A 57,671-nucleotide genomic window follows, 5' to 3' on the forward strand; every position below is an offset into this window, starting at 1 on the left:
GTAGCGGTGCATCAGGTATTCGACGAAGGTGAAGAAGAACATCCCGGCCAGGAACAGCATCAGCATAAAAGGAACTTCAAATCCTTTTTCCACCATTCCGTAGTAAATAAGCACAAAAGCAATGGCTCCAAAGATGATGAGTGGTGCTGAAATATGCGTATGCGTTAACTTTTCCAGAAAAGGGTTTTTGAACAGCCTGGGGGAACCTTTGTGGCGAGGTCTCTTCAGTCTTTGAGATTCCATATTTCGTTAGCGGGATATAGACGGTTGATCCCTACTAAGTTAATATATGGGGAAGTGAAAATCAAGAGAAATTTTATCAGTTAGCGGTTAGTGGTCGAGGAAAGTATTTGGCGGTAAAACCCTTTAAACCGTCTTTTTGATCCATAAACCATAGACAATAAACAAGTCTATCGTCTAACTTCTCAATACTAATTACTCAATACTCAGTACTACGACTACTGAAAAAGTCCGTGGAGTTCCCCGTTAATTCGGGTAATGATATTCCCCAGATCCTCAGGGTTATCCACGAAATTAATGTTGTCTACATCAATGATGAGAAGGTTTCCTTTATTGTAATGGTGCACCCAGGCTTCATAACGCTCGTTAAGGCGGCTCAGGTAGTCAATGGAAATGGAGTTCTCGTAATCCCTGCCGCGCTTGTGGATCTGCGAGACCAGGTTTGGGATACTGCTGCGCAGGTAGATCAAGAGATCGGGTCCTTTCACCACGCTCTCCATCAGGTCGAACAGGGATTTATAGTTTTCGAAGTCGCGGTTGGTCATGAGGCCCATCGCGTGCAGGTTAGGCGCAAAAATATGGGCATCCTCATAGATGGTTCGGTCCTGGATGATCGCTTTTCCACTCTCCCTGAGTTCCAGGATCTGCCTGAATCTGCTATTCAGAAAGTAGATCTGAAGGTTGAAGGACCAGCGCTCCATTTTGTTGTAAAAATCCTCGAGATAAGGGTTTTCAAGTACATCTTCATATTGGGCTTCCCAGCCGAAATGTTTTGACAATAGTTTTGTGAGGGTAGTTTTCCCCGCACCGATGTTTCCCGCAATGGCTACGTGCATGTTCAGATAGATTTTGGTCCTTGGATTTGGTGAAAAACTTCACCGAGGTAAATATAATAGAATTCAGGTATGAATTAAAAGGGTTTCCCGTTATTTTGAGGAATAGGGTGGAGATAGTTATGGTCTTTTCTTCGGAAGGATCTGTGAAAACACTCTTTCTGAAGCTCCTGCAGGTGTCAGCATAATTTCCACGGAAAGATCCACTGGTTTTCCGGTTTGATCAAAAAGAATTGAATACAGCCGAAAGTTTGCAGTCGGCACATTTTGCATACATCCAGAAGCAATCAATACTGTCTGTGATCATGTGAAAGGCCAGACCAATAGCCACGAGTTTCAGAACAGATCTGCGGAGGAATATTGCTCCCAAAAAATAGAACGGGATCACGTATTCCGAATGCAGGGGATGAAAACCTATGCCGCAGCGATCTGCCATGAACATGGGATCAGCCACAATATGATCTACATCCACCAGCATGGTAGCCAGTAAAATGAGCCAGCCTTTCTTCCAGTTCTTCCTGTCATACCAGTAAGCGATGACACCAATGAAGATGAAGTGAAGGAAGTAGTGGACTACCGTTTGGAGCATTTGAGATTCAAGATTCAATATTCAATATTCAAAAATGGATCCAAAGGTACATTTTTCAGGAGTTTGGGCTAAAGCCCTTCTTTCCTATCTTATTTTTATCCTCCGGCTGAAGCCGGAGGCGATTCAATGTTCAGCCAACAATTTCCCTATTTAGGCTAAAACAAAATTGGTTTATTAAGCTTCAGGCTTAAGCCCGAGGAATTTCAATGATCTTGTGAATTGCCCCAAGTCTGAATTTCTCCTGCCTAAATTGCCCCCGCCTTCAGGCGGGGGGTGAGATTAAAAAAACAAACAGGGCTTTAGCCCAAAGAAAAAGCCGAAATCCTCCAGGATTTCGGCTTTACTCAATCTCAATAATGCATAGCCTCCAGACTCTAATTTCCAGTCTACTCCCGCGTCTGAGTAAGCAAATTATACATTATACATTATACAATATACCTTTCTAATGAGCCATACACCCTCCATGAGTCTGTCCTTCCAAATGCCAGTCAAAAGAAGAATTGTACTTATTGTTCTCCCAATAAAACTCCCCTCTTTCTTTTGGATCATTTCCAACCTCATTCATGGTCTGGGCGTCGTAAAGTCGGCCATTGATCATGGTGTATTGGATTGTTTCGGAATTGCGGATGTCCTCCAAAGGATTCTCCTCCAACACCAAAAGATCGGCGAGTTTTCCTTCTTCCAGGGAACCGATCTCGGTTTCCATTCCGAGGTATCCTGCAGGGTTGATGGTAGCTGCTTTTAGAGCTTCCATGTTGGTCATGCCGCCCATTTGAAGCAACCAAAGCTCCCAGTGGGCACCAAGCCCCTGAAGTTGTCCATGGGCACCCAGGTTCACCTTTACCCCGATGTCTGATAATTCTTTCGCGGTTTCTGAAACCAGTACAGGTCCGTGTTCGTATTCCTCTTCCGGTAGCATGGTGCGGTGCCTGGAACGGGAATCAACTACGCCCCGCGGAGTGAAATTCAGCAGGCGTTCGTTTTCCCAAACCTTGTCATTCTGATAGAAATAATATTCTCCGTTAATTCCGCCGTAGTTCACGATAAGGGTAGGGGTGTAGCCGGTGTTGCTGTTTCCCCACAGGGTCTTGATATCTTTATAAACCGGTGCTACCGGAATGTTGTGTTCGATCCCGGTATGCCCGTCCACGATCATGTTCATGTTGTGGAAGAAAGTACTTCCACCTTCTGGCACCACATTCATGTCCAGCTCCTTCGCGGCCTGCATCACCTGCTGACGCTGCTCACGGCGCGGCTGATTGTAACTCTTAACCGAATTCGCTCCAAAAGCTTTGGTTCTTCTCAAAGCAGATCTAGCGTCATCAAGGCTGTTGATCTCGGCTTTGAAATCCCCATCGGCGCCGTAAAGAATGATCCCGGTGGAGAACAATCTTGGTCCTACCATTTCACCGCTTTTGAAAAGTTCAGCCATTCCGAAGACAGTTTCACTCAAAGCCGACGGGTCATGCGCGGTAGTCACTCCAAAAGCAAGGTTGGCATAAGCCGGCCAGTGCTTCTGCGGAGTAAGGCCATACCTGAATGCTCCAATATGCGCGTGCGCGTCAACGATTCCCGGCATGATAGTCTTCCCGGTAGCGTCGATCACTTTTGCCTTTTTTGGCACCTCAACTTCCGAAGCATTTCCAATAGAAATGATCCTGTTGCCTTCCACGACAATGGTTCCGTTTTCGATCACCTTATCGCCGTTCATGGTAATGATGCGGGCGTTGGTGAAAGCGATCTGCCCTTCGGGAACATCAGTTTTTACCTTCAGGCCAACCTTGATCCCGGTTTCGGTGATAGGTGAAATGGAATCCAAAGAGTTCTCTAAAAAGGTGAATTTTTCAGCAATTTTATTGGTGAAATATTCGTCTCCCAGCGTCCAGTGTACGTTCTTGCTGTCATTAGACCAGTGCAGGTTGATCCCGGCATCTTTGGTGATTTGCGTCACGGGCACCGTCTTGGTTTTGTTGTCGAGGTCAATGGGTTTCCCGGTCATCACGAAAGGCGCGACATAGGCCTTGTGAAGATTAGTGAAAACCACCCATTCGTTGTCGGGACTCGGCACAATGTGGTTCGCGTATTTTGAATTGATATGCGTGCGCTCGTCCTGCCCGTTGAGGTCCACACTCTTGAGGCTCTTGGTAAGGCTTCCAAAGAAAGTTCCCCCGGTTTGGAACAGGATGCGGTCATTATTTTTGCTGAAGGTTGGGTTGTCCCCACTCTTCGTAAGTTTTTCCAGGTTGCTGCCATCGGCATTGATGAGATAGATCCCCGGCTCCTTGGAGAAGCTCTGTCCCATGTCTGAATTCCCTGATTCCTTCACAAACACGATCTTCTTCCCGTCATGTGACCAGGAAGGGTTGCGAAAAATACCTTTTTCGGTGGTTAGACTTTTAGGGTTTCGGCCGTTCAAGCCTACTCTTCTCAGTTTGCCCATCCCTTCATCGGTCCAGCTCACGTATGCGATTTCCTTTCCGTCGGGAGAAAATGCGGGTTCAAATTCGAAATTGTCGTCTTTGGTGATCCTTTCAGGTTTTCCGTTTGGCAGGTCTTTCTTCCACAGGTAACCCACGGCGTTGAACACCAGGGTCTTTCCGTCGGGAGAAGTAACCGCGTGACGAATCACTTTTGGGTTGAATTCTTTGGAAAATACATCGGTCTTAGCCTTATGCGTTTCCGCGATCTGGATCGTATTTTCTACGGAAAAAGGAATTTCTGAAACCTCCAGGTTTTCGGAATTGATCTTTTTGATCTTGCCTTCGCTCCAGATGACGATGTCTTTGTTGTTTGGCATCCAGCTGAAACCGGGATACACACCAAAGATCGCCCATGCCTCCTGTTGATCTTTGCTCAGCTCATCATACACCGGCCATTCTTCGCCTGTGTTTAGATCGTGCAGGTAAAGCACAGATTTTGTGCGCACACGCTTCACGAAAGCCAGTTTATCGCCTTCCGGAGAGATCTGCGGCCTTGCAGCCCCGCCGGGACCACCGGTTACGGTGATGGTTTCACCCGTTTGCAGATCGTAACGTTTGATCACGTAGATCTGCTTGTTGGGATCTTTGTTATACTGAAAAGCTCCCCCCGGGTACATGTCTTCGCTGTAATATAAATAGCGGCCATCAGGCGAAATGGTGGGCTCGTTAACGTCCTGCTGATCATTCTTTCTCTCGGTGAGCTGCAGCCCGGCTTTTCCTGCCAGGTGGTACTGCCACATTTCACCGGCTCCAAGGGACCGGCCCGAAGTGAAGTGTTTACGGGCGATGATGGAATTTCCATCTGGAGTCCATTCTGCATTGTTAAGCAGCCTGAATTTCTCTTCGGTGATCTGTTTGGCATCGCTGCCGTCCAGATCCATCACCCAAATGTTGTCTCCTCCGCCGGCGTCGCTGGTGAAGGCGATCCTTTTCCCGTCGGGGCTAAAGCGCGGCTGTACGTCGTATGCCATTCCGTTGGTAAGCGAAGTGGCTTTCCCGCCGCTTACGGACATGATATAGATATCTCCCAGCAGGTCGAAAACGATCTGTTTCCCGTCGGGGCTTACGTCCAGGTTCATCCAGGTACCTTCGGTGGTGTTAAGGGGCACCTCCTTGATGTTCCAGTCAGCAGTATAGGGATCATTAACATCCCACTTTTTTTCTTCTTCTTTCTTTTCTTTTTCTTCCTCCTGTGCGAACAGAACGGGGGCAGTCATTAGCAGCACTAATGCCAACAGGTTTTTATAGGCCATAAATTCAATTGAGTTAAAATTTTAAGAGCGCTAAATATAAGGGATTTTTCGGGGAATAGGATAGGGCTTCCGAAGGGATGGATCTGGTAAATTTATGAATGAATGGGGGTAACCTATTTCCGCAGCAATTTACAGGAGAAATTTTTTACGATGGTGCCTCATTTTTTTCTCAAATTTTAAGAAAATTTTATAATTTAGTTTCTACGCTGCACATCCCTTTATACCCTACAAAAAATCGGTTGAGCTGCTAAGTAACAACCGTTTCTTCGATGATTTTAATAGTTGCGCCTGTCGGTGTTTTCAATCCTGGTTGAATCAACTTCGGGATTAAAAAACTGCGGTTCTGTTTTTTCAGAATATACAGGGAACCTGCACTATTACAATTGCCGAATACCTTAAAATAACGATCAATTAAATATGAAAAAAGACCAATCAAAAAAAGGAACCTTAGTCGGATTCGGGGTGGGAGCAATATTCTTTGCTCTATTCTTTTTCGGAGCCCAACAATTTTTTAAACCAGACCTGGAATCAGAACTAAAGGAAGTTGCATTGGAATTAAACAAACAAACCCCTATGCAGATCGACCAGTATATAAGACTGGATAGTGCTGCCTCAAAAGGAAAAACGAACCTTATTTACTACTACACCTTATTTGACATGGAAAGATCTGAAGTGAATTTGGATACCGTCAACAAGTACATAAGACCGGCTGTGGTCGAAAATGTCAAAAACAGTCCTGACCTCAAAATCTTTCGGGATAACAATATTACGCTGGACTATAAATACTACGATAAGTACAGCGAGTTTGTCACGGAAATTTCTGTAACGCCCGAATTATATAAATGAAGTCAAATATCAACAACAAAGTTCACATTGAATTTTCCCCATTATGAAAAGGACACTTACATTAATTTTGATCTTTTTAGGCTCAGTCGGGGTTCAGGCCCAGAATAAAGAAAAAGCCATCGATGTTTCAATAGGTTTCGGGCTAAGTGCACCTTATGAAGAAGTAGATTATTACGGCAGGGGATTTTATGCACAGGGAGAATACGTGCTAAGCCTGAACAAGTGGATCGACCTTCGACCATATGCAGGTGTGGTCCTTACCAGGATGAGTGAAAGGGATCCTTTGATCAACCCTGAAAACCATACATCAACTGCAAATGCCTTTCTCTTTGGAGGAAAAACACGGCTTACTGCGCCTATTCCCTGGGTAGCACCCTACCTGGAAGTGGGAGTCGGAGGGTCTGCCGGATCTTTTGAAACCGTTACCCTATATACAGATATAAAAGACAGCGGACTTTTTGTACATATCCCTTTTTCCCTGGGAATAGAACTGGGACCCAGTCACAATGTTAATTTGGAGTTTACCTACTATTATCACAACAGTGTTGAACAATTCGCCGGTGCAGCTGCAGTGGGACTTTCCTTTCCTGTTGGAATAAATTGACCGTAAAAAAAACTAAAAATGAAGAGAATCTTTTTCCTGTTAATGATCTTGTTTTTATCGGGTTGTGCAGGAACAGTTCAAACCGCCCGATATCAAAGTCCGGCGAATCCCGAATTCAGGAAAGCTTATATCATTTCCACAGAGAATTCTCAATACATACATTTCAAATTCGGAAAAATCACTCCTTTTGGATACCTCCCGCCTGAAGATGATCCCGCTGAAGAGAGCGAAGTGATTGGCAATACAGATGAAGTGATCAAGCAGGAACTGGAAAAACACGGGATCCGGTCGGTAATTGGAAAAAAGGGAGATGTACCCGAAGGTTTTGATTTCATAGTACAATACAGTGATACCTGGAGATGGGATTTCAAGAAGATCCTGGACAAGCTGGAAATTGCCTTCATATCTCCCGATGGGGAGAATTTGATAGCGAAATCCACCTTCAACATTTATAAGAATAAGGAACTGCATAATTTCCCCTCTCCGGAAAAAGAAGTTCCAAAGATGATCAGGGAATTGTTGAATAAATAAGCCTTTTTTTTTCTACTATACACAATTTTCAATTACGGGCAGCCCTTGATTTTTTTATACTGCGGAAAGGGTTTGTTCTTGTTAATTTTCCTGAAGTAATTAAAAAAATAAGAAAATTTCATATTTTCGGGCTATAGTTGCTCCATCTCCCCTTCCCCCAAAAGCCTGTGAGCTGCTGAAATAATCGTTTTCACCATCATGAAAAATACTCTCCTGATATTACTTGCCATTTTTGGTTTAACCCGGGTGCAGGCACAATTCATTTCAGAAGAAGCTATCGATGTTTCTATAGGTTATGGATTGAGTGTACCCTATGAGGAAGTGGGTTTCTACGGCTCAGGATTTTATGCGCAGGGTGAATATGTACTTGGTATTAATGAATGGGTCGATCTTAGACCATACGCGGGGTATATAGGGACAAAGATGAATGAAAATTTTGGCGGATCTATTAAACCGGAGGATAAAGCAACTGTTAACGCCTTTCTTTTTGGTGGTAAAGCCAGGTTTACTCTTCCTGTTCCCTGGATTGCACCTTACCTGGAATTAGGAATAGGGGGTTCCTTTGGATCCTTTGAAACTGTAACTGATAATATGAAGTTTGAAGAGAGCGGGGCTTTTCTACACATTCCTTTCTCTATAGGGCTGGCACTGGGCCGTAGCCACAATGTGAGCATTGAGTTAACCTGGTATTTTCATACCAGCCCGGAACAATACGCGGGAGTTGCGGCAATTGGAATTGCATTTCCTGTAGGTTATTATTAATTGATTTCTGGTTGATTAATCAAGTGAATACAATTCTCTTTCCAGTTTTTAAATAGAACAGCAGAAGAAGTTAACATAGGAATTATAATAAATTAGGTTCTTCTTCAAGAAAACCGCTATTCACCTTGTAACCATAAAAATTTTTTGTAAACAAACCTTCGTTGTAGGAAATTTATGTTATTTTTAACAAATCCCTACCTTTTAATTATTTTCTGGAGTTTTGAACTTTTAATGATCAAGCTAGAAAATTGGGCGCAATAAATAAATTCCAGCTTTTGGATTACCATCAGATTCAAACTTCATTGATTATGAACGACTGGAGGAGATCATGGAAACTATATCAACGGAAACTGGAGCCCCATCAGCAATGAATCGTATAATCTCACCGAACGCTATATTTCTCAACAGATGAACAAACAGGAGGTAAAGAAGCTGTACTATGCTTCTATGAAACGACAGCAGGAAAAATAGCACTGGCCGAAATTTATGCCGTTCCCAGAATCAGGGAAAAATTCATTCGGATTCTGAAGATCTTGATGGAGCGGAAGAAAAGAATAGTTTTTTTAAACACAATTAATGAAAGGAGCACTCCTATAGTATTAGGAATTAATTCATAATCTATGAAAGAAAGAATATTATCGAACCATGAAATTGCCAAGCTTGCAAACAGGGATGAGAGCCATTTTTATGATAACAAAGCATTTAAATTAAAAGGAGATAAGATTCAAAAAATAGCGGTAGCCTTTGCGAACGCAGACGGTGGGGAATTTATTATTGGAATTAAAGATAAAAAAGAGGAGAAAGACCCTATAAAGCGATGGCAAGGGATTGAAGACATAGAGGCTTTTAATCACGTGTTCCAAAATCTGACACAACTAACTCCGACAATTCCGCATAGTTATGAGTTTTTAAAAGATCAACTTGGAAAATATGCCCTTAGAATTACTATAGAAAAGAGTGAAGCCGTGCATAAAACAGCGAACAATACGGTTTATATAAGGAAATCAGCTCAATCTCTTCCAATAAAGGATCCAACTCAAATCCAAGCCTTGTCATACGCAAAGGGAGAATCATCTTACGAGGACACGATTGTCAACTCTGCATTTGCTGAGGATATTTTTGAATCTCAAGAGATCATCAAATTTCTCGATGACTATTCACCACAATCTGATCCTATTGGCTTCACCGTAAACCAAAATTTGGTCGATAGAAAATCTTATGATCCTCGAACAGCAGGGATTTTGTTATTTAGCGATAATCCTATACCCCTATTACCAAAGAGATGTGGTATTAAAATAAACAGATATGAAACATCGGAAGAAATTCCTGAGCGTGAACATCTTAAAGATCAGTATTCGATCGAAGGGTGTTTAAATGAACAAATCAAGAAATCATCTGAAATTATTACTAGGATAATGGAATCAGTTCAAATAATGGGGGCGAAAGGTTTGGAGAAAGTTAAATATCCTCCAGAGACAATTTGGGAAATTTTGGTTAATGCTGTAATCCACAGAGACTATTCAATATCGGATGACATACAAGTCTTAATATTTAACAACAGAATTGAGATCAAAAGTCCGGGCAAATTACCAGGCTACGTAACTATTGATAATATTTTGGACGCTCGATTTTCGCGCAATTCTAAACTTGTCCGTGTTTTGAATAAGTATAAAAATCCGGCTAATAAAGATATGGGGGAAGGTTTGAATACTGCTTTTCAAAGAATGGAAGAATTTCGTTTGGAACCACCAAAAATTGTGGAGGATGGAAATTATATAAAGGTAATTATCGCTCATACATCTTTAGCATCACCTGAAGAGAGAATAATGGAATTTTTACAGATAAATGAAAAAATAAAAAACAGACAAGCAAGGGAAATAACAGGAGTAAAATCAGAAAATGTAATGAAAAGACATTTTTATGATCTTAGAGACAAGGGTCTAATAGAACCAGTAATGAGTAAAACGGGAAACAAAATTGTTGCTTGGAAAAAGAAAATATAGACAGGTATTTCGAAAACTATTCTTTTTTCTAACATATAACAATCGGTTTAAAAGCATTAGCAATTCATGAAAAATTTCGGGAAAACAATTAAGATCTTTTTGGTAGACGGGGAACCTAATGGTAGAATGACGTGCGAATTATCCAACTGGACCGGGAAAGCATTAAAGATCCCAAGAAAGAAGATAAAAGAGTCCTCAGATCGACCGGAGTTGGAAAATACTGGAATCTATATTTTATTTGGAAAATCTGACAAATCAGAAAATAAAGAGCTGGCCTACATAGGCGAAGCAGAAGGAATTTACAGAAGACTTAATGAACATTTATCGAAAAAAGACTTCTGGAATGAGGCCTTAATCTTTGTGAGCAAGGATGAAAACCTTAACAAAGCGCACATTAAATATTTAGAAAGTAGACTACACGAGATTGCCGTAAAAGTTAATCGGTATGATTTGGAAAATGGCAATGTGCCCCCGCGATCTACCATTTCAGAATCTGACAAGGCAGAGATGGAAGAGTATCTGGAAAATATTAAACTGTTGGTGAATGCTCTGGGTTATAAAATATTTGAAGAGCTCAGAAAGCACCAAACCTTTGAAGAGGAGGTAAGAAATACTTTTTACATTAATGCAGCAAGAGGTGCCAACTCCAAAGGTCAATTGACTAACGAAGGATTTGTGGTTCTAAAAGATTCAGAAATAGCCAATTCTCTGACAAACTCCTTCCCGGAGAATTGGATCAAAATGAGACAAAGTTTGATTGACGACCGAATAATAGTTGAGGTTAATGGGAAATTAGTATTCAGGGAAGATTATTTATTTTCTAGTCCGTCGGCAGCAGCGGCTATTGTAATGGGAAGAAGTGCCAATGGATTGACAGAATGGAAACATAAGGATGGTAGAATCCTTAAAACCGTAGAATCAAACAATTAATATAATTCCTTCTAAATATGACACCGGACTCCGCAAAGTCTCCTGACTTTGTGCCTGCTTCTGTCAAAACGTTTAAAAAACAACTCCTTTCTAAAAATGAAAAAAATCTTATCCTTTCTGTGTTTATGCCTGCTTTGCATTAGCTGCGTTGATGAAATTCAACGGCCCATTGCTTCGGGAACACCTGAAGAGAACAACAGCGAAAACCTTTTGATTGCCAATCTTCCGGTACATATTGACAGTACCAATTACCTCATTCACCCGGTGGGGCAAATTGAGGTAAGGGAACGAGGGTACTTCGGTTCAAGTAGCGGTAGTTCGGGTAGCACGTCTGTGGGAGATGAGATCTACGGGAATTTCACCAACCTGAGATTCCAGGAGCTTAATTCAGAAGAATTCACCGGGCTTACAGATCAGGACGTGAGGATCCTGTCGGTTGAATTCCTTCGGGAGATCTTCGACAATACCGGCAAGCAGTTGCTTCTTTACAAAATTGTTGACATAGACACGAATGCAGACGGGAAGTTGAATTCCAATGATCATACAGCCCTGTACATAAGCGGGATCAATGGTAGTGACCTTAGAAAGATTAGTCCGGCAGACCAGGTGCTGCAGGAATACAATGTACTTCAGGCAATGAACCGCCTGTACTTTAGAAGCACAGAGGATAGAAATGCTAATGACAGGTTCGATCCCGGTGGAAAGCCATACTACTTTTATGTCGACCTTGCTTCCGAAGCATTAAAGGTCACAGAATACTTTCCGTTAGAAAACCGGAAGAAATAAGCTAATGTGAATCTACTCCATGGGGAGGTCCTGCCTGGATGGTTTGATATAGTTTATGGATATAGACAATGTACTTAACATAGTTATCCACCCACTCCCGGCCCGCGGCAATATTCTCTTCCTTATTTCCTGCTGCAGCTCTTGTCTTTTCAAACCAGTTCAAACTTTCCTTCTCCAGGGCACTGCACAGCAGCTCTTTTACCGGCTCAAAATCACCTGTTTCCAGCGCTTTTTCTGCCGCTTCTATGTCGGGAGGATTGGGACTGGCGGGCTTCAGCCCATCAAAAGGCATTCCTTCTGCAGCACGGTGCAGTCGTACCGCCGTTTCCATAAAGTACCTTTGGGCCAGCTCAGCAGAATTTCCGCCGTTCTTGTAAACTTCCAGGCTTTGCTGATATTTTTCCCGAAGCTCCTGCTCCTGTTCTTCGCCCACCCAGATAAGGATCTTATCCATATTTCCGGTTTTTAAAGCCTCTTTTGCAGCCATTGCCACCGGCCCGTTTTCCCTGTCGCAGTGAGCCAGGGCATCTGAACTCCACAACAACAGAAAAATTATCAATAAACGGGAAACATTTCCTACTTGTAAAAAATGATTTTTTCTCAATTTTTTGACAGCGCTCATCACAGTAATTTTTTAAAGGTTAACTGAAATATTATATCCAAAAATTACTCATTCAGTAGATTTAAAACGATGAGAAATGTCAGGTCATGAAAAAAGATCGGTAAAAGGATTGTGCTCTTTGACTTTTAAAATCCTCCTTGTAATGGACTTTCCTGTAGGAAAATTATAGTACTTTTATTACTCCTACCCTGAGGCCTGGAAACTGCCGGTGAAGTTGTAGAAAATGCCATTGTTCATGTTTGCTAACCTCAGTTAAAACCAGAGAACCAAATTTATTCTTTTAGGCAAAACTACTATGGCCAATTATCAATCTCTCACCACTTATTTTAGCTTTTCCCTTTTCTTCCTTTTTTTCCTGAATTCCTGTATGCACAGGCAGAATAGCGACATTGAAGGGACCTCTGTTTTTATGAAGGACAGTCGGCACACCGCCTACTACCATTCATCGTCGGTCAAAAATAAGCCGGAAATTCTGTGGAAAGTCAAAACGGGCGCCCAGGTGATTTCTTCCCCGGTACTGGTAGATGATGTGGTATATATAGGAAGTGAAGATCACTTTCTTTATGCAATAGATGCTGCCAATGGGGCGGTGAAGTGGAAGTACCAAACAAAGGGGCCTGTAAATTCCACTCCTGCCGTAGCACAGGGCAAGGTGATGTTCCTCAGCTATGATGGCAATTTCTACGCATTGGATCAAACCGATGGAAAAGTGGTATGGACATTCAAAACAGGCGGAGAATCAAAATTTAAAGTAAAAGATTACTTCAATGGCTCCTTTCAACCCGATTTTTGGGATTTCTATTTGTCCTCTGCCAACGTTCTTGATAACAAGGTCTATTTTGGCTCGAGTGATTCCCACGTTTATGCACTCGATATAGAAACGGGTGACCTGGTGTGGAGTTACAAAACAGGGGCAAGTGTTCATTCCTCTCCTGCAATTTGGGAAAATTCTGTGGTAGTAGGTTCCTGGGACAGTAAGGTCTACTCGCTCGATGCCCACACCGGCAAGGAGAATTGGTCTTATACCACCGGAAGGGATACGGCACAATACATCTGGCACGGTGTTCAGGCTTCTCCTTCAGTTGAAGATGGCATAGCGTATGTTGGCTCAAGGGACGCAAAGTTCTATGCCTTTGATGTGGTTTCCGGAGATACTCTCTGGACCAATAACAATTTTGACAGATCCTGGATGCCAGGTTCGGCTTCTATAGGGGATAAGAAAATCTACACCGGTTCTTCCGACTCCTTTAGTTTTTTCTCCCTTGACAAGGAGACGGGAAAAATAGATTATGCCACGAAAACAAAGTCATATACTTTTTCCAGTCCGGCAATTGACCGTGAAATGGCATATATAGGTTCAGCAAATGGACGATTGTATGGTATTGAAAAAAAGGATGGGAATATTAAATGGGAATTCCAAACCCTGGGCTCGCGAAATGACACCTTAAAAGTCTTTACTGAAACGGGGGAAAGAGATATTGAAAAACTAAAATCATTAGAGGCAGGTATTACAGACATGCCCGGACTTTCCGCTCTATACAAAGATATTTTCATCACTTCAGGGGCTGTTTTGTCTTCCCCGGTAATATTTGATCAGGTTATATTCTTCGGAAGTTCAGATGGTTTTATTTATGCAATAACCGATAAGCTATAGATGCTGAAGCGTCAAAAATGTCTACTTCTGCCTGAAATAGCCTCACAGATTAATGACCAGGTTCAAAACAAAAGAGCATGAGCAGATCGCCACTTTAAGAAATGAAAATACGGTGGTAGTCACAGATTGTACGTTTTAAATACCCCTTGAAAAATGAAAAGCCACATTATTTTTATGTCGACCTTGCCTCCGAAGCATTAAAGGTCATAGAATACTTTCCGTTAGATAACCGGGGGGAAATAGTAAAATTCTAACTTCTATAATTATTACCTCAAAATGTTATTTTTGACATTTCTGTAGGAAATTACCTCTGTATTACCCTCTGATTATCAAATCACTTCATTTTAAAAGGAAAAATTACTCCTTATTACATAATATTGAATAAAACTAATTGATCAAACAATTTTTTAACTAATTTGGTGAGAGAAGATCGTGCTGCCTTTTAACTTTTCGGCTCTCCCTATCTCTGATCTTCTGCTATAAAAAACTTCTAAAAAAGCATTTATGAGAGCACTAAAAGTACTGCTGTTTGTAACAGCACTGGTCAGCCTTGTTTCCTGTTAAAAAGATGATGATCCACAAGTGGACAAAGACATCATCCTGGGAGAATGGAACCTTACGGAGTTCAGCTATTCGGGTATCAATTCTGTAAAAGATGGCGATGAGACCGCTTCGGTATCTTATTCTGCAGAAGCAAAAGATCTCAATGCGCAGGTAGTTTTTCAGGATGCAGGCAAATACACGACCGCGGGTAGTTACACCCTCACCCTTACTACTACCGTAGACGGTGAGACCAGCGCGCAGGACTTTCCTTATCCCGATATTACCGGTAGTGGCACCTACAGAATTGAGGGAAATAAAATGATCACCACTCCAAATGCAGGCGATGAGTTGATCATTCAGGCTTCCGAAGGGATCATCGAGGAGCTTACACCAAACAGAATGGTGCTTGTTATTGAAGAACGTTCGGTCACCAAAATCGACGAAATGGAGGTGGAGATCAACTTCGACATGATCCAGGTGCTTACCAGGTAAACCGGGGGTAGATATTATTGATCTATGGGAAAGTGTTGAGCAAATCACAGGACACAGAAAAATATGTCTCTGTGAACTCTCTGCATTCTCTGCCTGAAACTTTCGAATTTCCTCTTCAAAATGCCATTTTTCGACTACTTTTCAGAAGCTGAAAGCTCTAGAAACAATAGCCATGAAAATCCTCACAGCCCGATTAAGAATCCGTCCCTTGGTAGTCGAAGACCTTCAGGATTTCCACGTTTACCGTTCTGATCCGGCGATGGCGAAATACCAGGGCTATAAACCCATGAGCGAGGAGCAGGCGGAGGCGTTTATCAGGGAGAATTCGGTAAAGGGATTTGGCAACCCCGGCGAATGGGTGCAGTACGGGATTGAAAACCTGGAAAACGGGAACCTCATTGGCGACTGCGCCATTAAGCTGGACGGCGAGTCCGCAGAAATTGGGATTTCGATCTCCCCTTTACATCAAAAAAACAGATACGCGAAAGAAGTGCTTTCCGGCATCCTTGACCTTCTTTTCAGGGAACACCACATTGACAGGGTAGTGGAAAGGGTCGACGCAGAGAATACTGCTTCCCTCAATCTGCTTAAAAGCGTCGGCTTCCGGGAGGATGGTTACTTTCCTGATGTTTTGTATAAGGGGGTATTGTGTGATGAATTTCAGTTTATCATGTCCAAAATCGAGTGGGAGGGAAGGGAAAGATCTATTGAATAATATCTCATACGCTGTGAAAAATTCTGGAGCAAATAGAGCCGGGAAGTAATCCAACAAAAAGTCCAGTTTTATCTCAGAGATAGGCCTTTGTAAAAGCGAATAATAAATACTGTATGTCAGCAACATTTCAGAATAAATATAAAAATGAATCAACCCGTCTGCAGCAGTGGGATTATGGATGGGATGCTGCATATTTTATAACAATATGTACTAAAAACCGGGAGGATCTTTTTGGAAAAATTGTGGATGGCAAAATGGAATTATCTCAGGCAGGTGTTATCGCAGATGTGTTATGGTATGAAATAAAGCACCATGCGAAAAATGTGGAATTGGGGGAATTTGTTGTGATGCCCAACCATATCCATGGCATTATTATTCTGGAGGGAAATAAACGACCGGGCACAAGAGATGAGAATAATGATAATGTTGTAGTAGTAGGGGCAAGGCATGCCTTGCCCCTACTACAACAACAACAATCCAATAATGAACACCCATCGCCTTGTCACCAAAAATCCATAGGTCAAAAACGGTTTCAGAATCAGGGGAAAAATACCCTTTCCTCTATTGTGGGTTCCTATAAATCAGCCGTGACAAAACATGCCAATAGATTAAATTTAAAATTTGCATGGCAACCTCTTTTTTACGATCACATCATCAGGGATCATCGATCCTTTGAAAATATTTCCAGGTATATCATTCAAAATCCGGGTAAACGGTAAGAAGATCTTCTTCGACATTCAATACAGCGCGAGGTCAGAGACCTCACGCAGCCTTCTCATTTAGGTTTTAAAAGCGCCAGGCTGTGAAGTAAAAAATTCTAATAAGTGAACCTCTCTAAATTAAATATTAAAAAAGGAAGAATAAATAACCCTCCTGGAAAATGCCATTTTTTATTACCTTTAAAATAACTTCAAAACATAACATTAAATAAAACCAATCCATGAAAAAATTCCTTTTGATCTCCTCCATTCTGTTATCGCTTACGGCCTGTAAGGACACAGATCCACAAGAAAAAAAAGCTAACGAACCAATAGCCGAAAAGCAGGAAATCCAGGTAGAATCTCTTTCAGACTACGAAGAGGCGAAAGCTACTCTTGATGAATTGTTCCTGCACGCAGAACGTTTGAAAAAAGGAGAAATATCAAAGGAAAAACACGACGCCATTTCTTACCCCATTGGGCAGAAGCTCGACTCGCAAAAAGCGACTTTGAGTGAGGAAGACAGACAGAAACTAAAAGAATATGGGGATAAACGCTATGACGAAATTTATCCTGAAGAAGACCGGATAGTTAAGTCTAACTAAGCTGGAAATTAATATGCCAGGGAAAACACGGGCATATGTTTTAGTATTTTTATTCTATATCTATACTCCCGGCTTCTGAAAAATACCCAGCTGCGCGCAAAGTCTTCTTCTTTGCGCTTTATTTTTATTAATACATTGATTTTCAGTAACTTTAAAAGTGGTGAACAAGCCATTTAACACTAAAATCCTTGTGCTATGAAAAGGTATAATTTATTACTGGGTTTTCTGGCTATTCTTTTCCTGGGTGGCAATTCAATTCTCGCTCAAAAAGCTTTTCAAACACCGGCTTCCGGTAAATATTCCGGCCCAATCATAGATATGCACATGCACACCGGCCTTCCTCACGAAATCCCTGCCGGAACCCCTTCTCTTTGCCGTCCTGAACCCTGTGAAGGAGATGGTGGGGCGACGGTCGATACAAAAGAGCTCATGGAAAGATCGCTTGAAGCCATGAACCGCTATAATATTAGCACAGCCTTTCTGAGTGGGGTGGATTGGGCAGCCGTTCAGGAATGGAAGAAATTTGCTCCAGACCGTTTTATTGCATCTCCTTTTATTTTAAAACCCAATGATCCCGGTGTTGAGAAACTTAGGGAGGAGTATGAAAGAGGGCGGTTTAAGGGTATGGGTGAAATTGGCACTCAACTTAACGGCATCCCTCCCAACGATCCCTCACTGGACCCGTATTTTAAACTGGCTGAAGAACATGACCTTCCGGTACTCATCCATACCTTAGGCATTGGACCTTATACGCCACATTTCAGATCGGCTGCCGGTAACCCTTTATTACTGGAAGATGTGCTTATGAAATATCCAAACCTCAGATTGTTCGTGGAAAATGCCGGCTATCCCTATCGGGAAGAAATGATCGCGATGATGTATCAGTATCCTCAGCTCTATGTTGATGTCTCCACAATAACATGGGTGATTCCGCGTACAGCCTTCTATGATCATCTGGAAGCATTTGTGCGGGCAGGCCTCGGAAAGAGAATTATGTTTGGGTCTGACCAGATGGTATGGCCGGAAAAGATAGGTGCTGCAGTAGAGGCGATCGAGCAGGCACCCTTTTTAACGAATGAACAAAAACAAGATATCTTTTATAACAATGCAGCACGTTTTCTTCGGCTCAAAGAGGCCAAAGAGTAAAATAGAAAGCTTATGGCTACTGCGACGTTGTAAAAATCCCCCGACTTTGCAACCTTTGGGTTATCGCAGATAAAGATTATCTTAGTTAAACAAACCAACCTGTTCCCCAAGTTGATCGGCCATAACAAGAATAATATTTTCACCTACAGGAGACTGAGGCGCACAATTGGTTACCTGGGCATCGCACTTCCGTTGCTGTTGGTGGGGTTTTCTTTAATTCCCTTTTTCAAGACTGAAGTGCAGCCTTCCATCAGTGATTATTATTACACGAATCTTCGCGACATCTTTACCGGTACTTTAGCCGCTGTTGGTTTGTTTCTGATCTCTTATAAAGGCCACGGAAATGCTTCGCTCTGGAAGAATGACCAGCTACTCACCAATGTCGCCGGAATCATGGCAATAGGGGTGGCACTCATTCCTGTTAGTCCTGAAACCGAGCCTGCAAACCTCTTTTCTCTTATTCCGTATAATTTTCCCTGGTTAGGCTGGCTTCATTACATTTTCGCAGCTCTTCTCTTCGGAATTTTCGCGTTGTTAGCGATCAATGTTTTCACCATTGGTCAGAACCAGTCAGAAGACATTCCCGTCAGCACTTTTAACGAAAATCACATTTACCGGTTTTGCGGTAGTGCAATTATTGTTTTGATCTTGTTAATTCCGGTTTCTGAAATGTTCAGGCTGTTCAACTATTCGACGCTGGTGCTGGAAGCCCTGGCACTGTTTTTCTTCGGAATTGCATGGTTGATCAAAGGTCGGGCGCTGGGCGATGAAGGAAAGATAGGGGAGAAGCTTTACCGGGAACACAATTCAATTACTATTGATTGATGAATAATGATCTGTAAATCCAAAAAGAATCTGACGGATCGGTCTCAACTTAACTTTCGCATTCGTTGTCTGTCTGAGCTATTTTTATGCCCGGGAAGGGCGTGAAAATTTGGTCGAAGCCTGCAGGTTGACGAGGATGGTTCATTAAAAAAATAACCTTAAACAAAAAATTGAAGAAACTTAAAAGAATACGACGAAATCTCCGGTTGATATAAGATACCTTAATCTTCTTGTTTCTCTTTTAGTTCCCTTCGCTTTTGTTCTGTTACCGCATTGTTGTGTTCCACATCTCCTGAACTACCTTCTTTACGCTTTTCCAACGATTGAAGCGTTTCTGTTTTGCCATAGAGAATTATAACGTCCCCTTCTTTAATCTCTGTATCGCCTTTCGGGGCTCCAATATAATTCCCATTCAGGCGCCTTACTCCCAGTACCCGAACCCCTTCAGCATCTAATTCTAACTTTTTCAAGGTTTTATTTGTTAGCCAATCTTCCTTTTTCACTTTGATTTCAGATACCCTATAATTCTCTTCCAGGTGTAGTAAACTGTAGTAATCTTTTACATCAAGATAAGTATAACGACTCAAGGCTTTATCTATCAAAGTAGAAAGTTTTCGATCAATAAATTTGCTGCGTGACAAGGCAATTAGGAGCAACAACCCTGAAAAAAGCACAATGATTTCCGTAGAAAAAAATCCTGATTCTTCTATGGATATAAAACTGAAGATCACTGAAGATATAGTGGTAATTATTCCTGCGTTGCCCAAAAAAATTAAAACAGTGAGAATTTTTCTTCTCACGGGATCATTAACTACCAACTCAGATTCCTTGGTGGTAAATCCTACTCCCAAATAAGCAGATCTTGCCTGGAACTTAGCAGCATCTTTAGAAAGACCGGTATGGATAAAGGCTATTGTTCCAATACGGGTAGCAAGTATGGACAGAGTAATTATTACCAATAAAGAAATTATAGCGGTCATCCGGGCCGTTTTTTCACAGTTTTAAAGGAAACCAGAAATTTTGTAGCATCAAAACCTGCAAGTTTCTTTTGTTTTTTGATTCTAGTATTAAAGTTAAGGGCTTTTGGAAGAATATGGAAAATAGGTAAACTTTAATTGCTGAAAGAAGAAGAAACCTATACTCCTATGAACCCTTATATTTTTTTCCGTAATTTCAGATTACCCGGGGAAATTCCAACAGATCAAGCGGAAGCCTTGAACAGGGCTTATAGAATTTCAATTATACACCAGCCCAGAAAACCAGCAATAAGCCCTGCCAGAAGAGCCGGGGCCATGTTACGGACAAGTACTTCTTTATAGTTCGTAAGGTTGGCTACAGAAGCTGCCGCTATGATATTAAACAGACAAATGGCATTTCCAATTCCTGCACCATTCAATTGCAAGGACAGGATTAGGTTTGGATCCAGGTTAAGAAGCCTGGCTGCTTCAAGCTGCGATGGCCCGAAAACCACATTGGAAATAGTAGTACTTCCTGTAATAAAAGCACCTATTATTCCTAATAAAGGACTTAACAGGGTATACCCGTTACCCAGATTACTCAGGAGATCAGCAATATTATCAACCATAGATGGCTGTTGCACGCCGGAATTGATCATCAATTGTGCTATTGCAACCGAAGGAAAGAGAACTACAAAAACCTTCCATAGCTTAACAGAAGATTCAACTAAATAAAAAGACTTGCTTTTTTTGTACAAAGCCACTCCAATCCCAACAATAATAAAAGGGATGAGAGGCGACTGCAAGGGTCTGATGGATGCATTTAGACCAGATGCGAACATATCCGAAAAAGCTAAATCCCAGCCAATCCATCGGTTTAGAGGATTGAATAATTTCGGCAGAAGGAGTAAAATGGCCAGAATTCCATAAGGTAGCCAGGGTCGTAAATTAATTTTTCCTTCGGCTCCCTTTAAATAAAATATCGATAGAATAAGCATAACAAGTGCGGCCAGCACAGTTGCTAAATCTGGTACCAGCCAGGCAAAAAGGCAAAAGGGAAGCGCAAAAAAAGTAAAAAGGAGCAGAATTTTCCCTTTATGTTGTACTGGATTTTGCATTTGAGCAAACATCCTGAATATGGCAAATAAAATAAAAAACTGCACAATTACACCAATGACAGCAGCGGTAAAACCAATTTGTTGTACCTGGGCTTGCGTTAGCCCAAGGGGCAGCTGTAAGCCTGTAATAATGGGTGTTCCAACAGCACCAAAAATCGCAAACAGTCCATCAAATAACAATACTACAGCTACGGACAAAACGGCATTAAAGCCCATAGCAATTAGCAGCAGAGGAACAATTGCGCCAGGGGTACCAAAACCGGCAACTCCTTCAAAAAATGCGGTAAGACAAATGGCCAGCAGAAAAAATCTTATTTCTTTAGAAGGATGCAGGTTATCTAAGGAATGGCTGATTTGTGAAATTAGTCCTGCGCCCTGCATTATATTGTATAAAAAAAGGGCACCAAACACAATCATCAAAATATTCACCGTAGTGAGAAAAGCTACACCCATGCTTCCAAGGAAATGACTAAAAGAAGCTTCCCAGTAAAAGAACAGGACACTGGTAATGGCAAAACCTACCATAACGGCTTCCTTAACTCCTTTGGTTATTGAAAAAATTATCAGGATAAGAATGGGTAAGAGCGAGAGGAAATAAACCATTGGGATTCAGCTATGGTTTTACCTCGTTCTGTAAAGAAGTGCCTTCCCCAAATTCCCTGACATTTTCCAGGGTTACCCCGGCAATTTTTTCCAGCGCATTGCTGGTGAAAAAGGCCTGATGTCCCGTTATAAGAACATTGTTAAAAGAAAGAAGGCGCATAAAAACATCATCCTGGATGACCTTGCTGGAAAGGTCTTCAAAGAAAAGGTCTGCTTCTTCCTCATACACATCCAGCCCCAGATAACTTATCTTCTCCTGTTTCAGACCTTCTATGACGGCTTTACTATCGATTAAGGCCCCCCGGCTGGTGTTGATGAGCATTATGCCATTTTTCATTTTCCGGATGGATTCTTTATTTATGATGTGGTAGGTATCAGGAGTTAAGGGACAATGCAGTGAAATAATATCGGAATGCCTGTACAAGAAATCAAGATCAGTAAACTCGACCCCAATACTTTCTGCTTTGGCAGAACTGGCTATATCGTAGCCTAACACCCTGCAGCCAAAACCCTTTAATATCCTGGCTGTAGCCAGTCCAATCTTTCCCAGGCCTATAAGCCCGACTGTTTTTCCATGAAGGTCAAACCCCATTAAACCCTGTAATGCAAAATTTCCCTCTTTCACTCTGTTATAGGCGCGGTGTGTTTTGCGGTTAAGCGTAAGGATGAGGGCCATGGTATGTTCGGCAACGGAGTAAGGGGAATAAGCGGGTACTCTCACTACTTTTATGCCCAAAGCCTCAGCGGCTTTTAGATCTACATTATTATAGCCTGCACAGCGCAGGGCAATCAGGCTAACGCCCTGTGCGGAGAGCTCCTGAAGGACTTCCGTATTTACAATATCATTTACAAATACGCAAACTACCTCATGCCCTTTCGCCAGTACCGCTGTGCTTTTGTTCAGCGGTAATTCCATGAACTTCAACTCAAACCCAAATGCCTCATTGGCAGCCGTAAAGAACTGCTGATCATAAATTTTCGTACTAAAAAAAAGAATTTTCATCGTGACAGAATATGGTTTAGAAAAAAGGGGACCTCTATTAAAGATCGGTTTTCTTCTGAAATTACTTAAAAAAGAATTTCAGCTAAAAATATTTTGGAATTCTATCAATACAAAGTTGTCTTGCTACCTTTTCATCTGCTCTGGCTTCTTTTGTTGGTGCTCCAAGGATTCCGATGAGCCCCAACACGGGAAACTTTGGGATGCCACCGGATCCTCCTGCTTGTTTACCCGTGACAGCGGACTTGAAAGTGCCCTGGCATAAGTGTCTTTCAAACAATCAATTTAGGAAAAAAGCGAACTTGGTTTATCTTAAATTCTGTATCTTTTTACACCAGTCCGTTACCATAAAATGAAATCAAAATTGAGCACTTTCTTTTTTACCATATTAGTTCTGTACCTGCTTATTTGCATTTTAGGCTACTTTTTTCAGGAAAAGATGATCTTTTATCCCCAGACATTGAAAAAGGATTTTTGCTTTGAACATTTTCAGAATTTCGAAGAAAGATATGTGGAAATGAAGGACGACAAGAAGCTGCACGCCCTTTTATTCCGAACAGAAGATCCCAGAGGCCTGGTTTTTTATCTGCACGGAAATGCGGGTTCCCTGGCTGGCTGGGGTAGTGTTGCTGAAACATTTACAACCCTTAAATATGATATTTTCATCCCCGATTACCGGGGTTACGGTAAAAGTGAAGGTACTGTACAAAGTGAAGCACAGCTGCATGAGGATATGCAGACCCTCTATGACAGAATAAAAGAGGAGTATCCTGAGAACGAGATCATCGTATTGGGACATTCCATAGGATCGGGAATGGCGGCAAGATTGGCCGCGGTTAACAACCCAAAACTTTTGATTCTGCAGGCCCCGACATACTCCCTGCCCGATCTGGTAAGGAATACTACTCCGCTACAGATCTTTCCTTCATTTCTCCTCAGATACAAACTGGAGACCGGGAAATATGTTTCAGGAGCAAAAATGCCGGTGGTGGTCCTGCATGGAGATCAGGATGAGGTGGTGTATTACGGTTCTTCCTTAAAGCTAAAGGGGCATTTTAAACCGGGGGATACCTTGATTACGCTGGAAGGACTGGGGCACAATAATTTTCTGGATACCATGAAATATAAAAAAGAGATCGGGAAGATCCTAAGCGATCATCAATAACCAATGACCCCTCTTCGGTAAATTCCAAATTCCAAGCTCCAAATTCCAAATTCCAAATTCCAAGCTCCAAATTCCAAATTCGATTTTTCCGCAGTTCTTTTTCCGGCTCCTTTCGGGGGTCAAGTAAACTTGAAAAAGAGATCCTTCGCTCCCTTGCAACTCGCCTTGGACAATAGAAAGTCTTTCAGAAATATACTCCCATAATCAATTAAAATAATTTTATCGCCTGATTTTCAGTAATTTGAAGTAAATTTAAGTTGAAGATCAAATGAGGAGGAGCTATGAAGAGGATGAGATTTTTAATGATGTTGCTGGCGGTTACCGTGTTCTCCTGCAAGAACTCAGAGCCCGCGCCACAGGAAGTAGAAGTGAAGGAGCCTTTGGTAAGTTCGTCTTACGGCTGTGCGCCAAAGACCGTAGATAGTGAGTGGTACGAAGGAGACAACAAAGCACCTATTATAGACGGGCTGGATGTGCTGCATTACCCCATAAGCACGATTGATCCTGAAGTTCAGAAATATTTTGACCAGGGCCTGGTCCTTTCCTACGGTTTTAACCATGCCGAGGCGGCGAGATCGTTCTATTACGCCGCAAAACTCGATCCCGATTGTGCCATGTGCTACTGGGGTTTTGCGCTGGTTCTAGGCCCTAACTACAACGCGGGCATGGAACCCGATAACTATGAACGAGCTTACGAAGCCGTTCAGAAAGCAGTTGAACTTTCCGGAAAGGCCACCGAAAAGGAACAGGCGCTCATCAATGCCCTTACAAGTCGTTACGTAGCCGAACCCGTGGAGGACAGGCGGGACCTGGATGTGGCGTATTCTACTGCCATGAAAGCCGTTTACGAAAAATACCCCGATGACCCCGATATCGCCGCCCTGTATGCCGAATCGGTCATGGACCTGTACCCGTGGAACCTGTACGACAAGGACGGTGAACCCAGGGAATGGACGCCGGGTGTCATCACCCTCCTGGAAAAACTGATGAAAGAGAATCCCGATCATCCCGGCGCACACCATTTTTACATCCATGCCACCGAAGCCTCCAACGCCCCTGAACGGGCTTTAGCCAGTGCGAAAAAATTTGATGACGGACTCGTGCCCGGAGCGGGGCACCTGATGCACATGCCCGCCCACACCTATATTCAGACCGGTGATTATCACAAAGGCAGCCTTGCCAACCTGAGAGCGGTGGAAGTTGACAGCGCCTATGTGACCCTTTGCCATGCCCAGGGAATTTATCCACTGGCTTATTATCCGCACAACTACCATTTCCTGGCAGCTACCGCGACCCTCGAAGGGAACAGCACCTGGGCCTTCATGGGCGCCGAGGAGCTGGCAGAACGCATTCATCCCGATGTAATGAAGGAACCCGGCTGGGGTACGCTGCAACACTATTATATGATTCCTTATTTTGTGGATGTGAAGTTCGGTAAATGGGACAAGATCCTCGCCCGGAAACTTTCTGATTCCCTGCTTTACCCCAAAGCCATTTCTCATTACGCCCGCGGAATGGCTTACCTCGGAAAGAAAGACCTGCCAAAAGCAAAAAAGGAATTGAAAAAACTGGAGGTCCTTGCTAAGGATGAACAGCTAAAGGAAATGAAGCTTTGGGAGATCAATACCATGCATTCTATCGTGGAGATCGCAGAAAAAGTACTGAGAGGAGAGATCCTGGCTTCCGAAGGAAAGTTTGACGAAAGTATTACCCAGCTACGGGAAGCCGTCGTCCTTGAAGATGCCCTCAACTTCCAGGAACCCCCGGACTGGTTCTTCTCAGTTCGTCACAACCTTGGCGCGGTTCAAATAGAAGCCGGAAAATATGATGATGCTGTAAAGACCTATGAAGAGGACCTGGAGATCTATCCAAAGAACGGCTGGGCACAGCATGGTCTCAAACTGGCTTATCAAAAAATGGATAACCAGTCGAAAATGAAAGAAATGGAGGCACTTCTCAAAGACTCCTGGGCTACGGCAGATGTGGTGATAGAGAGCTCCAGGACAAAATGAGAACAATTCTTTCAGTGTTTTCCCTAATGATCTCACCTCAAATCAGAAAATAATATTATTTTTAACGAAACTCCTACTTTATCTGAATTACTATTCTTAATACATAAGACAATGATCTATTTACTTTGGTCACTCTTGAATGTACTTGTGATTTTGTATTTCGTCTTTCTCTTAATTGGCTTTATAGCCATAGGCAGGAAAATTTTTGGACGGAAGTTAAGACTGGTTTCCGTCTCTATTATGGTCCTTGGGCTGGTCAATATTATTGCTGCAGCAGGTCCCGAGGAAAACAATCCTGAAACATTCGTGACCGATGTCTACGGGCAAAACGAAACTGAATACAAAAGAATATTGCTTGAAGACAATCTCTCTCTGGATATTGACCTGACGGTAACATATCTTATAGAAAACGGGGAGTTGATTCCCGTTCAAAAAAGAAGTATTCTCACCGGATTTTTACCGGGATTTGAGTGGGATCTGATCTCTGTTTCCACCAGCGAAATAAAGGAAGATGGACAGGTAGATTATGCAGCGGAAGGCGTACTGAAATGGAATCTGTTCGGAATTAATATTTACAGTCAGGCGAAATGGTTTAGAGGTAGATTGCTTTAAGAGAGGATGTTCAGGTATTTGTAATCCTAAAATTCTGGACGGAGTTATCTTCCGCAGGAAAACTTCAGAAATCACATTAACCGGAAAACTACATTTCCGGGATTAATATCTCTTTGTTCCACGGAACCCTTTGCGCGCTCTGCGTGAAATCTTTACTCTCCACAACTTCGTTATTGCAAACTTCGTACTTCTAACTTCTTTCTTTATCTTGGGAACTTTAAAAATCCCATTTACCCATGATAAAAAAGTTACCGATGTACGGACTGCTTTTGGCGGTTGGCGTGAGTTGCCAGACGCAAAAAGGAGTGCCGGCTGAAAAAAGTGAGGCCACGGCTCAGAAAAAACCCCAGGATGATACTAAACCTTATAAGGAAGTTATCACTGCCGAAGCCAAAAGCGACGAAGGCCTGTTCACTACCCATTTTGTAGGCGATAAGCTTTATTTTGAAATCCCGTTGGAGATGCTGGAGAAAGACATGCTGCTGGTAAGCCGTATCGCCGGAGTACCCGCAGGTTTCGGCGGCGGTTATGTCAATGCCGGTTCCAAGGCCAATGAGCAGGTGGTTCGCTGGTCAAAAAGAGGGAATCATATAGACATGAAGGTAATAAGCTTCGAGAATGAAAGCGAAGAAGGTTCCCCGATCTATCAGTCGGTAGCTGCGAATAATTTCTTCCCTATCCTTTTCAGCTCAAAGATCACAGCTTATAATGACGATAAAACTTCCGCAGTAATTGAAGTGAGTAAGCTTTTCAAGGAAGAGGTTGCTGCCATCAACGGGGTTTCACCGAATCTCAGGAAGCGTTATAAAGTGAAAAAACTTGATAAATCCCGCTCTTATATTACTTCGGCAAATGCTTTTCCCGAAAACATCGAGGTGAAGCACGTGATGACCTATGAGGCCGAGGAGCCGCCCGAAAGAGACCAGGCCGGGACCATTACCATGATGATGAACCAGTCTATGATCCTGCTTCCCGAAGAGAAAATGCAGCCGCGCCTGGCCGATCATCGCGTTGGCTGGTTTACCACCAGAAAATATAACTATAATTCCGACGAGCTAAAAAGTGATGACTACAGGATAATCAACCGCTGGAAGCTCGTACCCAAAGATATTGAAGCCTACAAACGGGGAGAGCTGGTAGAGCCGGTGAAGCCTATTGTATGGTACCTGGATCCTGCCACGCCCGAAAAATGGAGGCCATACTTCCGGCAGGGGATAGAAGACTGGAATGTAGCTTTTGAAGCTGCAGGTTTCAAGAACGCGGTGATCGCCAAAGATCCGCCGAGCAAAGAGGAAGATCCCGATTTCAGCCCTGAAGATGTACGCTATTCTGTAGTGCGTTATGTTGCCAGCACCACAAGAAATGCGATGGGACCCTCGGTAACCGACCCTCGTACCGGGGAGATCATCGAGAGTGATATTATTTGGTATCACAACCACCTGCGTTCATACCGGAACCGTTACATGATCGAGGCCGGGGCGCAATTGGAGTCTGCCCGCACTCTTAATACCCCCGAAGAAGAAATAGGGGAGATGATGCGCATGGTGATCACGCACGAAGTAGGTCACGCTCTTGGCTTGCCGCACAATATGAAGGCCAGCTCTGCTTATGCCACAGATTCGTTGCGTTCTCCTGAATTTACTCAAAAGTATGGTCTTACCCCCTCCATTATGGATTACGCCCGTGTCAATTACATCGCACAGCCCGAAGATAAGGGCGTAAAGTTCATCAGGATGATGGGGCCTTATGATCGTTATGCGATCAATTGGGGTTACAGATATCTTCCGGAAGCTGATAGTCCTGAGGAAGAGAAGCCAATTTTAAGTGAGTGGATCCTGGAAAAAGCGGGAGATCCCTGGTATGAATTCGGAAGTGGTTACGGCGGAATTGATCCGCAGTCACAGAGAGAAAGTCTTGGGGATGACCAGGTGAAAGCCAGCGAATACGGACTGGCCAATCTGAAAAAAGTGGTGCCCAATCTTGTGGAATGGACTTCAAAAGACAACACCGATTATTCGGAACTAACGGAAGTATACCGTGAGCTTACTTATATGTGGAGAGGCTATGTTTCCCATGTAGTAGCCAATGTGGGCGGCGTTTACGAAACCCGTAAAACCGCCGACCAGGAAGGAACGGTTTATACCCACGTACCCGAAGAAAAACAGAAAGCCGCAGTGGCATTTTTGAATGAGCATGCTTTCTCCACGCCAGAGTGGCTGCTGGATCGGGAGCTTTTGGAGCGCATTGAGCCTACAGGTGCTATTGAGCGGGTACAGAATCTGCAGAGTCGGGCATTGAATGATCTTTTAGACGAGGACCGCCTGCAGCGAATGGTCACAAACGAGCAGGTGAACGGCAATAAAGCTTACACCGCTGTTGAAATGATGACTGATTTGAGAAAGGGCATTTTTGAAGAGCTTTACAGGTCTCAGAAAGTAGATGCATACCGGAGGAATATTCAGCGTGCATATGTTGATGCAGCTGCAGAATTTGTTCAGAACCTGAAAAAGGAAAAAACCAGCGATGTTACTTCCACCGATATCATCGCTTTGATGCGCGGAGACCTGGAGCATTTAAGGAGAGACCTTAGAGCCAGGAGAAACAGGACAAACGATCAATTGAGCATTTACCATTGGAATGATTTGCTTGCCAGGATCGATGCTGCGTTGTCAGTTGAAGCCTAAAACGGTTTGACCTTTATTATTTTAGCCCTGCAATTTGCGGGGCTTTTTTATTTCTTATTAGCTTAGTGAGGCTGTACTACGGGCTTGAAGAAAGCCTTCAGAAGGGAGCTCCGCTAAAGCGGAGCTATACTATTCCTCGATTGGTATAGCAAGCAGTGGAATATTTGCCTTTTTCAAAAGCTTTAAAGAAACACTCTCCTGTAGCAGGTTGTGCAAAAAGCTGTGTTTGTGGGTACCCACGATAAGCAGGTCAGATTGTAGCTTTTGAGCTTCTTCAAGCACGGCTTCCACGGTAGATCCCTGAATCAGCAGGGCCTCCTTTTCGATCTCGTCGCTTAAAAAGGTATCACAGTACATTTGCAGATTGCGGTGCTCCTCGCGGAACTCTTCGGCTTTAAAATCCCGGATGTACTGAGGACCGGGTTCGTAGCCAACAAAATCGGGATCGGGTTCGGCAACATGCAGCACCCACACCTTTGCGCCGAATTTTTCGGCAAGGCCTTCGGCGTATCCTAGTAATTCTCCCACGGCATCGTTAAAATCAACGGCTACCAGTATGTTTTTTAGATCGGTCATAATATATGTTTTTAGTTAGTTTCAATATGCTTTCTCCCTCGATACCTTATTTTTGAGATCTTCACCACTTTTCATACGTTGGTAATTGTCCACTACCTGCGGCACCACAGAACGCGGATGGGTGATGCTGGCAATGTGGGGTGTGATCATTATCCTGTCTTCCTTCCGGAAGGGATGGTCTTCAGGCAAAGGCTCTTTCCTGAACACATCTAAACTCGCTCCCGAAAGATGTCCTTTTCCAATCATCTCCAGCAGGTCTTCTTCCACCAGGTGGTGACCACGCGCTACGTTGATCACATAGGCACCTACAGGTAACTGCCCGAAAAGGGGTTTATTAAGGATGTCCTCGGTTTCCGGGGTCAGCGGCAGTAAACATACCAGCACGTCAGAACCAATGAGAAACTCCTGCAGTTGGTCCTCCCCGTGAAAAGTGGTGACTTCAGGGATCTCCTTTTTTGAACGGGACCAGCCGGTGACGTTGAAGTTATTCCGGATGAGTTTTTCGGCCACGCCTGTTCCCAGAACGCCCAATCCCATGATACCCACCTGCACCTCCCTGGGTCGTTTATAATGCTGCGGATCCCAGTCTATGCTGCAGTGGTGAACCGAAAGATTCCTGAGGTGGTTGAGGATTAGGGAAAGCACAAACACAGCCATATCTTCCGTAAGTTGCTCATCGATCACCCGGGTGATCTCAATATGTTCCGGGATATCGGGATCTTCTATGATATGATCTATTCCCGCCCCCATGGAAGCGATGACCTTCAAATTTGGGAACTTATTGAAAATACCATGCGGGTGCCTCCAGGAAAGGACGAATTCCACCTTCTCCCTGTCTTTTACATCAGGGTATACCTCCACATCCATATGGGGCGCATAGGCTTGTATCGCCTCTACCCAGGCCTTGGGATCTCTTTGCGGACAGATAATGAGAAAGGACATTTTTTTCACTGTTATGGTTAGGTGACTAGATACTAGAGAATGGAATCCAGACTTGCTTGATTAATATATTAATGACTGGTTTAATTATTCTCTCATCCTCATCCCCGGCTCTCCGAAGGAGAGGAGCTTTAATTAATTCATTTTCAATGCCTATTGCCTACTGGTCTCTGCCATCTATCCTCTGTTCTCTGTCCACTTTCAACTTAAACAAACTGCCTGCTTAGAACTGCGCACTGCCTAATGGTTCAGCCTCTAGCTTACAAACGCACTATAACCCGTGATCGCCCTTCCCACTATTAGAGAGTTGATCTCTTTAGTTCCTTCATAGCTGTAAATAGCTTCGGCATCGGCGACGAAACGGGCTACGTCATATTCCAGCAGGATCCCATTGCCACCCATCACTTCGCGGGCGCGGCTCACCACATCCCGCATGCGCATGCTACAGAAAACCTTTGCCAGCGAAGCGTGTTCATCTTTTAACAGGCCTTGGTCCTGCAATTCAGAAAGTCTGAAACAAAGGGTTTGCATCGCAGTTAAATTAGAGATCATTTCTACCAGGTGATCCTGGATCAATTGGTAGGAAGCGATAGGCCTCCCAAACTGTTCTCTTTTCTTGGTGTACTTCAAAGCACTTTCATAGGCACCCCGGGCACAGCCCACAGCCTGCCAGGCGACTCCCGCCCGGGTCATTCTCAAAACATTCGCAGTATCCTTAAAGGAATCGGCTTTTTTGAGCCGGTCACTTTCGGGAACTTTACAATCAGTAAGGGTGATGAGGGCGTTCTGCACTATTCTGAGTGCCATCTTATCTTCCATTTTTTCGGCCTTGAAGCCCGGGTTCTCTTTGCGTACCAAAAAGCCCTTCACATCGTTAGTTGCTTCATCTCTCGCCCAGATCACGATCACATCGGCAAAAGTGGCGTTCCCTATCCATTTTTTCTGCCCGTTGAGCACCCAGTTCTCTCCATCAAAACTACAGGTAGTTTCGAGTCCGCCGGCCACCCCGCTTCCCACATTGGGTTCGGTGAGTCCAAAGGCCCCGATTTTTTCCAGTTTCTGCATCTGCGGCAGCCATTCTTCTTTTTGGGCTTCACTTCCGCAGAGATAAATGGAACCCATGGCCAGCCCGCTGTGCACACCGAAAAAAGTGGAGATGGAAACATCCACCCTGGCGATCTCCTGCGCAATGATACCCTCCATAAGAAAAGGCAGGTTGGGACAACCATAACCTTCATAGGGAATTCCGGCAATATTCAGTTTTTTGAACATTTCGATCACCTCAAAAGGAAATTTTGCCCTGTTCCAGTGATCATTGATCAAGGGTCGCACCTCGTCCTCCATAAGAGTACGTACTTTAAGCTGCAAATCGCGCTGCTCAGGCGTGAGTTTGAGATCAAGGTTGTAGAAATCCCCGTCAATGGGAGGGAGGTCGTGCTGACCTTTACGACGCTTGGTCTTGAGCATTTTCATCAAACCTTTTAACTGATTTTCATCCAGATTTCCGAGGGTTTTCATGGCTTCAGCGAGATCAATCTGCTTATTGATCTTTGCGAGTTGGTCCAGGTCTATATTCTTTAAAAGGTTGATCGTATTCTTAACTTTTCCGAAGAAGGCCATATTTCAAGGGTTTTCCTAAAAATAAGGATTAAAGGAAAGGCAGGTTGTTAAAGCTTTCTCAAAGCATGGCAGGTTAAATACAGAGACCGCCGGAAGGGGCGGTTCTACCTTTCAGAAGTGGTAAAAGGTTAATCCATCACCGCAACAGGAACCTCTTCGGGAAAAATATTTTCTTCGGGCTCCACATCTTTCTTTCGGGTCCTGGTAAAGGTCTCTTCTACTCTTGTTGAGTAAAGAAGGTAAGGAATGAAGATCACGCAGCGAATTCCCATCTTTGAAAGCTCAAAATAAATGTCCTGTCTCTCGGGACCAGCAAAAGCTTCAGGATGTAAAGCGAAAGACGCAAAGGAAATAAGGGCTGAGAAGACAAAACTGCTTCCATAAAGAATGATCATCATCCTTGGCGCGATGGTTCGGCGTTTGAGAAAGAGCACCAGAACGAGTAGAGAAAAAACAAGAAGCACAGAATGAAGGGCCAATTCGGCACCGAGCAATAATCCCATAGTAATCGTGTCTGAAGAGGAGAAGAGGGATAACCATATAGAACTTGAAAAGTAATTTCCGCTCAACAGCTGACTAATAAAAACAAAAGGGGTAAAGAACAGTCCTATTCCTAAAAGGATCAGCCATCCTCCAATCTTGCGCTCATGCTTTGCCTTTACTTTGGTGGGAAGATCATAATTCTTGTAAATGATATAACTTAGGATACCAACACCAGCCATCAATAACAACATGAAAAGGACTGCCGTCCAGCTGGTAGAATTGGCCTCAGCCGCTCCCGCTACTCTTGAATTGTAGGTTAGAAAATAATGCAGATCTTCCTGCAGTTTGGTATGATCTGCAAGGAATTGTTTCACATCCTCGGCGGCCACATGATCTTTTAAAGCCTTATAGCGGTGGGTGATCTCCAGGGTTGCGTTTTTATATCTAATATCGAGATCCCAGTTGAAGTAGTCATTCTTTACACTCCTTTTTTCGTTATTTATATTCCAGGCCTTAGGAACATAAACCACCGTCTTATGAACAAAGTCCAGGCTATTATTCAGAAAGTAGGGCATTTTTCGGTCTGCAGCTTTCTCCGGGTAAAGAAAATCTTCCATGCTAAGGGGGTAGAACTGTGCCTGGATCACATCCCGGTTGCCCGCTGTTTTGGTCCAGAGGCTGTCAATGCGGTATTTCTCGAAAACCTTAAATTCATTCCTCTCCCTGTTGTCTTGAAAGCTCATTTGTCCCTCTGCCTTGATGCCCGGGTACAGCGAACTGTAAAAGGAGGTGAAATCTTTTTGTATGGACTGCAGACTTGTCCCCATGAAAGCTATTCTTCTGCTGTCTGCAGCGTCACCCCGATATATGGTTTCCACGATAAGATCTGCGCCTCCCCCAATGTCATCAAGCTCAAAAGTTTCGGTAATAGTTGAACTGGTAGTTTCATATTCAGGAAGAGGGGTTAGTCCTGTGGTTCCCGGTTTTAATACCAATCCATATTTGTAATCGGGGAAACTGATGTCTTCAAGCTCTCCACCTTGCTCACTGATTGTAGGGTCGATATATTTTACGCCTTTACTCCCCATGTCGATCTGCACTACACAATGATCAAAAGCATTTGGGGAAGGAAAACGCATAGTTAAATTTGGACCATTATAAGAATGTACCAACATAGGATAAGCATTGATCCCCTGGCTTTGCAAAATTTCACTCAGCAGAAAAGATTTGTCTTTGCAGTCACCGTATCGTCTTTGTAATACTTCGGAAGGCCCGCTTGGAATATGAGAATTGACCCCGCTCTCGAAGCCCAGGTAACGAACTTCATCCTGAACGAAACGGATGGCATTTTCGATGAACTCCTTATCGTTTTCTGAATTGGGGAGCAACTTTTTTACTTCATTTCCCAATTGATGCCGCTCTATTTCCCGGAGGGTAAAGGTGTTCACAAAAAGATCATTGACTTCCTCCCACGAATCAAACTGGGTAATCTCTACTGCCGGAGAATCTTCGTACCAGGACGGGGTATTATTCTCAAATTGTTTTGCCTTCAGCTCAAAGTCTTCCCAGGTGAATCGGGTAAATTCCGGGGTTTTATCTATTTCAGGATCTTTTGCGCCATATAATTGTTGGTAACGGAACTTTTCACCCTCAGGAACGGTGATAGACGTTCTGTGTTGATAAGCGTCAATATTGAACTCAAGCGTAAAATATTCCTGATAATTCCCGTGGTAAACAGGATTTGATCCTGCCAGGGTATAGGAATAGTCGATGATATCGTCTGCCCTGATGTCGGTGAGGTTTACAATGATCGTTAACCGACCATCATAGAGCTTACGCTCCATGTTTGTTTCCCTCTGCACAACCTGAATTTTCCCGGGATCGAACTTGTCAATGATCTTGCCCCCGCGAATGATATTAATATTGTGGATGTCAACTTTCTGATAAGCCGGATCGAAATTGATGGAAAGATCACTCATGTCCTGTACTCCGGAACTGTTGAGGATCTTATAAGTGAACCTTCGGTAAGATTGATCTGTACCCAGATTCTCCTGTTTGTCGGCAAGGAGGTAGTAAAATCCTGAAGCCTGATCATCGGGCAGAGCAGCATTGAGATTGGGTTGAGCTAACTGCACCCATGCAGGTTCCTGCACGTGTGAAACATTAACATGCTGTGCGGAAACAAACCCGATAAAAAAGAAAAAAAATAAAGTAAGAACAGAACGAAGAAAGAACATGAGGTCAAAACATGGTTGACTTCAAATTAACTTATTTTTAACAAAATATGCAACTTTTTGCTCAAATTAGCATAGACTCTGGTTTTTAATACCAACCGCCGAATTAAAGTACAATCTGATTCCGGAAAATATCCAAGCTGCAGAAACAAAAAACCCGAAGCTTAAACTCCGGGTTTTAATAATCTCAATACTCAATACTCAATACTCAATACTCACTACTAACTCAATCCAAACTCCTTCTTCACTGTATCCACGTAATCAAGTTCTTCCCAGGTAAACAGGTTTACCTGGATAGATTTCTTTCCGTTATATGGGCTTTCAAAGATCTTGGTCTCTGTTCGGGGGTCTTTCCCAAAGTGACCGTAAGCTGAGGTCTCCCTGTAAATAGGATTTCTGAGGCCAAGTCTTTCTTCTATAGCCGAAGGTCTCATGTCAAAGATCTCGAGTACTTTTTTGGCGATCTCACCGTTGCTCATTTCCACCTTTTTGGTGCCGTAGGTTTCAATAAGTAAAGAAGTAGGTTCGACAACACCAATGGCATAAGATACCTGGATCAAAACCTCATCTGCCACCCCGGCAGCTACCAGGTTCTTGGCGATGTGGCGTGCGGCATAGGCTGCAGACCGGTCCACTTTACTGGGATCTTTCCCCGAAAATGCGCCCCCGCCGTGAGCCCCTTTTCCACCGTAAGTGTCAACAATGATCTTTCTTCCGGTTAGGCCGGTATCTCCGTGAGGTCCTCCAATAACAAACTTCCCGGTGGGATTGATATGATATTTTATCTTGTCATTAAAAAGTTTCTGAACATATTCCGGCAGCTGTGCCTTCACTCGCGGAATAAGGATCTCTAAAATGTCTTTTTTTATCTTGCTCAGCATACGGTTATCATCCTCATCAAACTCGTCATGTTGGGTAGAAACCACAATAGAATCTATGCGTTGCGGGATGTTATCATCGCTGTATTCAATAGTTACCTGGCTTTTGGAATCTGGTCGCAGGTAAGGGATCTCGTCCTCTTCGCGACGCAGTTTTGCAAGTTCGATCAGGATCTTGTGAGAGATATCCAGTGCCAGTGGCATGTAATTAGAAGTTTCATTCGTGGCGTAACCAAACATCATTCCCTGGTCACCGGCTCCCTGTTCTTCCTTATTGCCACGGTCCACGCCCTGGTTGATGTCCTGGGATTGTTCGTGAATAAGAGAGATGACCCCACAGGAATCCCCGCTGAATTTGTAGGCGCCTTTGGTGTATCCAATATCGTTGATCACGTCACGGGCAATGGTTTGCACATCAAGATAGGTGTCGCTCTTAACTTCTCCTGCCAATACAACCTGTCCCGTAGTAACCAGCGTTTCGCAGGCTACCTTGGATTCCGGGTCAAAAGCAAGGAAATTATCTAAAAGAGTGTCACTAATCTGGTCGGCAACTTTATCTGGATGGCCTTCAGAAACACTTTCTGAAGTAAATAAATATGGCATGCTTCGTTGTTTTAAAAAATTAATTTCAGAAGAAATTCGACGTGAAGCGCTAGAGGAGTTTTCACTGCTTTAGCATTTTTAAGGGTTGCAATCAGTCAAATTTTTCCCTGGTAAATATTCAGCAGCAAATGTATAAAAAATGATCCAACCTCTGCTTTTTTTGAAGGTTTTTAATTAGTTGGGCGCTCCGTCTTGCCGCCGGCAAGGCGGCAGGCTTTCGCGGCTCGCTTCCCGTGGCTGTAAGGCCAAGGGAGAGCTCAGACAACCGCTCTATCCTTAGCGCAAATTCTGGGATGACAAGAAAGACCCTTTTCAGAATGCCGTTTTCAGAAGCTCCTCACCAGTTCCTGCCGATTTATGTAAATTAGCTGAAAATTTTTACACATGAAGATCCAGCTTAAAAGACTAAATAACGACTATCATTTTGAGACCGTGAACGAGCGCGGTGACGTGGTACATCTCGATAATAAAAGCGAACCCAACCCACAGGGAGCGAGCCCAATGGAATTGTTGCTTATGGGAATAGCCGGCTGCAGCGGGATAGACATCGTCATGATCCTTAAAAAACAACAGCTGGAAATGACAGGTTTTGAGATGGAGGTTGAGGGAGCCCGCGTGGAAGGCGCAATCCCCAATGTTTTCACGGGTATTCACCTCAAAATTTTTATTGACGGTGACATTCCGGCAAATAAAGCCACACGTGCCGTCGACCTTTCTCTTGAAAAATACTGTTCTGTGGCTAAAATGCTGGAGAAAACAGCTACCATCACCTCAGAGGTCATCCTTAACGGGAAGCCGGTAAATAATTAAGTCCCGTTTTAATCCCCCATGAGGAAAATCCTTGTTTGTGCCCTGTTACTTTCCGGGAATTGGCTATTTGGCCAGACCGGGCAAAATTTTTCTGTAGAAGCCAATTATTTCTACGGAAACATCTGGGAGCACAACCCGAATATTTCCCATTTGATAACGGCCCATCCTGAAGGAGTTCTGTTGCACTTCAACCGTAAAACCTACGGACTGCAGGCGTGGGAACGACGGTATAATTATCCGAATGTTGGATTTTCGCTCTCATACCAGGATCTCAAGAATGAGTATTTGGGAGAAAATTTTGGGGCGTATGCGCACCTGGGGTTCTATTTTCTTAAGCGCCACCTTTTGTTAAAGGTAGGGCAGGGGCTGGCCTATACCACCCATCCCTACGACCCTGATGATAACTACCGCAACAATGCCTACGGCTCCCGTATTTTAAGCTCCACCATCTTCACAGGAAACTTCCAGTTTGAGAACATTATTGGCGGACTTGGGTTCCAGACAGGTTTGTCGCTGGTGCATTATTCAAATGCCGATTTTAAATCCCCTAACAGCAGTACGAATACACTGGCATTCTGTGCGGGTTTGAACTATCAGTTCGATCACGACCGGGAGGTGGTTTACGTTCCAAAAGACCCGAAAATATCCTTTTCGGAACCTGTTGGGTTCAACCTCATGCTAAGGAGCGGTGTCAACACCACGGGAGTCATAGGTTCCAAAACCTATCCTTTTTTAACCTTTACCGCTTATGCTGATAAACCGCTTAATCCTAAAAGCACTTTGCAGGCGGGAACTGAATTCTTTTTATCACGTGCCATGGAGGAATATATTTATTATCGTTCAGTAGCCTTCCCACATGGAGAAACCACCGGGGAGGAAGATTCCAAAAGAGCCGGGATATTTTTAGGGCACCAGTTGATCTTCAGGAAATTATCTTTGATCACCCAACTGGGGTATTATATATATTTCCCCTATGAACACTACGCAGATAGAATATATAATCGTCTGGGACTGCAAAGGGAGATCTATAAAGACCTTTTTGGTGCTATCACTGTGAGGTCTCACGGTGCGAATGCCGAAGCGGTTGAATTCTCAATAGGCTATAAATTCTGATCTATGGACAGGGCAAAAACTTTATTCATTCAAACCTGCGGCTTCCTGTTCACGCTGTTGCTGTTTACAGGGTGCGACACAGAAGATGCTCCGGGTTGTTTTAAAGTTGCGGGAGAGATCGTGCAGCAGGAAGTGGAGCTTGATGCCTTTAATGAGATCATTGTTTATGACAGGATCAACCTGTTCATTGAACAAGGGCATGAGCAGAAAGTTATGGTGGAAACAGGACAAAATCTTATGGATGGAATAAGTGCAGACGTGGAGAACGGCCGTCTCAGCCTGAAGAATAAAAACCAGTGCAATCTTTTTCGTGACTATAATATTACCAATGTTTACGTCACCATCCCTGATCTTACCTGGCTTCAAAATGCCGGGAATACCGTTATAGAAAGTGTGGGGGAATTGCATTTTGAGAACATCTGGCTGCGAAGCCTCAACCAGGAAGAGGTGAAGGGGGTCTATACCAACGGTGACTTTAGGCTTCACCTTATTTCAAAATCTGTTAGGGTGACCGGGGATGATTTTTCCAATTTCTTCCTTTCCGGAACTACAGATCATCTAAACCTTTATATCGCTGCGGGAGACGGCAGGGTAGAAGCACATGATCTTGTTGCCGGCACAGTAGAAATTCAGCACCGGGGAACGAACAAGCTCTTTGTGAATCCGTTGCAGGTGTTAAAGGGGGAAATACGAAGTACCGGGGACGTGATCTCTGTAAACCGACCACCGGTGGTAAAGATCGAAACTTTTTACACCGGGAGATTGATCTTTGAATAAACACCGTCCCATAATCCAGCGAAGTCAAACCTAACAGGTTTTTGAAACCTGTTAGGTTTAGTGAACCAGGGCGTTGTTTCAACATCGAGTCCCAGATCATGAACCCTTTAAGATGGCACAGACTTTCAATTCGTGACGAATCGTTGTTGAGTTCTCATTCCATCCCGGTCACTTTTCCATTTAAACCTGCAAGGTCTTTTTTGGACCTTGTAGGTTTTCAATGCATTACTCATCCCACCCCGGTCCTCCGTGAGGGAGGGAGAAATGTCCAGTTGAATTTTGTTTATTCTGATTTTTAGGAAAAAGGAGCACAAACCTAACAGGTTTTCGAAACCTGTTAGGTTTAGTCAAACCCTACATATCCAGAAGGGAATAGTAATTTCGATTTAACCTGCAAGGTTTTGAAAACCTTGCAGGTCTTGGAGAGGAAATCACTTCTCCAGGGTCATCTCCGAAAATAAATTCTCGAGATTTTTATTTTTCCGGTTAAGCTGCAGCGTTTTGAGTCCGTTATCATGGGCGAAATCAAATACTACAGATCTCATATCTTTTTGGGTATCGAAGACTAGTTCATAGACAAATCCGCCCGTATTCTTTATTTCCAGGAGGTGTGGCAGTCTTTTGAGGGCTATTTCCTCAATGCGGTAATCAAATTCCACTTCGAGGATCTGTACCTGCTCATCGCGCAGATCGGCCAGTTTTTTATCGGCTACAATCTTACCTTTGCTGATGATGATCACCCGTTCGCACAGCGCTTCCACCTCCCGCATGATATGGGTAGAGAGAAAAATGGTCTTGGTCTTTCCGGTTTCCCGTATAAGATCACGAATTTCTACCAGTTGATTGGGATCAAGTCCCGTGGTAGGTTCATCGAGAATAAGCACCTCCGGGTCATGTAGCAGGGCATTGGCGAGTCCAACCCGCTGACGGTAACCTTTGGAAAGCTGTTCGATCTTTTTGTTGGCTTCGGGTAATAAACCTGTCTGCAGTATTACCTCTTCGATCCTGCTATTGGGAATCTTGTATATTGAGGAGCTAAAGGCCAGGTATTCCCTGACAAACATATCTGTATAGAGAGGATTGTGTTCGGGAAGATAACCGGTACTTTTTTGAGCCTTCAGCAGATCCTGGTTCAGGGAAAAGCCGTTCACAAAGGCTTCCCCCGAAGAAGGTTCCATATACCCGGTAAGGATCTTCATCAAGGTAGATTTTCCGGCGCCGTTAGGACCCAAAAAACCCACGATCTCTCCTGTTTTAATGGAAAAAGTGATCTCATTAAGGGCTTTTTGCTCCCCGTAATACTTTGAGATCTTATTTACCTGTATGGACATAGCAGCTTTTTTTCAAAAGTAAACCAACTTTTTTAAAAGGAAGAATATTTTGAAGGTATAACTCCGCACCCCGTTAAATAGCGAAATCGATGTCGTTAATTTTTCAGGAAAAAATATCGACTTCTAAAAATATGTGCTACATTAGCCTTTCACAAAAGATGAAAATGAACAATTTATTTATCTGGAACGCCTGGTATTACTTTTATTTCTATAACAGAGATAGGATCGGGAGTGCCGTATAATTAAATCAATATTATAACTGAAATCCCGATGTAAGCATCGGGATTTTTTTTTGCCAAAAAATGGAAGAAAAAATCGCCATACAGGGAATAAAGGGATCCTTCCACCACCAGGTGGCCCGGGAATATTTTGGGAGAGAAGTACCGGTGGATGAATGCCAGTCCTTCAGGGAGGTGGTGGACAGTTTGTTGGCCAGCAGATCAATAAGTGCTGTGATGGCCATTGAAAATTCCACGGCAGGTACCATACTTCCCAATTATGCGCTTATCGATGAGAACAACCTGCAGATCAAAGGAGAGCATTACATTCCCATTTTCATGAACCTTATGGCGCTCCCGGGGCAGAAGATCACAGATATTAAAAAGGTGTATTCTCATCCCATGGCCCTTTTGCAATGCCGGTCATTTTTTAACGACTACCCGCATTTAGAGCTGGTGGAAGATACCGATACTGCTATGGTTGCAAAACGGATAAGGCAACAAAATCTTCCCGGGGTTGCAGCTTTGGCCAGTAAAGCAGCTGCCAGGATTTATGATTTGGAGATCATCAAAGAGGGGATTCAGACCATGAAGAGCAATTCAACCCGGTTTTTAGTGCTTTCCTCAAAAAACGCTACTTCGGTCGTGGCAGGAGCGAACAAAGCTTCCCTAAAGCTGGTGCTGGAAAACAGGAAAGGGAGCCTGGTGAGCGTGCTGAACATCCTACGGGATTTTGATCTTGATATGACCAAGATCCAGAGTGTTCCCGTGGTAAATGTACCCTGGAAATATGCATTTTTCATAGATATTTTGTTCCAGGACGAGGAGGAATTGCGTAAGGTGATTGGAATACTTTCAGAATTGACAGAAGAGTTAAAGGTATTAGGAATTTATAAAAACGGCTTATTATGATCGCACAGGCCAGCAGATTGAACCATGTTGAAGAGTATTACTTTTCAACCAAATTAAAGGAAGTGAAGGCGTTACAGGATTCCGGTAAGCCCATAATTAACCTCGGAGTGGGAAGTCCTGACCTGCCGCCACCGCCACAGGTAATGTTGGCATTGCAACAGGCCCTGCTCAATCCTGATGCGCACCAATATCAGCCCTATCGGGGAACTGCAGATTTCCGAAGAGCTATAGGGGAATTCTATCAAAATTTCTATGAGGTAACACTCAATACCGAAAATGAGATTCTGCCCCTCATGGGGAGTAAAGAAGGGATTACCCATATCTCCATGGCATTTTTAAATGACGGGGACGAGGTGCTTATTCCAAATCCCGGATATCCCACCTACGAGGCTGTGAGTCGTTTGGTGGGAGCTAAATCTGTCATGTATGATCTCAGTGAAGATACCGGCTGGTTGCCCGATTTTGAAGAACTGGAGAAAAAAGACCTGCGCAGGGTAAAGCTCATGTGGGTGAATTATCCCAATATGCCTACCGGTGCTGCTGCAAAAAAGGATCTTTTTGAAAGACTCATCACCTTCGGGAAAAAGCACAGTATCCTTATTGTAAATGATAACCCATACAGTTTTATTCTCAATGAAGAGCCTCAAAGTATCCTGAAGTATTCTGATAATATGGAGGGGGTGATGGAGCTCAACTCCCTGAGTAAAAGCTTTAATATGTCTGGCTGGCGAATAGGCATGCTATGCGGTAGTGAACAACTCATCAATTCGGTTTTAAAAGTAAAAACCAACATGGACAGCGGCATGTTCTTACCTCTGCAGGCAGGAGCTGCAATGGCATTAAGGCTTCCGCAGGAATGGTTCAGCGATCAAAACAAAATCTACTTAAGAAGGAAAGAAGAGGTCCTTAAACTGGCCTCGATCCTGGGATGTAGCTTTTCTGAAGATCAAACCGGCATGTTCCTGTGGTGTCGTGTACCCACCGGGACCACTTCTGAAACTTTTGTAGATCATCTTTTGCAGCAGTATCATATTTTTGCTGCCCCGGGATTTATTTTTGGGAGCCAGGGGGAAGGATACATCAGGTTTTCCCTTTGCGCTACAGAAGAAAATATCAGTAAAGCCTGTAAAAGATTAAAAGCATGAAGGTCCAGATCATAGGTTTAGGTTTAATTGGAGGTTCCTTTGCCCTGGCATTGAGGAAAGCCAGCCCCGGAGTTGAGATCCTGGGAAGCGATGTAAATGAAGATCACCTTCAAAAAGCACAGAACCTGAAGCTCATTGACCGCCCGGCCGGCCTTGACGAAGTGGAGAATGCAGATGTGGTGATCATTGCCGTGCCGGTAGATGTGGCTAAAAAAGTGGCCATTGAGGTACTTGATCATGTGGGTATCAACACCCTTGTTTTTGACGCAGGTTCAACAAAGACCGGTTTGTGTGAAAGTATAGCTGCACATCCTAATAGGCGCAATTTCCTGGCCGCCCACCCAATTGCCGGAACCGAATTTTCGGGTCCTGCAGCAGCGGTAGAGGATCTTTTTTGCAATAAGACGAATATTATCTGTGAAGTAGAAAAGACCGCTTTCAAACTGCAGGAAAGGGCTCTGGAGATCTTTCAGAAGCTGGGGATGCGCATTAGGTATATGGATCCAAAAGCACACGACCGGCACATCGCCTATGTTTCCCACCTTTCACACATAAGCTCATTCATGCTGGGCAAAACGGTCCTGGAGAAAGAAAGGAATGAAAAGGATATTTTTGACCTGGCCGGCAGCGGATTTGCTTCAACCGTAAGGCTCGCGAAAAGTTCACCTGCCATGTGGACCCCTATTTTTCAGCAGAACAAAGACAATATCCTGGAGACTTTGGAGGAATATATTAACAATCTTACTAAATTCAAGAGTCTTATAGAAAATGACAATTTTAATGAGGTTTTTCTGGAAATGGAGAGAACGAACCACATAAAAAAAATATTAAACGGCATAAATTGACATAAATGGAAAATAAAAAAGAACTAGGAACCTGGTTGGATAATTTTGGATTGGACCATCCTCTTGTGATCGCAGGACCCTGCAGTGCTGAAACTGAGGAGCAGGTATTGAAGATCGCGCACCAGTTGAAAGATACAGATGCTACAGTATTGAGAGCCGGGATCTGGAAGCCCAGAACCCGACCCGGGAATTTCGAAGGCGTAGGTGCTTTGGGGCTTAAGTGGCTTCAAAAGGCGAAGGAAGAGACCGGAATGCTGACCACCACTGAAGTTGCCAACCCTAACCATGTGGACCTTGCCCTTAAACATGATATCGATATCCTTTGGATAGGGGCAAGAACCACAGTTTCGCCCTTTATTATTCAGGAGATTGCAGATGCCTTAAAAGGTACCGAGAAGGTGGTCCTGGTAAAAAACCCTGTAAATCCAGATCTTTCATTATGGCTGGGAGCGGTGGAAAGGTTCTACACCAGTGACATCAAAAACCTGGGAGTGATACACCGCGGATTTTCGACCTACGAGAAAACTACCTACAGAAATAATCCCGAATGGCAGATCCCCATCGACCTGCAGACAAGGTTTCCAGACCTGCCTTTGATCCTGGACCCTTCTCACATTGCCGGGAACAGGACCTCTATCTTTGACCTCTGTCAAACGGCACTGGACTTAAATTACGACGGACTCATGGTGGAAACCCATCACGACCCCGATAATGCCTGGAGCGATGCGGCACAGCAAATAACTCCGGCTACCCTGGTGCAGATGATGAAAGACCTTAAGATAAGGAAGGAGATCTCAGAAAGTGAAGAGTTCCAGACGAAATTGCTTAGCCTCAGGGCGATGATAGACATTGCCGACACCCAGCTGCTGGATGTGCTTTCCAGAAGAATGAAGGTCGCAGACGAAATTGGAAAAGCAAAGAAATCTCAGAATGTGGCTATACTTCAAAACCAGAGATGGACAGAAATACTGGAGAAGATGATAAAGGAAGGGGAGCAGAACGGTCTTAGTGAAGAGTTTATCCTGAAGATCTTTAAAGCGATACACCAGGAATCGATAAACCATCAGAAAAAAGTAATTAGCGAATAATTTCGCATTTTTGCAGTATGACAGGAACTGTATATAAATCTACCGGAAGCTGGTACTACGTGAAATCTGATGACGGCCACTTTTACAACTGCCGCATAAAAGGCAAGTTCAGGATAAAGGGCATTAAGAGTACCAATCCGGTAGCAGTGGGTGACAGGGTAGAATTCAAGCTCGAGAAATCTCAGGAAGGGGAGGAAGAAATAGGAGTCATCAGCGAAATCAAACCCCGGGATAATTATATTATCAGAAGGTCTGTTAACCTGTCAAAGCAAACTCATATCATTGCCTCCAATATAGACCAGGCATTTCTTTTGATTACCCTGAATAATCCGCCTACTTTCACCACTTTTATTGACCGTTTTCTGGTAACGGCAGAAGCTTATAGAATCAAGGCAATATTGCTCTTCAATAAAATCGACACCTATAATGAGGATGAACTTTCAGAGGTAAAATACCTGGCTGCCATGTATCGCCAGATAGGTTACCAGTGCATAGGAATCTCTGCCAAGACGGGGAAGAATGTAGAGCAGGTAAGGGAGCTTATGAAAGGAAAAACCAGCATGATCTCGGGGCATAGCGGTACCGGAAAATCCACGCTTGTCAATGTTATTGAACCATCTCTTGATCTCAAGACTACCAAGATCTCTGAGCAGCACAGGCAGGGACAGCATACCACGACCTTTGCTGAAATGTTCGATCTGGAATTCGGGGCACGTATAATAGACACCCCCGGGATCAAAGGTTTTGGGGTAGTAGACATCGAAAAAGAGGAGCTGGGGGATTATTTCCCGGAGTTCTTCGCATTAAAACAACATTGCAAGTTCCATAATTGCCTCCACCTGGATGAACCAAAATGTGCGGTAAAAGATGCGCTTGATGCGGGGAAGATTCCGTGGTCTCGATATAAAAGTTATCTGCAGATCCTTAAAGGGGAAGAAGATCAGCATTACCGAATTGATAATTACGAACAGGAATGAAAGCAGTAGTGCAGCGGGTTTCCCGGGCTTCAGTAACTATTGAGGGAAAAGTGCATTCCGAAATAAGATCGGGCCTTCTCATCCTGTTGGGAATAGAAGAGGAAGATACTCAGGAAGACATTGACTGGTTAAGTGCCAAGATCGCTAAGATGCGCATCTTTAATGATAGCAATGGAGTGATGAATGAATCCCTTATTCAAATTGACGGGGATGCTATCGTGGTGAGCCAGTTCACCCTTCATGCCAGTACCAAAAAAGGAAACCGGCCCAGCTACATCAAAGCTGCCAGGCCTGAGACCGCTATTCCGCTCTATGAAAAGTTCCTGCTGAAACTCGAATCTGAACTGGGAAAAAAAGTGGGAAGCGGAGAATTTGGTGCAGACATGAAAGTTTCCCTCCTCAATGACGGACCAGTCACAATCATAATAGATTCTAAAGAAAGATGTTAAAAGATGTTAAAAATAACTATTAGTTATTATATTAGCGAAATTACCATACCTATTTCGCAATGCAACGATTTTTGCTCCCTCTCCTCCTCTGCTTCCTAAGCACCGGAACTTTCGCCCAGGAAATACAATATCACAGCAGTTTAATCTCCCCCGAATTACAGGAACACGCCAATGCCGTGGTGAGGGAAGAGAACATAAAGATCACCATAGAAAGTGTTGATAAGATGCGCATCATGACCCGTAAAGTGGTCACCATCTTTAACAAACACGGCGACAGGTATGGCTTCGCAGGAGATTACTACAGTGATAACGTAAAAATAAAGAATCAATTTGCCGCAATTTACGATGCCAACGGGAACGAGATCAAAAAGGTAAAGCAAAAGCATTTTAGTGACCGTAGCGCCATAGATTCAGGCACTCTTTACAGCGACACAAGGATAAGTTATTTTGAATATACCCCTCAGGGATACCCGTATACACTGGTGTACGAGAGTGAGATCGAGAAAGAGAATACCATTTTCGTTAATGACTGGAGACCGGTAAGGGGTTATCATGTTAGTGTACAAAACTCCACCTATATTTTAGAGAATCCCGCGGGAATAGGGGTAAGGTTCAAGGAAGAAAATCTGGAAGACCTGCATGTGGAAAAAAATAATAGCGACTTCGCCCTTGAATACCAACTTAAAGATTTCCCTGCCTATAATTATGAAAGCCTGAGCCCTTCTATTGAGAAATTCGCCCCGGGCCTGCAGGTGGCTCTTAACCGTTTTTCGCTGGTAGGAGTAGAGGGCGAGGGAGCCTCCTGGAAAGACTTCGGAAAGTGGCAATATGATAACCTGCTTGCAGGACGTAACCTTTTACCGGAATCAACCATTAGTAAGGTGAGGGAGCTTACCGCAGGTGTCAATACCAATGTTGAGAAAGCCAGGATCATTTATGAATACGTGCAGGAAAATTCACGTTATATAAGTGTGCAGCTTGGAATTGGCGGATGGGAACCAATGGCTGCAGCAGAAGTTGATAAACTTAAATACGGGGATTGTAAAGGTCTTACCAATTACACCAAAGCCCTGTTGGACTCGCAGAAAATACCGTCTTACTATGCCGTGGTCTATGCAGGGGAAGAGAAAAAAGATATTGATGCCGATTTCACCTCTATGCAGGGAAACCACGTGATCTTAAACCTGCCACAGGAAGAGGGGGAAGACGTATGGCTGGAATGCACTAGCCAGACACACCCTTTCAACTACCTTGGGGATTTCACAGACGATCGCAATGTACTACTGGTAAAACCTGAAGGCGGTGAAATAGTGAAGACCAGAAACTATACGGCACAGGAAAACCTCAGGGAAAGTAATATCCTGGTAAACCTGGATGAGAACGGCACTTTTTCGGCCAAGGTGTTACGAAAGAGCCGCGGGATCCCATACGGAGATATTTATCCCATTACTACCGTGCCCGAAAAGAACCAGATGCTTTATTACCAGAAGAGCTGGGGCCATCTGAAGAACCTGAACATTGATGAGATGAAATTCGTAAATGACCGGGAGAAACAGGAATTTACCGAAGAACTGGTGCTTACGGGTAAAAGGTTTTCTTCCAAAGCCGGTGACAGGCTTTTGCTTCCGCTACATTTTTTGAGTCCGCGATATTATACCCTTCCGCGCAGGGAGAGCAGGAAACTTCCGCTCGAAATAAGCAGAGGTCGTACAGACAAAGATACTTTCAGATTCGTACTTCCGCAGGGATTTGAAACCGAATCAATTCCGAAGAGTGGAAAGACAGAAAGTGAATTTGGAAGTTTTGAAGTTCTTTTTTCCCTTAAAGAATCAGATGAACAAACCATTATAGAAGTTGCCCGCACTTATATACTTAACGAAGGAGTATGGCCCGCCGAATCCCATGATGATTTCAGGTCATTTATGAGCAGTATACAAGCCCTGGGTAACCAGAAAGCAGTAATCATTCAATCCCGTTAATTCTCCAAACCAATTAAATATTTCACCCATGCAAAAGATCTTTTTTATCGTGCTCTGCCTGTCGTTTCACTTGGGAGCCGAAGCCCAGGACTTTAAGTTCGGGAAAGTATCCATAGAAGAAGTTGAAGAAAAAGTCCATCCCAAAGACGAAGAGGCAAATGCTGCCGTATTGTTCAGGGAACAAAATGTCTATTACGAATACAGTGAATCTACAGGATTCACCCTTATTACCGATGTACATGAGAGGGTAAAGATCTATAACAAGGATGGATTCGACTGGGCAACTGAAGAGATCATTCTTTCTAAGAATGGGAATGATAAAGAGAAGGTAAGCTCCATTAAAGCTTTTACCTACAATGTAGAGAACGGAAAACTCACCAGTGAAAAACTTAAAAAGAACGGGATCTTTGAAGAAGAGGTAAGTAATTACCGAGATAAGACAAAACTCACCATGCCCGCCGTGACTGAAGGAAGTGTGATAGAATATCAGTACAGCATTCGTTCCCCTTTCCTTACTTCAATTGATGTTACGCCACTGCAATACACTGTACCCATCAACAGGTTGGAAACAGAACTTATCATTCCGGAGTTCTTCGGATTTAAAAAATATTTCAATACAAAATCCCCTATCTCTGTACCTGTACAGGAAACTAAGAAATCCTTTACCCATAGGACCACCCAAAGCAGCCGAAGATTGAGGGGGAGTACCATGAATTCCTCAATGCTTGAATTCCTTCAGAATGTTTATACCATAGCTGCAGATGATATTCCGGCACTTAAAAATGAAGAATATGTGGATTACCTGCATAATTACGCTGCCTTTATCAAATGGGAATTGATGTACACCAAATTTCCCAATTCCACTATAGAGAACTATTCTCAGGACTGGGAAGGAGTAACAAAAAGTATTTATAATGATGTGGGACTTAAAAAGGATGTGACCAGAAAAGGCTTCTTTGAAGATGATGTAGATACCCGGCTGGCTGGAGTGACCTCTCCTCACAAGAAGGCAAAATTGATCTATGCTCTTGTGAAAGAAAAAGTGAAATGGAATGAATATAACGGTTTCACCTCAGAGAATGGTGGCAGGTCTGCCTACAAGAAAGGCGAAGGCAATGTGGGGGACATCAATCTCTTGTTAACTTCTATGCTGAACTATGCAGGACTCAAAGCGAGCCCTGTACTGGTAAGCACCAAAAGCAACGGGATCCCTGTATTTCCAACCAGGAACGGATTCAATTATGTCATCACTGCTATTGAATTTCCCAATGAACTCATTTTACTTGACGCGACAGATAAGAATGCGGCTTTTGGAGAATTACCTGCAAGAGCAAGGAACTGGCAGGGGAGGATCATCAGGGAAGACAACAGTTCAGATTGGGTTAGTCTTATCCCTTCAAAACAGTCTGAAGAGATCAGGACACTTAATTTCAAATTGGGTGACGACCTGGTATTGAGAGGGAAATCCATTAATATTCATCGCGGACTTTTCGCTAAATCATACCGGGAAAAATACTCTGCTCTAAATGAGGAGAGCTACCTGGAGAACCTTGAGAAAGACAAGGGAAATATTAAGATAGATGGGGTGCAGCAGGAAAATCTTTCAAAGGTGGAAGAGGATGTTAGGGTAACCTATGAATTTGAACTGGAGCAGGGAGTAGACCTCATCAATGACAAGGTTTACCTCAGGCCGATGATGTTCAATGCCCTGAAAGAAAACCCTTTTAAAGCCAATGAAAGGTCCTATCCTGTTTTCTTTGATTTCCCAATGATGAAGACCAATACGGTGAACATAATGATCCCTGAAGGTTATGAGGTAGAATCTGCGCCCCAAAGTATGGCAATCACCATCAATGATGGGGAAGGAAACTTCAGGTTCATCGTGACCCAAAACAGGAATTTTTTAAGGATAGAATCTGTATTTGACTTAAAGAACATTGTTTACATTCCCGAACATTATAATGCCCTGAAGGAATTTTACGCACTTATGGTGGAAAAAGAAACAGAAGCCATAGTTTTGCGGAAAATCTAGCACATGGATATTCAAAATGCACAGGCTGCCGTTGATGAGTGGATAAAAGAACATGGGGTTCGTTACTTCAACGAATTGACCAACATGGCCCAGCTTACCGAAGAAGTAGGGGAAGTTGCCCGAATCATTGCCCGCCGCTACGGAGAGCAGAGTGAGAAGGAAAGCGACAAAGTGAAAGATCTTGGGGAGGAACTGGCAGATGTGGTCTTTGTAGTGCTTTGCCTGGCGAATCAAACCGGGATCAACCTGCAGGAGGCATTTGATAAAAAACTAGACCTCAAGACCAAAAGAGATAAGGACAGACACCGGAACAACGAAAAATTAAAGTAATGCGAATTCTCGAAAATTTTAAAAATCCCGATTTTTGGGTGAAAGTTTTACAACTGGCAACCGTCTTTTTTGTGATCTTTGTAGGGATCTCCCTGATCCTGTCACATTTCAGGCAAATATTTGCAGGGGATTTTGCCGCTATCTATGAAGAGGAGTGGGCAGACGGCAAGTGGGTCAATTATTTCTTGATCAAGGCGGCCATTAGTCTGGTCTACGCGATCTATATGACCAGCAGGCGTAAAAATTTTCAGCGACAGTAGAGCATGAACCTTAAAATTTTAGGAGAAACAGGGGTTGTTAAAGGCCATTTAAAGATCACCGGTTCGAAAAGCGAATCTAACCGCCTGCTTATTCTGCAGGCTCTTTTTTCTGAAATAAAGATCCATAACCTTTCCAACAGCGACGATACCCAGGTGCTGCAAAAAGCCCTGGCATCATCAGATGAGGTAATAGATATTCACCATGCCGGGACCGCCATGCGGTTCCTTACCGCATATTTTGCGATCAGGGAAGGCCGGGAAGTGGTATTGACAGGGAGTGAGCGCATGAAGGAAAGACCTATAAGCATTCTGGTAGATGCTTTGCGGCAGTTGGGAGCAGAGATCGACTATGTCAATCAAAAGGGATTTCCTCCCCTTAGGATCAAAGGAAAAAAACTTACCCACAATGAGGTCATGGTAGATTCTAATGTGAGTAGCCAGTATATCTCGGCACTTATGCTCATAGGCAGTTCCCTTCCCGGTGGGCTGCAGATACATCTCCATGGAAAAATAACCTCCACCCCTTATATTGAAATGACCCTGAAGATCATGAAGGAGTGTGGCATCACCGGCACTTTTGAAGGAGACAGGATCATGATCGAGCCTGCCAAGAAAGTGAAACCCGTTACTGTTGAGGTAGAGTCAGACTGGAGTTCAGCTTCCTATTTTTACAGCATGGTGGCCCTTAGCAAGGAGGCAAAGATCAGTCTGTCCAGTTACCGGAAAGAAAGTTACCAGGGAGACAAAGCGGTCGCAGGGATCTATAAACCCCTGGGGGTGCAAACTACTTATGAAGACGGTAAAATTACCCTCTCAAAAACAAATTTCAAGAAACCCAGGCTGCTGGAACTTGACCTCTGTGGTTCACCCGACCTTGCTCAAACCATCGCCGTTACCTGTTTTGGGCTTGGTATCAATTGTGAGCTCACCGGCTTACGCACTTTAAGGATCAAGGAAACTGACCGTCTCCAGGCACTTCAGAACGAAATTGAGAAGCTGGGAGGCAGGGTGGAGATCACTATAGATTCTTTGCGGCTATCTCCGGTATCCAATCCTTATCACGGCATAAAGATCGACACCTATAACGACCATCGCATGGCTCTTGCTTTTGCACCCCTGGCTCTAAAATTTCCATTGGAAATTGCCGATGCAGAAGTAGTTTCCAAGTCCTTTCCCGGATTTTGGAATTCCCTTAGGGATCTTGGTTTTTCAGTAGAAGAATTTTAAAAACGCTGAGGAATTTTTACTAATGCCCTTCTGCAAGCCGCGCGGATTGAGGTTTTCGTTAAATAAACCGCCAATTACTTGACAACGCCTATCCCGGGAGCGTATATTTGCAGCATTTAAAATATATCTTACTTATGGGAATGAAATTATCACACTTCAGTTTTGATCTTCCGCCTGAACTGTTGGCCGAATATCCTTCAGAACACCGCGACGAAGCCCGTCTTATGGTGTTGAACAGGAAAGATCAAACTATTGAGCACAAGCAATTCAAGGATCTTATTGATTACTTTGAACCGCATGATGTCATGGTGTTGAACAATACCAAGGTTTTTCCTGCGCGTCTCTTCGGAAATAAGGAAAAGACAGGTGCTCGTATTGAGGTGTTCTTGTTGAGGGAATTGAATGCCGAAACCCGTCTCTGGGATGTGCTGGTTGATCCTGCCAGAAAGATCAGGATTGGAAACAAGTTGTATTTTGGGGAAGATGAGAGTTTGGTAGCAGAAGTGATAGACAATACCACTTCGAGAGGAAGGACCCTACGTTTTTTATACGACGGTTCTTATGAAGAATTCAGAAATAAACTAACGGAACTGGGAGAAACCCCGCTTCCGAAGTATATCAAAAGAGAGGTGCAGCCTGAAGATCAGGAGAGATACCAGACCATTTATGCCAAGCAGGAAGGTGCCGTTGCGGCTCCTACTGCCGGACTGCATTTTTCCAAGCACCTGTTAAAAAGGCTGGAAATCAAAGGAATCGATTTTGCTGAGGTAACGCTTCACGTGGGCCTGGGGACCTTCAACCCGGTTGAGGTAGAAGACCTTTCAAAGCACAAAATGGATAGCGAGGAAGCATTTATTGAAAAACCTGCTGTTGATACCATTAATAAAGCTATTAAGGAAAAAAGGAAAGTTTGTGCGGTAGGTACAACCGTTATGCGTTCCCTTGAAAGTTCAGTATCCTCGAACAGGAGCCTGAACGAATTCAGCGGATGGACGAACAAGTTCATTTTTCCTCCGTATGATTTCAGTATCGCGAACTGTATGATCACTAACTTCCATACGCCGAAATCTACATTGTTGATGATGGTTTCTGCTTTTGCAGGCCACGACTTCATGAAGAAGGCCTATGCCGAAGCCGTGAAAGAGAAATATAAATTCTATACCTACGGTGATGCTATGCTAATCCTTTAAAAGGCAGTGATCAGTATTCAGTAGGCAGTATGACCAATATGATTCAAACCTCACAGGTCTCCGGGACCTGTGAGGTTTTTTTGTACGTTATGCCCTGAAAAAATCCTGGATCCTGAATTTAAAATCCTGGATCAGGGAATGGCTAACTTATTGATCCTCACAAATGACCTTTGTGGAAGGTATAATAAATCCTAATTACTTTAGTATTTTTGCAGCGTGAAAAACGAAAAGAAAGACATACGGGCATTGACCAAAGAACAGCTTCAGCAATTCTTTGTTTCGCAGGGGGATAAAACCTTCCGCGGAACTCAGGTTTACGAGTGGCTTTGGGGAAAAGGAGCTCACTCTTTTGAAGATATGACCAATATCTCAAAGGAGACTCGTCAAATGCTTGATGACAACTTCGTGATCAACCACATTCGTGTGGACCAGATGCAACGCAGCAGCGATGGAACTATTAAAAATGCCGTGAAGTTGCACGACGACCTTACCGTGGAATCTGTTTTGATCCCTACGGAAAAAAGGACCACTGCCTGTGTTTCTTCACAGGTGGGTTGCAGCCTTGACTGTAAATTCTGCGCTACTGCCAAACTGAAGCGAATGCGTAACCTGAATCCAGATGAGATCTACGACCAGGTGGTGGCAATCGATAACGAGAGCAGACTTTATTTTGATAAACCGCTTTCGAATATCGTGTTCATGGGAATGGGGGAGCCCCTCATGAACTACAACAATGTTCTTAAAGCGATAGAAATGATCACTTCGCCCGAAGGCCTGGGCATGTCCCCAAAACGTATTACCGTTTCTACTTCAGGGGTGCCAAAAATGATAAAAAGAATGGCCGATGAGGAGGTGAAGTTCAAACTTGCCGTTTCCCTGCATTCTGCGATTGATGAGGTACGAACCTCTATCATGCCTTTTAATGCTACGTTTCCTCTGGAAGACCTTAGGGAAGCTTTGGAATACTGGTATGCAAAAACCAAAAGCCGTATCACTTATGAATATGTGGTTTGGAAAGGGATCAACGACCGCAAAAAAGATATAGACGCCCTGGTGAGGTTCTGTAAATATGTGCCTTGCAAGGTCAATCTTATCGAGTACAACCCCATTGGGGATGACCATTTCATGCAGGCCCCGGCCGAGACCACAGATTTGTATGTGCGTGAGCTGGAAAGGAACGGGATCACCGTTACCGTTCGCCGTTCGCGTGGAAAAGATATCGATGCCGCCTGCGGGCAACTGGCCAATAAATCCTAAATTTTAGTATAATTTTTGCCAGGTAGAAAAACGGCTGCAAGACCTTTTTCTGTGGGTAGTTAAAAAATAATCTTTTAACTATCTTAGCTGCCCGTATGAAAATAATTTCCAGAATAAAACTTCCCGTTGAACAGGAGATGGAGCTTTTTGAAAAGAAGTTCACTCAGTCCATGTCCTCACAGGTTGCACTTCTCAATCGCATCACCCATTTTATCGTAAACCGGAAAGGGAAACAAATGCGGCCTATGTTCGTCTTTCTTGTGGCCAAAATGGTATCTGAAGGCAAGGTGAACGAGCGTACCTACCGGGGAGCCTCTGTAATAGAGCTCATTCATACAGCAACCCTCGTACATGATGACGTGGTGGACGATTCCAATCGCCGCCGCGGATTTTTCTCCATCAATGCGCTATGGAAGAACAAGATCGCCGTGTTGGTAGGAGATTATCTTCTCTCAAAAGGATTATTACTTTCTATTGACAACAACGATTTTGACCTCCTGAAGATCATTTCGGTGGCTGTTAGGGAAATGAGCGAAGGGGAATTGTTGCAGATAGAGAAAGCCCGTCGCCTTGACATCACAGAGGAGGTGTACTACGAGATCATTCGGCAGAAGACCGCTACCCTCATCGCTGCCTGTTGTAGCCTGGGAGCTGCCTCTGTACGTCCTGATTCTGAAGAAGTAGAAAAAATGCGGCGATTCGGGGAATTGATAGGGATGGCCTTTCAAATAAAAGATGACCTTTTTGACTATGGCAATGAACGCATAGGAAAACCAACGGGTATAGATATTAAGGAGCAGAAAATGACACTTCCGCTCATTCATGTGCTCAACAAGGTTACAGCAAAAGAAAAAGCCTGGATCATCAACTCGGTCAAAAAGCACAACAAGGACAAAAAGAGGGTGAATGAGGTGATTGCCTTTGTAAAGGAAAAGGGTGGATTGGATTATGCCGTTGCCAAGATGAAAGAATTCCAGCAGCAGGCACTTACCATGCTGGAGGAATATCCCGATTCCCCTTACAAGGATTCCCTTATCCTAATGGTCAACTATGTAATTGAGCGGAAGAAATAGTTCTCTCGATCAACATAAATTCTATTCTAAAACTTTCTTTTCCAATTCTAATTATTTAATGATCCCGGTTCCGGCGGATAATTTTCTGGATCTTCACCTGCGAGTTTTGCGAAGTTCCGATATGCCTGCTCGACTCTTTCAGGAGGGGTTTGAGCAAACTCCTTGTCGGTAACCTTATATACCTTCTGCAAAGAATCAAGCGAGTTGTGAAGATTTTCCTGTACCCCGGCATATGCCGGGTCATTGTAAAGATTTTTCATCTCCTGCGGGTCTTTCTGAAGGTCATACATTTCCCAGGAATCAATGTCGTCATAAAAGTGCATGAGTTTATACCGGTGTGTCCTTACCCCGTAATGTCTCTTAACCATATGAAAGGCAGGAAAGTCGTAATAATGATAATACAGGGCATCCCTGAAATCTTCACCTGTACCCGGCTCTTTCAATAGTGGACGAAGCGATTGTCCCTGCATTTCCTCAGGGATCTCAGCTCCTGCGAAATCCAGAAAGGTGGGTGCGAAATCCAGGTTCTGAGTAAGGGCCCTGATCTCTGAACCAGATTTTATCTCCTTTGGGTACTGGATCAGTAACGGCATGGCCATTGATTCTTCGTACATAAAACGTTTGTCAAAAAAGCCTTTTTCCCCCAGATAGAATCCCTGGTCTGTAGTATAAACCACTATTGTGTTTTCATCCAGTCCTGTTTCCTCAAGGAAATCAAGGATCCTGCCTACACCTTCATCTACGGAAGCGACTGTCGCCAGGTAATCCCTTAGATATCGTTGACCTTTCCACTCAGCAAGTTCTTTCCCTTTCAAATTGGCTTCATGAAAAGCGTCATTTTTCGGTCTGTAGGCGTTGTTCCAAATTTCCCGCTGTTGAGGGGTCATGCGCTCAAAATCGTTTTTCCAGGGGTTATGTCTCAGTGAGTCGCTGCCCTTTTCTACACTCATTTTAAGGTCATGCCCCTCATACATGTCGCGGTAAATAGTTTGTAACTGCTGTTGGGCGGCAAGCTGTCCTTCATGATCTGAGAAGTACGTATCTGGAAGCGGGAAAGTGACAGAATCATAAAGGTTTAGGTGCCGGGGTGCCGGCATCCAGTTTCTGTGCGGAGCTTTATGTTGAACCATAAGTAAGAAGGGCTGGTCATTCCCGGCATTCTCCTTCAGCCACTGCAGACCCATTTCAGTGATGATGTCTGTTGCATAGCCTTCAATGCGGGTGGTATCTTTTCCTTTAATAAAATCGGGATTGTAATAATTCCCCTGGTCTACCAGGATGTTCCATTCATCAAAACCTTCAGGTAATCCGTGCAGGTGCCATTTTCCGAAGAGAGCGGTTTGGTATCCCGCTTTGCCCAGGTATTTAGGTAAGGTGGGCTGTGAACCGTCAAAGACTTCCCCATTCATTCTGAATCCATTGAGATGACTGTGTTTTCCCGTGAGGATCACCGCACGACTTGGACCACAGATAGAGTTTGTGCAGAAATTACTGAAGAACTTGGCCCCGTTGGCTGCTATCCTGTCAATATTAGGAGTCGGCGCCAGCTTACTCACAGGATGACCGTAGGCACTAATAGCTTGTGTGGCATGATCATCTGTCATAATGAACACGATATTTGGAGGTCGGGAGTTTTCTTTTTTATCCTCTTCTGGCTCCTCCTTACAGGAAAACAGGAACAGGAACACAAAGGCCAGGGCGGTTATAGAAATACTAGCAGATTTTCTCATTTTCACGATCATTTTATCCCGCGGCGGGAGAGGTTAATATTCTTATTGGTCATTCCGGTCCCTGGAAAAATTACCTTCATTAAGAGCTTTAGAATGGAAATTAACAATTCCAAAGGACTCATTGTAAGATAATTAAGTAAATTTAAGTACTAATCATGGATTTGGACATAAGGGAGACCCATAATTTGTCACGAAACTATCCGGGACATCCCTTAAGGATTCAATTCAGCAAAAAAAATGGTATGAAAAATTATTTACTTGTAATTTTCGCGTTCCTTATCATTCACC

Annotated in this window: 51 protein-coding genes (2 of these 51 cut by a window edge); 36 read left to right on the forward strand and 15 right to left on the reverse strand. The window is 43.6% G+C overall.

All coding sequences use genetic code 11. The features are described 5' to 3' along the window. From ACFSTG_RS00775 to ACFSTG_RS00790, 4 genes are all read right to left on the reverse strand, one after another. Positions 1 to 243 carry the start of a sterol desaturase family protein gene (locus tag ACFSTG_RS00775; protein WP_380747494.1) on the reverse strand. The gene continues 411 nt to the left of window position 1, outside the view, so only the first 243 of its 654 coding nucleotides appear in the window; the start codon lies at positions 241 to 243; its stop codon lies beyond the left edge, outside the window. Positions 244 to 458: 215 nt separating this feature from the next. Next, the gene (locus tag ACFSTG_RS00780) at positions 459 to 1,076 is read right to left on the reverse strand and encodes a deoxynucleoside kinase (RefSeq protein ID WP_380747495.1); all 618 of its coding nucleotides are present in this window, start codon (positions 1,074 to 1,076) and stop codon (positions 459 to 461) included. 220 nt (positions 1,077 to 1,296) lie between these two features. Continuing rightward, on the reverse strand, positions 1,297 to 1,662 hold the full coding sequence (locus ACFSTG_RS00785) for a DUF6122 family protein (RefSeq protein WP_380747497.1): 366 nt from the start codon (positions 1,660 to 1,662) through the stop codon (positions 1,297 to 1,299). Between the two features lie 442 nt (positions 1,663 to 2,104). Then, a complete protein-coding gene (locus ACFSTG_RS00790) occupies positions 2,105 to 5,395 on the reverse strand; it encodes an amidohydrolase family protein (RefSeq protein WP_380747498.1) in 3,291 nt (1,096 codons plus the stop codon). A gap of 417 nt (positions 5,396 to 5,812) precedes the next feature. On the opposite strand from ACFSTG_RS00790, the gene ACFSTG_RS00795 reads away from it, so the two are divergent. The 7 genes from ACFSTG_RS00795 (at position 5,813) to ACFSTG_RS00825 (ending at position 11,857) form a co-directional block, all read left to right on the forward strand. After that, positions 5,813 to 6,241, forward strand: coding sequence for a hypothetical protein (locus ACFSTG_RS00795; protein WP_380747500.1), 429 nt, complete (start codon positions 5,813 to 5,815; stop codon positions 6,239 to 6,241). Between the two features lie 43 nt (positions 6,242 to 6,284). Continuing rightward, complete coding sequence (locus ACFSTG_RS00800; RefSeq protein ID WP_380747502.1) at positions 6,285 to 6,845, forward strand: outer membrane beta-barrel protein; 561 nt, start codon at positions 6,285 to 6,287, stop codon at positions 6,843 to 6,845. 18 nt (positions 6,846 to 6,863) lie between these two features. Beyond that, positions 6,864 to 7,376: a hypothetical protein gene (locus tag ACFSTG_RS00805; protein WP_380747504.1), complete on the forward strand. Its 513-nt coding sequence runs from the start codon at positions 6,864 to 6,866 to the stop codon at positions 7,374 to 7,376. Between the two features lie 198 nt (positions 7,377 to 7,574). Further along, positions 7,575 to 8,138 carry a hypothetical protein gene (locus ACFSTG_RS00810; RefSeq protein ID WP_380747506.1) on the forward strand — a complete coding sequence of 188 codons (564 nt, stop codon included), beginning with the start codon at positions 7,575 to 7,577 and terminating at the stop codon, positions 8,136 to 8,138. A 620-nt stretch (positions 8,139 to 8,758) separates the two neighbouring features. Next, the gene (locus ACFSTG_RS00815) at positions 8,759 to 10,141 is read left to right on the forward strand and encodes an ATP-binding protein (RefSeq protein WP_380747508.1); all 1,383 of its coding nucleotides are present in this window, start codon (positions 8,759 to 8,761) and stop codon (positions 10,139 to 10,141) included. 66 nt (positions 10,142 to 10,207) lie between these two features. After that, on the forward strand, positions 10,208 to 11,071 hold the full coding sequence (locus tag ACFSTG_RS00820; protein ID WP_380747510.1) for a GIY-YIG nuclease family protein: 864 nt from the start codon (positions 10,208 to 10,210) through the stop codon (positions 11,069 to 11,071). Between the two features lie 96 nt (positions 11,072 to 11,167). Next, positions 11,168 to 11,857 carry a hypothetical protein gene (locus ACFSTG_RS00825; RefSeq protein WP_380747511.1) on the forward strand — a complete coding sequence of 230 codons (690 nt, stop codon included), beginning with the start codon at positions 11,168 to 11,170 and terminating at the stop codon, positions 11,855 to 11,857. A gap of 1 nt (position 11,858) precedes the next feature. Here the strand turns inward: ACFSTG_RS00825 and ACFSTG_RS00830 are convergent, their stop codons facing one another. Then, the gene (locus ACFSTG_RS00830; protein ID WP_380747512.1) at positions 11,859 to 12,479 is read right to left on the reverse strand and encodes a DUF6448 family protein; all 621 of its coding nucleotides are present in this window, start codon (positions 12,477 to 12,479) and stop codon (positions 11,859 to 11,861) included. Positions 12,480 to 12,774: 295 nt separating this feature from the next. On the opposite strand from ACFSTG_RS00830, the gene ACFSTG_RS00835 reads away from it, so the two are divergent. The 7 genes from ACFSTG_RS00835 (at position 12,775) to ACFSTG_RS00865 (ending at position 19,157) form a co-directional block, all read left to right on the forward strand. Beyond that, positions 12,775 to 14,133: an outer membrane protein assembly factor BamB family protein gene (locus tag ACFSTG_RS00835; protein ID WP_380747514.1), complete on the forward strand. Its 1,359-nt coding sequence runs from the start codon at positions 12,775 to 12,777 to the stop codon at positions 14,131 to 14,133. Between the two features lie 582 nt (positions 14,134 to 14,715). Then, positions 14,716 to 15,168 (forward strand): lipocalin family protein, encoded by a 453-nt coding sequence (locus tag ACFSTG_RS00840; RefSeq protein WP_380747515.1) that lies wholly within the window; start codon positions 14,716 to 14,718, stop codon positions 15,166 to 15,168. A gap of 172 nt (positions 15,169 to 15,340) precedes the next feature. Next, positions 15,341 to 15,883 (forward strand): GNAT family N-acetyltransferase, encoded by a 543-nt coding sequence (locus ACFSTG_RS00845; RefSeq protein ID WP_380747517.1) that lies wholly within the window; start codon positions 15,341 to 15,343, stop codon positions 15,881 to 15,883. A 113-nt stretch (positions 15,884 to 15,996) separates the two neighbouring features. Beyond that, positions 15,997 to 16,602, forward strand: a complete 606-nt coding sequence (locus tag ACFSTG_RS00850; RefSeq protein WP_380747519.1) for a transposase — start codon at positions 15,997 to 15,999, stop codon at positions 16,600 to 16,602. 221 nt (positions 16,603 to 16,823) lie between these two features. Then, positions 16,824 to 17,186 (forward strand): hypothetical protein, encoded by a 363-nt coding sequence (locus ACFSTG_RS00855; RefSeq protein WP_380747521.1) that lies wholly within the window; start codon positions 16,824 to 16,826, stop codon positions 17,184 to 17,186. A 195-nt stretch (positions 17,187 to 17,381) separates the two neighbouring features. After that, a complete protein-coding gene (locus tag ACFSTG_RS00860) occupies positions 17,382 to 18,332 on the forward strand; it encodes an amidohydrolase family protein (protein ID WP_380747523.1) in 951 nt (316 codons plus the stop codon). A gap of 111 nt (positions 18,333 to 18,443) precedes the next feature. Then, positions 18,444 to 19,157, forward strand: a complete 714-nt coding sequence (locus tag ACFSTG_RS00865; RefSeq protein WP_380747525.1) for a hypothetical protein — start codon at positions 18,444 to 18,446, stop codon at positions 19,155 to 19,157. Between the two features lie 221 nt (positions 19,158 to 19,378). Here ACFSTG_RS00865 and ACFSTG_RS00870 read toward each other — a convergent pair whose 3' ends face one another. From ACFSTG_RS00870 to ACFSTG_RS00880, 3 genes are all read right to left on the reverse strand, one after another. After that, positions 19,379 to 20,137 carry a potassium channel family protein gene (locus tag ACFSTG_RS00870; RefSeq protein WP_380747527.1) on the reverse strand — a complete coding sequence of 253 codons (759 nt, stop codon included), beginning with the start codon at positions 20,135 to 20,137 and terminating at the stop codon, positions 19,379 to 19,381. Positions 20,138 to 20,382: 245 nt separating this feature from the next. Continuing rightward, entirely contained in the window at positions 20,383 to 21,834 is a 1,452-nt protein-coding gene (locus tag ACFSTG_RS00875) for an L-lactate permease (protein ID WP_380747529.1), read from the reverse strand. Positions 21,835 to 21,844: 10 nt separating this feature from the next. Then, positions 21,845 to 22,837, reverse strand: coding sequence for a 2-hydroxyacid dehydrogenase (locus ACFSTG_RS00880; protein ID WP_380747531.1), 993 nt, complete (start codon positions 22,835 to 22,837; stop codon positions 21,845 to 21,847). Positions 22,838 to 23,294: 457 nt separating this feature from the next. Here ACFSTG_RS00880 and ACFSTG_RS00885 point away from each other — a divergent pair, with 457 nt between their 5' ends. From ACFSTG_RS00885 to ACFSTG_RS00900, 4 genes are all read left to right on the forward strand, one after another. After that, the gene (locus ACFSTG_RS00885) at positions 23,295 to 23,999 is read left to right on the forward strand and encodes an alpha/beta hydrolase (protein WP_380747533.1); all 705 of its coding nucleotides are present in this window, start codon (positions 23,295 to 23,297) and stop codon (positions 23,997 to 23,999) included. 281 nt (positions 24,000 to 24,280) lie between these two features. Then, complete coding sequence (locus ACFSTG_RS00890; protein ID WP_380747535.1) at positions 24,281 to 26,011, forward strand: tetratricopeptide repeat protein; 1,731 nt, start codon at positions 24,281 to 24,283, stop codon at positions 26,009 to 26,011. A 111-nt stretch (positions 26,012 to 26,122) separates the two neighbouring features. After that, positions 26,123 to 26,623, forward strand: coding sequence for a hypothetical protein (locus ACFSTG_RS00895; protein ID WP_380747537.1), 501 nt, complete (start codon positions 26,123 to 26,125; stop codon positions 26,621 to 26,623). 236 nt (positions 26,624 to 26,859) lie between these two features. After that, complete coding sequence (locus tag ACFSTG_RS00900; RefSeq protein WP_380747539.1) at positions 26,860 to 29,307, forward strand: zinc-dependent metalloprotease; 2,448 nt, start codon at positions 26,860 to 26,862, stop codon at positions 29,305 to 29,307. A 129-nt stretch (positions 29,308 to 29,436) separates the two neighbouring features. Here ACFSTG_RS00900 and ACFSTG_RS00905 read toward each other — a convergent pair whose 3' ends face one another. The 5 genes from ACFSTG_RS00905 to metK all read right to left on the reverse strand — a co-directional run bounded on the left by ACFSTG_RS00905 (position 29,437) and on the right by metK (position 36,640). Next, on the reverse strand, positions 29,437 to 29,883 hold the full coding sequence (locus tag ACFSTG_RS00905) for a universal stress protein (RefSeq protein ID WP_380747541.1): 447 nt from the start codon (positions 29,881 to 29,883) through the stop codon (positions 29,437 to 29,439). A 21-nt stretch (positions 29,884 to 29,904) separates the two neighbouring features. Beyond that, positions 29,905 to 30,825 (reverse strand): 2-hydroxyacid dehydrogenase, encoded by a 921-nt coding sequence (locus tag ACFSTG_RS00910; protein ID WP_380747543.1) that lies wholly within the window; start codon positions 30,823 to 30,825, stop codon positions 29,905 to 29,907. Between the two features lie 252 nt (positions 30,826 to 31,077). Continuing rightward, entirely contained in the window at positions 31,078 to 32,442 is a 1,365-nt protein-coding gene (locus tag ACFSTG_RS00915; RefSeq protein WP_380747545.1) for an acyl-CoA dehydrogenase family protein, read from the reverse strand. A 128-nt stretch (positions 32,443 to 32,570) separates the two neighbouring features. Continuing rightward, positions 32,571 to 35,078, reverse strand: a complete 2,508-nt coding sequence (locus ACFSTG_RS00920) for a DUF3857 domain-containing protein (protein WP_380747547.1) — start codon at positions 35,076 to 35,078, stop codon at positions 32,571 to 32,573. A 302-nt stretch (positions 35,079 to 35,380) separates the two neighbouring features. Further along, positions 35,381 to 36,640: a methionine adenosyltransferase gene (metK, locus tag ACFSTG_RS00925; RefSeq protein WP_380747549.1), complete on the reverse strand. Its 1,260-nt coding sequence runs from the start codon at positions 36,638 to 36,640 to the stop codon at positions 35,381 to 35,383. A gap of 384 nt (positions 36,641 to 37,024) precedes the next feature. Between metK and ACFSTG_RS00930 the strand changes: the two genes are divergently transcribed. The 3 genes from ACFSTG_RS00930 to ACFSTG_RS00940 are packed head-to-tail and all read left to right on the forward strand — an operon-like array spanning position 37,025 to position 39,340. Next, complete coding sequence (locus ACFSTG_RS00930; RefSeq protein ID WP_380747550.1) at positions 37,025 to 37,450, forward strand: OsmC family protein; 426 nt, start codon at positions 37,025 to 37,027, stop codon at positions 37,448 to 37,450. 18 nt (positions 37,451 to 37,468) lie between these two features. Next, positions 37,469 to 38,563 (forward strand): acyloxyacyl hydrolase, encoded by a 1,095-nt coding sequence (locus ACFSTG_RS00935; protein WP_380747552.1) that lies wholly within the window; start codon positions 37,469 to 37,471, stop codon positions 38,561 to 38,563. Positions 38,564 to 38,566: 3 nt separating this feature from the next. Further along, positions 38,567 to 39,340, forward strand: coding sequence for a head GIN domain-containing protein (locus tag ACFSTG_RS00940; RefSeq protein WP_380747553.1), 774 nt, complete (start codon positions 38,567 to 38,569; stop codon positions 39,338 to 39,340). Between the two features lie 431 nt (positions 39,341 to 39,771). On the opposite strand, the gene gldA is transcribed toward ACFSTG_RS00940, so the two are convergent. Continuing rightward, on the reverse strand, positions 39,772 to 40,671 hold the full coding sequence (gene gldA / locus ACFSTG_RS00945) for a gliding motility-associated ABC transporter ATP-binding subunit GldA (protein ID WP_380747555.1): 900 nt from the start codon (positions 40,669 to 40,671) through the stop codon (positions 39,772 to 39,774). A gap of 302 nt (positions 40,672 to 40,973) precedes the next feature. On the opposite strand from gldA, the gene ACFSTG_RS00950 reads away from it, so the two are divergent. The 14 genes from ACFSTG_RS00950 (at position 40,974) to ACFSTG_RS01015 (ending at position 55,653) form a co-directional block, all read left to right on the forward strand. Next, complete coding sequence (locus ACFSTG_RS00950; protein WP_380747556.1) at positions 40,974 to 41,801, forward strand: prephenate dehydratase; 828 nt, start codon at positions 40,974 to 40,976, stop codon at positions 41,799 to 41,801. After that, positions 41,798 to 42,946, forward strand: coding sequence for a pyridoxal phosphate-dependent aminotransferase (locus ACFSTG_RS00955; protein ID WP_380747558.1), 1,149 nt, complete (start codon positions 41,798 to 41,800; stop codon positions 42,944 to 42,946). Before ACFSTG_RS00950 ends, ACFSTG_RS00955 begins: the two co-directional genes overlap by 4 nt. Next, entirely contained in the window at positions 42,943 to 43,791 is an 849-nt protein-coding gene (locus tag ACFSTG_RS00960; protein ID WP_380747559.1) for a prephenate dehydrogenase, read from the forward strand. The genes ACFSTG_RS00955 and ACFSTG_RS00960 overlap by 4 nt, the downstream gene beginning before the upstream one ends. 5 nt (positions 43,792 to 43,796) lie before the next feature. Continuing rightward, entirely contained in the window at positions 43,797 to 44,879 is a 1,083-nt protein-coding gene (locus ACFSTG_RS00965; RefSeq protein ID WP_380747561.1) for a chorismate mutase, read from the forward strand. Between the two features lie 17 nt (positions 44,880 to 44,896). Further along, positions 44,897 to 45,856: a ribosome small subunit-dependent GTPase A gene (gene rsgA / locus ACFSTG_RS00970; protein ID WP_380747563.1), complete on the forward strand. Its 960-nt coding sequence runs from the start codon at positions 44,897 to 44,899 to the stop codon at positions 45,854 to 45,856. Beyond that, the gene (dtd, locus tag ACFSTG_RS00975; protein ID WP_380747565.1) at positions 45,853 to 46,305 is read left to right on the forward strand and encodes a D-aminoacyl-tRNA deacylase; all 453 of its coding nucleotides are present in this window, start codon (positions 45,853 to 45,855) and stop codon (positions 46,303 to 46,305) included. The genes rsgA and dtd overlap by 4 nt, the downstream gene beginning before the upstream one ends. Before the next feature lie 59 nt (positions 46,306 to 46,364). Then, positions 46,365 to 48,284, forward strand: coding sequence for a DUF3857 domain-containing protein (locus ACFSTG_RS00980; protein ID WP_380747567.1), 1,920 nt, complete (start codon positions 46,365 to 46,367; stop codon positions 48,282 to 48,284). A 28-nt stretch (positions 48,285 to 48,312) separates the two neighbouring features. Next, a complete protein-coding gene (locus ACFSTG_RS00985; RefSeq protein ID WP_380747569.1) occupies positions 48,313 to 50,316 on the forward strand; it encodes a DUF3857 domain-containing protein in 2,004 nt (667 codons plus the stop codon). Positions 50,317 to 50,319: 3 nt separating this feature from the next. Then, a complete protein-coding gene (locus ACFSTG_RS00990) occupies positions 50,320 to 50,646 on the forward strand; it encodes a nucleotide pyrophosphohydrolase (RefSeq protein ID WP_380747571.1) in 327 nt (108 codons plus the stop codon). Next, entirely contained in the window at positions 50,646 to 50,906 is a 261-nt protein-coding gene (locus ACFSTG_RS00995; RefSeq protein ID WP_380747573.1) for a hypothetical protein, read from the forward strand. Before ACFSTG_RS00990 ends, ACFSTG_RS00995 begins: the two co-directional genes overlap by 1 nt. A 3-nt stretch (positions 50,907 to 50,909) precedes the next feature. After that, a complete protein-coding gene (aroA, locus tag ACFSTG_RS01000) occupies positions 50,910 to 52,133 on the forward strand; it encodes a 3-phosphoshikimate 1-carboxyvinyltransferase (protein ID WP_380747575.1) in 1,224 nt (407 codons plus the stop codon). Positions 52,134 to 52,267: 134 nt separating this feature from the next. Continuing rightward, positions 52,268 to 53,323 (forward strand): tRNA preQ1(34) S-adenosylmethionine ribosyltransferase-isomerase QueA, encoded by a 1,056-nt coding sequence (gene queA / locus ACFSTG_RS01005; protein ID WP_380747577.1) that lies wholly within the window; start codon positions 52,268 to 52,270, stop codon positions 53,321 to 53,323. 216 nt (positions 53,324 to 53,539) lie between these two features. Continuing rightward, positions 53,540 to 54,580: a 23S rRNA (adenine(2503)-C(2))-methyltransferase RlmN gene (gene rlmN / locus ACFSTG_RS01010; protein ID WP_380747578.1), complete on the forward strand. Its 1,041-nt coding sequence runs from the start codon at positions 53,540 to 53,542 to the stop codon at positions 54,578 to 54,580. 95 nt (positions 54,581 to 54,675) lie between these two features. Then, positions 54,676 to 55,653, forward strand: coding sequence for a polyprenyl synthetase family protein (locus tag ACFSTG_RS01015; RefSeq protein ID WP_380747580.1), 978 nt, complete (start codon positions 54,676 to 54,678; stop codon positions 55,651 to 55,653). A gap of 47 nt (positions 55,654 to 55,700) precedes the next feature. Here the strand turns inward: ACFSTG_RS01015 and ACFSTG_RS01020 are convergent, their stop codons facing one another. After that, positions 55,701 to 57,383, reverse strand: coding sequence for a sulfatase family protein (locus ACFSTG_RS01020; RefSeq protein ID WP_380747582.1), 1,683 nt, complete (start codon positions 57,381 to 57,383; stop codon positions 55,701 to 55,703). Between the two features lie 242 nt (positions 57,384 to 57,625). Between ACFSTG_RS01020 and ACFSTG_RS01025 the strand changes: the two genes are divergently transcribed. Then, positions 57,626 to 57,671: the start of a SusC/RagA family TonB-linked outer membrane protein gene (locus ACFSTG_RS01025; protein WP_380747584.1), read on the forward strand. 2,921 nt of this gene lie beyond the right edge of the window; only the first 46 of its 2,967 coding nucleotides appear in the window; it begins with the start codon at positions 57,626 to 57,628; its stop codon lies beyond the right edge, outside the window.

Source organism: Salinimicrobium flavum (genome assembly GCF_042684505.1).
GTDB classification, from domain to species: domain Bacteria; phylum Bacteroidota; class Bacteroidia; order Flavobacteriales; family Flavobacteriaceae; genus Salinimicrobium; species Salinimicrobium flavum.

Excerpts from the sequence above, each read along its gene's own strand:
- ACFSTG_RS00780 (WP_380747495.1), bottom strand. The coding sequence starts at position 1,076 with ATGCACGTAGCCATTGCGGGAAACATCGGTGCGGGGAAAACTACCCTC.
- ACFSTG_RS00785 (WP_380747497.1), bottom strand. The coding sequence starts at position 1,662 with ATGCTCCAAACGGTAGTCCACTACTTCCTTCACTTCATCTTCATTGGT.
- ACFSTG_RS00790 (WP_380747498.1), bottom strand. The coding sequence starts at position 5,395 with ATGGCCTATAAAAACCTGTTGGCATTAGTGCTGCTAATGACTGCCCCC.
- ACFSTG_RS00795 (WP_380747500.1), top strand. The coding sequence starts at position 5,813 with ATGAAAAAAGACCAATCAAAAAAAGGAACCTTAGTCGGATTCGGGGTG.
- ACFSTG_RS00800 (WP_380747502.1), top strand. The coding sequence starts at position 6,285 with ATGAAAAGGACACTTACATTAATTTTGATCTTTTTAGGCTCAGTCGGG.
- ACFSTG_RS00805 (WP_380747504.1), top strand. The coding sequence starts at position 6,864 with ATGAAGAGAATCTTTTTCCTGTTAATGATCTTGTTTTTATCGGGTTGT.
- ACFSTG_RS00810 (WP_380747506.1), top strand. The coding sequence starts at position 7,575 with ATGAAAAATACTCTCCTGATATTACTTGCCATTTTTGGTTTAACCCGG.
- ACFSTG_RS00815 (WP_380747508.1), top strand. The coding sequence starts at position 8,759 with ATGAAAGAAAGAATATTATCGAACCATGAAATTGCCAAGCTTGCAAAC.
- ACFSTG_RS00820 (WP_380747510.1), top strand. The coding sequence starts at position 10,208 with ATGAAAAATTTCGGGAAAACAATTAAGATCTTTTTGGTAGACGGGGAA.
- ACFSTG_RS00825 (WP_380747511.1), top strand. The coding sequence starts at position 11,168 with ATGAAAAAAATCTTATCCTTTCTGTGTTTATGCCTGCTTTGCATTAGC.
- ACFSTG_RS00830 (WP_380747512.1), bottom strand. The coding sequence starts at position 12,479 with ATGAGCGCTGTCAAAAAATTGAGAAAAAATCATTTTTTACAAGTAGGA.
- ACFSTG_RS00835 (WP_380747514.1), top strand. The coding sequence starts at position 12,775 with ATGGCCAATTATCAATCTCTCACCACTTATTTTAGCTTTTCCCTTTTC.
- ACFSTG_RS00845 (WP_380747517.1), top strand. The coding sequence starts at position 15,341 with ATGAAAATCCTCACAGCCCGATTAAGAATCCGTCCCTTGGTAGTCGAA.
- ACFSTG_RS00850 (WP_380747519.1), top strand. The coding sequence starts at position 15,997 with ATGTCAGCAACATTTCAGAATAAATATAAAAATGAATCAACCCGTCTG.
- ACFSTG_RS00855 (WP_380747521.1), top strand. The coding sequence starts at position 16,824 with ATGAAAAAATTCCTTTTGATCTCCTCCATTCTGTTATCGCTTACGGCC.
- ACFSTG_RS00860 (WP_380747523.1), top strand. The coding sequence starts at position 17,382 with ATGAAAAGGTATAATTTATTACTGGGTTTTCTGGCTATTCTTTTCCTG.
- ACFSTG_RS00870 (WP_380747527.1), bottom strand. The coding sequence starts at position 20,137 with ATGACCGCTATAATTTCTTTATTGGTAATAATTACTCTGTCCATACTT.
- ACFSTG_RS00875 (WP_380747529.1), bottom strand. The coding sequence starts at position 21,834 with ATGGTTTATTTCCTCTCGCTCTTACCCATTCTTATCCTGATAATTTTT.
- ACFSTG_RS00880 (WP_380747531.1), bottom strand. The coding sequence starts at position 22,837 with ATGAAAATTCTTTTTTTTAGTACGAAAATTTATGATCAGCAGTTCTTT.
- ACFSTG_RS00890 (WP_380747535.1), top strand. The coding sequence starts at position 24,281 with ATGAAGAGGATGAGATTTTTAATGATGTTGCTGGCGGTTACCGTGTTC.
- ACFSTG_RS00895 (WP_380747537.1), top strand. The coding sequence starts at position 26,123 with ATGATCTATTTACTTTGGTCACTCTTGAATGTACTTGTGATTTTGTAT.
- ACFSTG_RS00900 (WP_380747539.1), top strand. The coding sequence starts at position 26,860 with ATGATAAAAAAGTTACCGATGTACGGACTGCTTTTGGCGGTTGGCGTG.
- ACFSTG_RS00905 (WP_380747541.1), bottom strand. The coding sequence starts at position 29,883 with ATGACCGATCTAAAAAACATACTGGTAGCCGTTGATTTTAACGATGCC.
- ACFSTG_RS00910 (WP_380747543.1), bottom strand. The coding sequence starts at position 30,825 with ATGTCCTTTCTCATTATCTGTCCGCAAAGAGATCCCAAGGCCTGGGTA.
- ACFSTG_RS00915 (WP_380747545.1), bottom strand. The coding sequence starts at position 32,442 with ATGGCCTTCTTCGGAAAAGTTAAGAATACGATCAACCTTTTAAAGAAT.
- metK (WP_380747549.1), bottom strand. The coding sequence starts at position 36,640 with ATGCCATATTTATTTACTTCAGAAAGTGTTTCTGAAGGCCATCCAGAT.
- ACFSTG_RS00930 (WP_380747550.1), top strand. The coding sequence starts at position 37,025 with ATGAAGATCCAGCTTAAAAGACTAAATAACGACTATCATTTTGAGACC.
- ACFSTG_RS00935 (WP_380747552.1), top strand. The coding sequence starts at position 37,469 with ATGAGGAAAATCCTTGTTTGTGCCCTGTTACTTTCCGGGAATTGGCTA.
- ACFSTG_RS00940 (WP_380747553.1), top strand. The coding sequence starts at position 38,567 with ATGGACAGGGCAAAAACTTTATTCATTCAAACCTGCGGCTTCCTGTTC.
- gldA (WP_380747555.1), bottom strand. The coding sequence starts at position 40,671 with ATGTCCATACAGGTAAATAAGATCTCAAAGTATTACGGGGAGCAAAAA.
- ACFSTG_RS00950 (WP_380747556.1), top strand. The coding sequence starts at position 40,974 with ATGGAAGAAAAAATCGCCATACAGGGAATAAAGGGATCCTTCCACCAC.
- ACFSTG_RS00955 (WP_380747558.1), top strand. The coding sequence starts at position 41,798 with ATGATCGCACAGGCCAGCAGATTGAACCATGTTGAAGAGTATTACTTT.
- ACFSTG_RS00960 (WP_380747559.1), top strand. The coding sequence starts at position 42,943 with ATGAAGGTCCAGATCATAGGTTTAGGTTTAATTGGAGGTTCCTTTGCC.
- ACFSTG_RS00965 (WP_380747561.1), top strand. The coding sequence starts at position 43,797 with ATGGAAAATAAAAAAGAACTAGGAACCTGGTTGGATAATTTTGGATTG.
- rsgA (WP_380747563.1), top strand. The coding sequence starts at position 44,897 with ATGACAGGAACTGTATATAAATCTACCGGAAGCTGGTACTACGTGAAA.
- dtd (WP_380747565.1), top strand. The coding sequence starts at position 45,853 with ATGAAAGCAGTAGTGCAGCGGGTTTCCCGGGCTTCAGTAACTATTGAG.
- ACFSTG_RS00980 (WP_380747567.1), top strand. The coding sequence starts at position 46,365 with ATGCAACGATTTTTGCTCCCTCTCCTCCTCTGCTTCCTAAGCACCGGA.
- ACFSTG_RS00985 (WP_380747569.1), top strand. The coding sequence starts at position 48,313 with ATGCAAAAGATCTTTTTTATCGTGCTCTGCCTGTCGTTTCACTTGGGA.
- ACFSTG_RS00990 (WP_380747571.1), top strand. The coding sequence starts at position 50,320 with ATGGATATTCAAAATGCACAGGCTGCCGTTGATGAGTGGATAAAAGAA.
- ACFSTG_RS00995 (WP_380747573.1), top strand. The coding sequence starts at position 50,646 with ATGCGAATTCTCGAAAATTTTAAAAATCCCGATTTTTGGGTGAAAGTT.
- aroA (WP_380747575.1), top strand. The coding sequence starts at position 50,910 with ATGAACCTTAAAATTTTAGGAGAAACAGGGGTTGTTAAAGGCCATTTA.
- queA (WP_380747577.1), top strand. The coding sequence starts at position 52,268 with ATGGGAATGAAATTATCACACTTCAGTTTTGATCTTCCGCCTGAACTG.
- ACFSTG_RS01015 (WP_380747580.1), top strand. The coding sequence starts at position 54,676 with ATGAAAATAATTTCCAGAATAAAACTTCCCGTTGAACAGGAGATGGAG.
- ACFSTG_RS01020 (WP_380747582.1), bottom strand. The coding sequence starts at position 57,383 with ATGAGAAAATCTGCTAGTATTTCTATAACCGCCCTGGCCTTTGTGTTC.